54 protein-coding genes, 1 tRNA gene and 1 pseudogene (1 of these 56 running past the window's edge) are annotated in these 57,084 nt (G+C 57.8%); 24 read left to right on the top strand and 32 right to left on the bottom strand.

Annotated elements, in window-relative coordinates; all coding sequences use genetic code 11:
* The 4 genes from rpmI to uvrA form a co-directional block, all read right to left on the bottom strand.
* A protein-coding gene (gene rpmI / locus HMPREF0308_RS05055) for a 50S ribosomal protein L35 (RefSeq protein ID WP_005529328.1) crosses the window boundary here: on the bottom strand, positions 1-14 show its 5' portion. It extends 181 nt beyond the left edge of the window; 14 of the gene's 195 nt are visible here — the first part of the coding sequence; the start codon lies at positions 12-14; its stop codon lies beyond the left edge, outside the window.
* Positions 15-50: 36 nt separating this feature from the next.
* On the bottom strand, positions 51-572 hold the full coding sequence (gene infC / locus HMPREF0308_RS05050) for a translation initiation factor IF-3 (protein ID WP_080548604.1): 522 nt from the start codon (positions 570-572) through the stop codon (positions 51-53).
* Positions 573-870: 298 nt separating this feature from the next.
* The gene (locus HMPREF0308_RS05045) at positions 871-1,629 is read right to left on the bottom strand and encodes a serine hydrolase (protein WP_114976299.1); all 759 of its coding nucleotides are present in this window, start codon (positions 1,627-1,629) and stop codon (positions 871-873) included.
* A gap of 187 nt (positions 1,630-1,816) precedes the next feature.
* Entirely contained in the window at positions 1,817-4,654 is a 2,838-nt protein-coding gene (gene uvrA / locus HMPREF0308_RS05040; protein ID WP_034656886.1) for an excinuclease ABC subunit UvrA, read from the bottom strand.
* 91 nt (positions 4,655-4,745) lie between these two features.
* Between uvrA and HMPREF0308_RS05035 the strand changes: the two genes are divergently transcribed.
* From HMPREF0308_RS05035 to HMPREF0308_RS05020, 4 genes are all read left to right on the top strand, one after another.
* A complete protein-coding gene (locus tag HMPREF0308_RS05035) occupies positions 4,746-5,348 on the top strand; it encodes an MBL fold metallo-hydrolase (RefSeq protein WP_005529324.1) in 603 nt (200 codons plus the stop codon).
* A 117-nt stretch (positions 5,349-5,465) separates the two neighbouring features.
* Positions 5,466-6,383 carry a DoxX family protein gene (locus tag HMPREF0308_RS05030; protein ID WP_034656884.1) on the top strand — a complete coding sequence of 306 codons (918 nt, stop codon included), beginning with the start codon at positions 5,466-5,468 and terminating at the stop codon, positions 6,381-6,383.
* A 74-nt stretch (positions 6,384-6,457) separates the two neighbouring features.
* Entirely contained in the window at positions 6,458-8,725 is a 2,268-nt protein-coding gene (locus tag HMPREF0308_RS05025) for a HelD family protein (protein ID WP_080548603.1), read from the top strand.
* A 10-nt stretch (positions 8,726-8,735) separates the two neighbouring features.
* Positions 8,736-9,779, top strand: a complete 1,044-nt coding sequence (locus HMPREF0308_RS05020; RefSeq protein ID WP_050765405.1) for an App1 family protein phosphatidate phosphatase — start codon at positions 8,736-8,738, stop codon at positions 9,777-9,779.
* A gap of 129 nt (positions 9,780-9,908) precedes the next feature.
* Here HMPREF0308_RS05020 and HMPREF0308_RS05015 read toward each other — a convergent pair whose 3' ends face one another.
* The 5 genes from HMPREF0308_RS05015 to rpsA all read right to left on the bottom strand — a co-directional run bounded on the left by HMPREF0308_RS05015 (position 9,909) and on the right by rpsA (position 15,344).
* On the bottom strand, positions 9,909-10,349 hold the full coding sequence (locus tag HMPREF0308_RS05015; RefSeq protein WP_005529320.1) for a universal stress protein: 441 nt from the start codon (positions 10,347-10,349) through the stop codon (positions 9,909-9,911).
* A gap of 200 nt (positions 10,350-10,549) precedes the next feature.
* Positions 10,550-12,643: an excinuclease ABC subunit UvrB gene (gene uvrB, locus HMPREF0308_RS05010; RefSeq protein WP_005529319.1), complete on the bottom strand. Its 2,094-nt coding sequence runs from the start codon at positions 12,641-12,643 to the stop codon at positions 10,550-10,552.
* A gap of 69 nt (positions 12,644-12,712) precedes the next feature.
* Positions 12,713-13,075, bottom strand: coding sequence for a DUF4259 domain-containing protein (locus HMPREF0308_RS05005; RefSeq protein WP_005529317.1), 363 nt, complete (start codon positions 13,073-13,075; stop codon positions 12,713-12,715).
* 105 nt (positions 13,076-13,180) lie between these two features.
* Entirely contained in the window at positions 13,181-13,780 is a 600-nt protein-coding gene (gene coaE, locus HMPREF0308_RS05000) for a dephospho-CoA kinase (protein ID WP_005529313.1), read from the bottom strand.
* A 103-nt stretch (positions 13,781-13,883) separates the two neighbouring features.
* Positions 13,884-15,344 (bottom strand): 30S ribosomal protein S1, encoded by a 1,461-nt coding sequence (gene rpsA / locus HMPREF0308_RS04995; RefSeq protein ID WP_005529311.1) that lies wholly within the window; start codon positions 15,342-15,344, stop codon positions 13,884-13,886.
* 246 nt (positions 15,345-15,590) lie between these two features.
* Here rpsA and HMPREF0308_RS04990 point away from each other — a divergent pair, with 246 nt between their 5' ends.
* Both HMPREF0308_RS04990 and HMPREF0308_RS04985 read left to right on the top strand, forming a co-directional pair.
* Entirely contained in the window at positions 15,591-16,349 is a 759-nt protein-coding gene (locus tag HMPREF0308_RS04990; protein WP_034656877.1) for a class I SAM-dependent methyltransferase, read from the top strand.
* Positions 16,350-16,416: 67 nt separating this feature from the next.
* On the top strand, positions 16,417-16,872 hold the full coding sequence (locus HMPREF0308_RS04985) for an RDD family protein (RefSeq protein WP_005529308.1): 456 nt from the start codon (positions 16,417-16,419) through the stop codon (positions 16,870-16,872).
* A gap of 65 nt (positions 16,873-16,937) precedes the next feature.
* Here the strand turns inward: HMPREF0308_RS04985 and polA are convergent, their stop codons facing one another.
* Positions 16,938-19,604, bottom strand: a complete 2,667-nt coding sequence (polA, locus tag HMPREF0308_RS04980) for a DNA polymerase I (protein WP_034656876.1) — start codon at positions 19,602-19,604, stop codon at positions 16,938-16,940.
* An 81-nt stretch (positions 19,605-19,685) separates the two neighbouring features.
* Here polA and HMPREF0308_RS04975 point away from each other — a divergent pair.
* The 5 genes from HMPREF0308_RS04975 (at position 19,686) to HMPREF0308_RS04955 (ending at position 23,605) form a co-directional block, all read left to right on the top strand.
* Positions 19,686-19,762: transfer RNA gene (locus tag HMPREF0308_RS04975), tRNA-Leu, on the top strand.
* A 401-nt stretch (positions 19,763-20,163) separates the two neighbouring features.
* Positions 20,164-21,000 (top strand): DUF368 domain-containing protein, encoded by an 837-nt coding sequence (locus tag HMPREF0308_RS04970; protein WP_005529304.1) that lies wholly within the window; start codon positions 20,164-20,166, stop codon positions 20,998-21,000.
* A gap of 4 nt (positions 21,001-21,004) precedes the next feature.
* Positions 21,005-21,883, top strand: coding sequence for an ABC transporter substrate-binding protein (locus HMPREF0308_RS04965; protein ID WP_034657014.1), 879 nt, complete (start codon positions 21,005-21,007; stop codon positions 21,881-21,883).
* Positions 21,876-22,841, top strand: a complete 966-nt coding sequence (locus HMPREF0308_RS04960; protein ID WP_034656874.1) for an amino acid ABC transporter permease — start codon at positions 21,876-21,878, stop codon at positions 22,839-22,841. Before HMPREF0308_RS04965 ends, HMPREF0308_RS04960 begins: the two co-directional genes overlap by 8 nt.
* The gene (locus HMPREF0308_RS04955; RefSeq protein ID WP_005529299.1) at positions 22,841-23,605 is read left to right on the top strand and encodes an amino acid ABC transporter ATP-binding protein; all 765 of its coding nucleotides are present in this window, start codon (positions 22,841-22,843) and stop codon (positions 23,603-23,605) included. The genes HMPREF0308_RS04960 and HMPREF0308_RS04955 overlap by 1 nt, the downstream gene beginning before the upstream one ends.
* A gap of 90 nt (positions 23,606-23,695) precedes the next feature.
* Here HMPREF0308_RS04955 and nusB read toward each other — a convergent pair whose 3' ends face one another.
* From nusB to aspS, 15 genes are all read right to left on the bottom strand, one after another.
* Positions 23,696-24,223, bottom strand: a complete 528-nt coding sequence (nusB, locus tag HMPREF0308_RS04950) for a transcription antitermination factor NusB (RefSeq protein WP_005529297.1) — start codon at positions 24,221-24,223, stop codon at positions 23,696-23,698.
* A gap of 18 nt (positions 24,224-24,241) precedes the next feature.
* Positions 24,242-24,805: an elongation factor P gene (gene efp, locus HMPREF0308_RS04945; protein ID WP_005529296.1), complete on the bottom strand. Its 564-nt coding sequence runs from the start codon at positions 24,803-24,805 to the stop codon at positions 24,242-24,244.
* A gap of 124 nt (positions 24,806-24,929) precedes the next feature.
* Entirely contained in the window at positions 24,930-26,021 is a 1,092-nt protein-coding gene (locus HMPREF0308_RS04940) for a M24 family metallopeptidase (RefSeq protein WP_034656872.1), read from the bottom strand.
* A gap of 151 nt (positions 26,022-26,172) precedes the next feature.
* Complete coding sequence (gene aroQ / locus HMPREF0308_RS04935) at positions 26,173-26,610, bottom strand: type II 3-dehydroquinate dehydratase (RefSeq protein WP_005529291.1); 438 nt, start codon at positions 26,608-26,610, stop codon at positions 26,173-26,175.
* Complete coding sequence (aroB, locus tag HMPREF0308_RS04930; RefSeq protein ID WP_005529289.1) at positions 26,610-27,695, bottom strand: 3-dehydroquinate synthase; 1,086 nt, start codon at positions 27,693-27,695, stop codon at positions 26,610-26,612. Before aroB ends, aroQ begins: the two co-directional genes overlap by 1 nt.
* A 12-nt stretch (positions 27,696-27,707) precedes the next feature.
* Entirely contained in the window at positions 27,708-28,244 is a 537-nt protein-coding gene (locus tag HMPREF0308_RS04925; RefSeq protein ID WP_034656871.1) for a shikimate kinase, read from the bottom strand.
* Positions 28,245-28,247: 3 nt separating this feature from the next.
* Positions 28,248-29,459 carry a chorismate synthase gene (gene aroC, locus HMPREF0308_RS04920; protein WP_005529285.1) on the bottom strand — a complete coding sequence of 404 codons (1,212 nt, stop codon included), beginning with the start codon at positions 29,457-29,459 and terminating at the stop codon, positions 28,248-28,250.
* Positions 29,460-29,509: 50 nt separating this feature from the next.
* Positions 29,510-29,893 carry a prepilin peptidase gene (locus tag HMPREF0308_RS04915; RefSeq protein WP_005529284.1) on the bottom strand — a complete coding sequence of 128 codons (384 nt, stop codon included), beginning with the start codon at positions 29,891-29,893 and terminating at the stop codon, positions 29,510-29,512.
* A 48-nt stretch (positions 29,894-29,941) separates the two neighbouring features.
* Complete coding sequence (locus HMPREF0308_RS04910; protein ID WP_005529282.1) at positions 29,942-30,757, bottom strand: shikimate dehydrogenase; 816 nt, start codon at positions 30,755-30,757, stop codon at positions 29,942-29,944.
* A 48-nt stretch (positions 30,758-30,805) separates the two neighbouring features.
* A complete protein-coding gene (gene mltG / locus HMPREF0308_RS04905) occupies positions 30,806-32,020 on the bottom strand; it encodes an endolytic transglycosylase MltG (protein WP_005529280.1) in 1,215 nt (404 codons plus the stop codon).
* Positions 32,021-32,057: 37 nt separating this feature from the next.
* Positions 32,058-32,600 carry a Holliday junction resolvase RuvX gene (ruvX, locus tag HMPREF0308_RS04900; RefSeq protein WP_005529278.1) on the bottom strand — a complete coding sequence of 181 codons (543 nt, stop codon included), beginning with the start codon at positions 32,598-32,600 and terminating at the stop codon, positions 32,058-32,060.
* 237 nt (positions 32,601-32,837) lie between these two features.
* Positions 32,838-35,525 carry an alanine--tRNA ligase gene (alaS, locus tag HMPREF0308_RS04895; RefSeq protein WP_005529276.1) on the bottom strand — a complete coding sequence of 896 codons (2,688 nt, stop codon included), beginning with the start codon at positions 35,523-35,525 and terminating at the stop codon, positions 32,838-32,840.
* A 146-nt stretch (positions 35,526-35,671) separates the two neighbouring features.
* Positions 35,672-37,033 (bottom strand): replication-associated recombination protein A, encoded by a 1,362-nt coding sequence (locus HMPREF0308_RS04890; protein WP_034656870.1) that lies wholly within the window; start codon positions 37,031-37,033, stop codon positions 35,672-35,674.
* 3 nt (positions 37,034-37,036) lie between these two features.
* Positions 37,037-38,251: an aminoglycoside phosphotransferase/choline kinase family protein gene (locus tag HMPREF0308_RS04885; RefSeq protein ID WP_034656868.1), complete on the bottom strand. Its 1,215-nt coding sequence runs from the start codon at positions 38,249-38,251 to the stop codon at positions 37,037-37,039.
* Positions 38,252-38,370: 119 nt separating this feature from the next.
* On the bottom strand, positions 38,371-40,176 hold the full coding sequence (gene aspS, locus HMPREF0308_RS04880) for an aspartate--tRNA ligase (RefSeq protein WP_034656867.1): 1,806 nt from the start codon (positions 40,174-40,176) through the stop codon (positions 38,371-38,373).
* Positions 40,177-40,372: 196 nt separating this feature from the next.
* On the opposite strand from aspS, the gene ypfJ reads away from it, so the two are divergent.
* Both ypfJ and HMPREF0308_RS04870 read left to right on the top strand, forming a co-directional pair.
* Positions 40,373-41,266 carry a KPN_02809 family neutral zinc metallopeptidase gene (gene ypfJ, locus HMPREF0308_RS04875; protein WP_005529270.1) on the top strand — a complete coding sequence of 298 codons (894 nt, stop codon included), beginning with the start codon at positions 40,373-40,375 and terminating at the stop codon, positions 41,264-41,266.
* Between the two features lie 174 nt (positions 41,267-41,440).
* Positions 41,441-41,743 (top strand): hypothetical protein, encoded by a 303-nt coding sequence (locus HMPREF0308_RS04870; RefSeq protein WP_005529268.1) that lies wholly within the window; start codon positions 41,441-41,443, stop codon positions 41,741-41,743.
* Positions 41,744-41,794: 51 nt separating this feature from the next.
* Here the strand turns inward: HMPREF0308_RS04870 and HMPREF0308_RS04865 are convergent, their stop codons facing one another.
* Positions 41,795-42,424, bottom strand: coding sequence for a DUF6891 domain-containing protein (locus tag HMPREF0308_RS04865; protein ID WP_005529266.1), 630 nt, complete (start codon positions 42,422-42,424; stop codon positions 41,795-41,797).
* A 14-nt stretch (positions 42,425-42,438) separates the two neighbouring features.
* On the opposite strand from HMPREF0308_RS04865, the gene HMPREF0308_RS04860 reads away from it, so the two are divergent.
* Positions 42,439-42,663 carry a trypsin-like serine protease gene (locus HMPREF0308_RS04860; RefSeq protein WP_034656866.1) on the top strand — a complete coding sequence of 75 codons (225 nt, stop codon included), beginning with the start codon at positions 42,439-42,441 and terminating at the stop codon, positions 42,661-42,663.
* A 154-nt stretch (positions 42,664-42,817) separates the two neighbouring features.
* Positions 42,818-42,946 carry a hypothetical protein gene (locus tag HMPREF0308_RS14340; protein WP_255313639.1) on the top strand — a complete coding sequence of 43 codons (129 nt, stop codon included), beginning with the start codon at positions 42,818-42,820 and terminating at the stop codon, positions 42,944-42,946.
* A 440-nt stretch (positions 42,947-43,386) separates the two neighbouring features.
* Here HMPREF0308_RS14340 and HMPREF0308_RS14165 read toward each other — a convergent pair whose 3' ends face one another.
* The gene (locus HMPREF0308_RS14165; protein ID WP_005529263.1) at positions 43,387-43,665 is read right to left on the bottom strand and encodes an NYN domain-containing protein; all 279 of its coding nucleotides are present in this window, start codon (positions 43,663-43,665) and stop codon (positions 43,387-43,389) included.
* Positions 43,666-44,471: 806 nt separating this feature from the next.
* Between HMPREF0308_RS14165 and relB the strand changes: the two genes are divergently transcribed.
* The 6 genes and pseudogenes from relB (at position 44,472) to HMPREF0308_RS04825 (ending at position 48,277) form a co-directional block, all read left to right on the top strand.
* Positions 44,472-44,684 carry a type II toxin-antitoxin system RelB family antitoxin gene (gene relB / locus HMPREF0308_RS04850; RefSeq protein WP_034656865.1) on the top strand — a complete coding sequence of 71 codons (213 nt, stop codon included), beginning with the start codon at positions 44,472-44,474 and terminating at the stop codon, positions 44,682-44,684.
* Positions 44,684-44,965, top strand: coding sequence for a type II toxin-antitoxin system RelE family toxin (locus tag HMPREF0308_RS04845; RefSeq protein WP_005529257.1), 282 nt, complete (start codon positions 44,684-44,686; stop codon positions 44,963-44,965). Before relB ends, HMPREF0308_RS04845 begins: the two co-directional genes overlap by 1 nt.
* Positions 44,966-45,384: 419 nt before the next feature.
* Positions 45,385-45,636, top strand: a pseudogene (locus HMPREF0308_RS13220) (inorganic phosphate transporter); the annotation flags it as partial.
* Positions 45,637-45,799: 163 nt separating this feature from the next.
* Entirely contained in the window at positions 45,800-46,369 is a 570-nt protein-coding gene (locus tag HMPREF0308_RS04835) for a CBS domain-containing protein (RefSeq protein ID WP_248630694.1), read from the top strand.
* 65 nt (positions 46,370-46,434) lie between these two features.
* Positions 46,435-47,550, top strand: a complete 1,116-nt coding sequence (locus HMPREF0308_RS04830) for an LLM class flavin-dependent oxidoreductase (RefSeq protein WP_005529247.1) — start codon at positions 46,435-46,437, stop codon at positions 47,548-47,550.
* A 52-nt stretch (positions 47,551-47,602) separates the two neighbouring features.
* Positions 47,603-48,277, top strand: coding sequence for an FMN reductase (locus HMPREF0308_RS04825; RefSeq protein WP_005529246.1), 675 nt, complete (start codon positions 47,603-47,605; stop codon positions 48,275-48,277).
* Positions 48,278-48,339: 62 nt separating this feature from the next.
* Here the strand turns inward: HMPREF0308_RS04825 and HMPREF0308_RS04820 are convergent, their stop codons facing one another.
* The gene (locus tag HMPREF0308_RS04820) at positions 48,340-48,522 is read right to left on the bottom strand and encodes a YbdD/YjiX family protein (RefSeq protein WP_005529243.1); all 183 of its coding nucleotides are present in this window, start codon (positions 48,520-48,522) and stop codon (positions 48,340-48,342) included.
* Positions 48,522-50,789: a carbon starvation CstA family protein gene (locus HMPREF0308_RS04815; RefSeq protein WP_034656862.1), complete on the bottom strand. Its 2,268-nt coding sequence runs from the start codon at positions 50,787-50,789 to the stop codon at positions 48,522-48,524. The genes HMPREF0308_RS04820 and HMPREF0308_RS04815 overlap by 1 nt, the downstream gene beginning before the upstream one ends.
* A gap of 420 nt (positions 50,790-51,209) precedes the next feature.
* On the opposite strand from HMPREF0308_RS04815, the gene HMPREF0308_RS04810 reads away from it, so the two are divergent.
* On the top strand, positions 51,210-52,619 hold the full coding sequence (locus HMPREF0308_RS04810; protein WP_005529239.1) for an L-serine ammonia-lyase: 1,410 nt from the start codon (positions 51,210-51,212) through the stop codon (positions 52,617-52,619).
* Between the two features lie 77 nt (positions 52,620-52,696).
* Positions 52,697-53,275, top strand: coding sequence for a TetR/AcrR family transcriptional regulator (locus HMPREF0308_RS04805; RefSeq protein ID WP_034656860.1), 579 nt, complete (start codon positions 52,697-52,699; stop codon positions 53,273-53,275).
* 92 nt (positions 53,276-53,367) lie between these two features.
* On the opposite strand, the gene hisS is transcribed toward HMPREF0308_RS04805, so the two are convergent.
* From hisS to tpx, 3 genes are all read right to left on the bottom strand, one after another.
* Complete coding sequence (hisS, locus tag HMPREF0308_RS04800; protein ID WP_005529235.1) at positions 53,368-54,648, bottom strand: histidine--tRNA ligase; 1,281 nt, start codon at positions 54,646-54,648, stop codon at positions 53,368-53,370.
* A gap of 5 nt (positions 54,649-54,653) precedes the next feature.
* Positions 54,654-55,307, bottom strand: coding sequence for an MBL fold metallo-hydrolase (locus tag HMPREF0308_RS04795; RefSeq protein WP_005529234.1), 654 nt, complete (start codon positions 55,305-55,307; stop codon positions 54,654-54,656).
* A gap of 98 nt (positions 55,308-55,405) precedes the next feature.
* Positions 55,406-55,903, bottom strand: coding sequence for a thiol peroxidase (tpx, locus tag HMPREF0308_RS04790; RefSeq protein WP_005529233.1), 498 nt, complete (start codon positions 55,901-55,903; stop codon positions 55,406-55,408).
* Between the two features lie 175 nt (positions 55,904-56,078).
* Here tpx and HMPREF0308_RS04785 point away from each other — a divergent pair, with 175 nt between their 5' ends.
* Positions 56,079-56,945 (top strand): peptidylprolyl isomerase, encoded by an 867-nt coding sequence (locus tag HMPREF0308_RS04785; protein WP_005529231.1) that lies wholly within the window; start codon positions 56,079-56,081, stop codon positions 56,943-56,945.
* Positions 56,946-57,084 lie beyond the last annotated feature (139 nt).

The raw sequence follows: 57,084 nt of genomic DNA, 5'->3' as shown, positions 1-57,084 counted from the left end.
GTCTTCTGCTTCATGAGAATTAAGTCCTTAAATCCTAAGTGGAGCTTGGTCTACTTCTTGCCCTTGCGGACGGGTCCCAAAACCATGGTCATGTTGCGACCATCCTGCTTGGGGCGAGACTCGACGATGCCGTACTCGGCGACATCCTCGGCGAGGCGCTCCAGCAGGCGGAAACCAAGTTCCGGACGCGACTGCTCGCGGCCACGGAACATGATGGTTACCTTGACCTTGGAACCCTTCTCCAGGAAGCGCACCACATTGCCCTTCTTGGTTTCATAATCGTGATCATCGATCTTCGGACGGAACTTCTGTTCCTTAACCACAGTCTGCTGTTGGTTCTTACGGGCTTCGCGAGCCTTCTGAGCCTGCTCATACTTAAATTTGCCGTGGTCCATGATCTTGGCTACTGGCGGCTTTGCATTAGGTGCCACCTCGACCAAGTCAAGATCTGCTTCGTATGCAAGCTTGCGAGCATCATCAGTACGGACAATGCCCACCTGTTCACCACCGGGGCCAACAAGACGGACCTCGGGTACTCGGATGCGCTCATTAATGCGAGCTTCAGCGCTGATTGTGGTTCTCCTCGATTAGGGGGTTAGTGATGTGCCTACCGAGACCACAAACGAAATCCCGGTCTGCCAGAAGCAGCCGGGAGCTCTCATAAAAACGTTAAGGTATTAACCTCAACCCTTTTACCTTTATCCTACGAAGTCAAAGAACTTCGCGGCTTCAGGTGGGAGAAACTCCGCTTGTGACCCGAGACCTCCTGGAGAAGGTCCTACGGGCGGTAGTGCTGATTACCTTAACACCAGCTCATACAAAATCCAAATCGCAACGCGCCCACACTTTTTGACTGCATCCACAACTTGCTTAGATCCGCCTGCACTCTACATAGGGTTTTATGGCCCCATCTGCGATGGCTTGCTCCACAAGCTTGTCGACGCCCTTCGCTAGCGCATTGAGAGCCGGCTCAGCATCGCTGAAATCATCCCCCGGCATCACGACTTCGATTGCTAGCCCAACGCTCTGCGGCTCGGCGCCTTTGGTGGTGCGCACGCCGAACTGCCGGTGGGCATACATTCCATCAATCTCAGACAGACCCCATCCGCCCTTTGCACGCGTATCGGGCAGTGCGGAGAGCCCGTTGTCGTGGTAGACGATGAGATTGGCCATCGCATCATATACATGGCGGGCATGAGCGACGCACGGAAGTGAAGCCCCAAATGCAGCCTGATTTTTCAGCGTCCATGTGGAGTAGCCAAAGGAGTCCTCTACTTTAGCTGGTGCGTCGTATTCGTCGAGCAGGTCTGAAACCGCGCCATTCGCGTCACCGGTTTCCCATTGCACCTGGGTCCACAACGCATATGCGGCGTCATTGTCAGATTGTTCGATTGCCAGATCTATCATCTGCTCATCCGCGCCGACCTCCGCCGCTGCAATCGCAATCGGCACTTTGATTGTGGACCAGGTCGGCTCCTCGCCCTTCAGACCACGCTGGACGGATCCAGACTGAGCATCAATAGCAACACCTGCTTCGACACCGTAGCGCTTTTCCACACGGCGAATCACGCGATCCAGTTCTCCAGCTAGACGCAGCGAATCTTCCTCAGCGCTCCGATCTTTAAGCACACCAGCTAAAGCCTCCGTAGATTGCGCGGCTTGACTCTGAGCGTCACCTTCAGGAGCCGATTGGACATTGTCACAACCGCCCACTGCTCCTGATAATCGAAGATAACCAGCGCTGATGTAATCAGCTGGAAGGATCTCACGTGCTTCAATCGAAAGATTCTAGCCTTGTCTAGGGCGCAGCCGCCTCTTACAACAGCTCCTTGAGGTACTGGCCGGTATAAGAGCCTTTCACCTTTGCAACATCCTCGGGAGTACCTTGCGCAACAACGGTTCCTCCACCATCGCCTCCTTCCGGGCCCATGTCGACAATCCAGTCAGCTGCCTTGATTACATCGAGGTTGTGTTCAATGATGAGCACCGAGTTGCCCTTATCAACGAGCCCCTGGATGACGAGCATCAGCTTTCGAATGTCCTCGAAGTGCAGTCCAGTCGTCGGCTCATCGAGGATGTACACGGTACGACCATTGGTTCGCTTCTGCAGCTCAGATGCCAGCTTCACGCGCTGAGCCTCACCACCAGAAAGCGTGGTTGCCGCTTGGCCCAAGCGAACATAGCCCAGTCCGACGTCGACAAGCGTGGCGAGGTAACGATGGATCGAGGTAATCGGCTCAAAGAACTCCGCTGCCTCGGAGATCGGCATGTCAAGAACCTCAGCGATGTTCTTGCCCTTGTAGAGAACCTCAAGCGTCTCACGGTTGTAGCGAGCGCCCTGGCAAACCTCACACGGGACATAAACGTCCGGCAGGAAGTTCATCTCGATCTTCAAGGTGCCGTCACCTTGGCACGCCTCACAGCGACCGCCCTTGACGTTGAAAGAGAAACGGCCAGGTTTATAGCCACGAACCTTCGCCTCTTGTGTCTCGGCGAAGAGGTTGCGGATCTTGTCGAAGACACCAGTGTAGGTCGCGGGATTAGAACGTGGGGTACGGCCAATTGGGCTTTGGTCCACCTGCACGAGCTTGTCCAAGTGCTCGACGCCCTCTACTCGCTTGGCGCGTCCCGGAACCTGGCGAGCGCGGTTGAGCTTATTGGCCAGAGTCTTCGCCAGAATCTGGTTGACCACCGTCGACTTACCGGAGCCTGAAACACCGGTGATACACACCAGGACGCCCAGTGGAATCTCGACGTCGATGCCCTTGAGGTTGTTCTCACGCGCGCCGACAACCTTGAGGGTTCGGTCCTTATCGATCTCGCGGCGCGAATCCGGCACGGCCAAGACGCGATTACCGGCCAAGTATTGACCCGTCAGCGACTCCTCAACTTCGAGGATTCCCTCTGGCTCACCTTGATAGACCACCTCGCCGCCATACTCGCCGGCGCGAGGCCCGACGTCGACAAGCCAGTCCGCTTCGCGGATCGTATCTTCGTCGTGCTCGACAACGATGAGGGTGTTGCCGATATCGCGCAGACGCTTCAACGTAGTGATGAGGCGCTGGTTATCGCGCTGGTGCAGGCCGATCGACGGCTCGTCGAGGACGTACAGGACGCCCGCCAAGCCCGAACCAATCTGAGTAGCCAAGCGAATACGCTGCGCCTCGCCACCCGACAACGTCGAAGCGCCGCGGTCCAAGGTCAGGTAGTTCAAGCCCACGTCGAGCAAAAAACGCAGGCGGGCTTGGATCTCCTTGAGCACAGCGCCGGCAATAATTTCCTCGCGGTGACCCAAGACTAGTGAATCCAGGAATTCTGCAGCGCTTTCAATGGACAACGCGGACAAACCCGCGATGGACTTTTCGCCGTGAGCAGTGGACTCAAGGCGCACGGCGAGGATCTCCGGACGCAGACGAGTGCCTTTACACGCGTTGCACGCCACGCGGCGCGTGTACTGAAGCAGGCGATCCTTCTGCGAGTCGGAGTCTGCTTGCTCCAGCTTGCGCTCCAAGAAGCCAATGGCGCCCTCGAAAGGCGCATTCCAATTGCGCTGGCGGCCGTAACGATTCTTGTAGCGAACATTGACCTCAATGTCCGTGCCGTAGATGAGGGCGTCACGCTGCTCCTTGGTCAGCTCGGAAACCGGGGTCTTCGGGTCGAAGCCCATGGTCTTAGCCAGGCCCTCGACGAGCTTGACGAAGTAGCGCGAGTTCGGACTCGAGTGCCACGGCTGAATGGCGTCGACTGCGGGAGCATCTGGATCTGGTATGAGCAGGTCCACATCAACTTCGAGACGGGTACCGAGACCATCACAGACCGGGCAGGAACCAAAGGGTGCGTTGAAGGAGAACGCGCGCGGCTCGTATTCCTCGATGGTCAGCGCGTGGCCATTCGGACAAGCGGCTTTTTCGGAGTAGGTGTGAGTGAGCTCCGGGTTATCGATGAAGTCGAGTGTCACCAAACCGCCAGCCAGGCGCAAAGCGGTCTCCACAGAGTCAGTCAAACGTTGCTTTTGGGAAGCCTTGACCTGGAGGCGGTCAACAACGACGTCGATGTCGTGCTTGATCTGTTTTTTCAGCGTTGGCGGCTCGGTAAGCTGGTAAACCTCGCCGTCGACGCGCACGCGGGAGTAACCCTGCGATGCGAGATCCGCGAAGAGATCAACAAACTCACCCTTGCGTTTGCGCACCACCGGCGCGAGAACCTGGAACTTCAGCTTTTCTTCCAGCTCAAGAACAGCATCCACAATCTGCTGCGGCGTCTGCCGCTCGATCACTGCATCGCATTCCGGGCAATGCGGGGTGCCAGCACGCGAAAACAGCAAACGCAGATAATCGTAGATCTCTGTGATGGTGCCCACAGTCGAACGAGGGTTGTGGTTCGTCGATTTCTGGTCGATGGAGACCGCCGGCGAAAGTCCATCGATAAAGTCCACGTCCGGCTTGTCCATCTGGCCCAAGAACATGCGAGCATAAGAGCTCAACGACTCCACGTAGCGCCGCTGGCCCTCCGCGAAAATGGTGTCAAAGGCCAGCGATGACTTGCCAGAACCCGACAAGCCAGTGAAAACCACCATTTTGTCACGTGGCAGGTCGATATCGACGCCTTTGAGGTTGTGCTCGCGAGCTCCACGTACGACCAAACGATCAGCCACTATGTGTGCCTCCTCTTATCGGCCCGCGCTGTGGGGTCAGCGAGGCCAGTAGAAAATGTCTCTCTAAGAATCTACCCGTAGGGTTGGACACATGAATAACACGCTTTCCCTTCACAGTATTTCCGTCTCCGACATGGACAACAACTGCTACCTGATTTGTTGCGGCGATGAAGCACTGCTTGTCGATGCCGCGGATGATGCGCCGGCAATCCTCCAACTAGCTGCAGACAAGGGCGTGAAGATCACCGCTTTGCTGACGACCCACCGCCACTGGGACCACGTGCGGGCAACAAAAGACATCATCGAGGCCACCGGGGCCACCCACTATGCTTCCTTCCTGGACTCCCCTGCATTGCCCGCACCGGTCGACGTCGATCTGCGCCAGGGGGACACGGTTCCATTCGCCGGCCGCGAGTTTCCTGCAATCATCCTGCGTGGCCACACCCCAGGCGGGGCCGCGATTGCCGTGGATATCGATGGCACGACGAACTTGTTTGTCGGCGATTCACTCTTCCCAGGTGGCGTAGGAAAGACCACCTCAGAGGGAGACTTCGTCAGGCTGTACAAGGACGTCAGCGAGCGCATCTTCGACGTCTATCCGGATTCAGCGATTGTCCGACCAGGCCACGGCAAATCTACAACTCTTGGTGAGGAACGGCCGAAACTCGACGAGTGGTGGGAACGCCGCTGGTAGACACCAAATTCTTCCCCTCTCGGGGGCGAGTAGGGGCGCTCGACTCGCTCCGCGGGCCGGCATTTTTCCGTACACTGGTTTAACGCACATTAATTTACTCAATGAATGGAGCACGTAATGATTCGTAAGTTTGCCCGCCCGATGCTGGCTTCGGTTTTCGTATGGGACGGTGTCGATACTCTCCGTAACGCTTCCGACCACGTAGCGGAAACGGAGTCCGTGCTCAACCGTCTGCATAAGGTCGTTCCAGCCCAGTACGCCGGTTACATTCCCAATGACCCTGAGCTCGCAGCGCGCGCAATCGGCGGCCTCAAGGTCGGCGCCGGTTCCACGCTTGCGCTGGGCAAGGCACCGCGCACCTCCGCCGCAGTTCTCGCATTGTCTACGCTGCCTAATCTGCTTGGCCGTAACGCTTTCTGGGAGGCTGAGACCACCGAGGAGAAAAATGACCGCCGCAACGGTTTCCTCACCAACACCGCTCTGCTAGGCGCGCTCTTTATCGCGACCCAGGACACCGAGGGTAAGCCTTCCCTGCGCTGGCGCGCATCCAAGACTGCGGAGCGCACCAACAAGAAGATTCAGCAGGCTCTGCCCACCAAGTCCGAGCAGCAAAAGTTCGCTGACAGCATCTCTGACCGCGCGGATGACTTCTCCTCCAAGGCCACCGACTGGTTCGAGGGCGCCAAGGAATACGTCGATGACAACAAGGATGATTGGCAAGCGACCGGCAAGGGTCTCGTAGACACTGCTCGCTCTTTCATCGAGGACAGCGCCGAGCAGGCTCGTAACTTCATCGATGACAACAAGGATGACTGGCTGTCTGCAGCTCAGGACAACGCCGAGCTGGCACGCAAGAGCGCTGTCAAGGCTGCTACGAAGGCACAGTCCCGGGCTGACGATGCTCTGGCCAAGGTGGACACCAAGTCCAACAAGCGCGCAGTTAAGAAGGCAACCAAGCGCGCTGAGAAGCTTCAGGCTGAAGCTTCCAAGAAGATCGACAAGGCCATCAAGAAGTTCGGCGACCGCCTGAACTAAGCCTTTAACCCTCAGCGGCCCAGCAAGGTATGCTGGGCCGTTGTTGTTTTTCTAACCGTGTCCGCACGGTCCACATGCATCGAGATTTTGGGAGCAGAGTGTCTTCACCAGAGTTGTCTAACGCCAAGTCGCCGCAGGGACCAGTGACGAATGAGACCGCACGCGAAATTAACGCGGAACAAGAATACGTCGATAATCTCTTCTCCCGGCTCGACCGAGAAGTTGCCTTGGCCAATGAGAAGCTAAACGAGGTGCAGAAAGACGTCGACCCGCATACTCCAGACGCAGACGCACTCATCCGCCGTGAAACGGAGTACCACGGCCTGCAAGCGAAGTTGGACCGCCTTAATCTGGCTCAGCTCGGCTTAGTCTTTGGGCGCATAGACATCGACGCCCCCGGCGACAATCCCACCGAAGAAGGCCTCGACCGCAGGTATATCGGCAGGATGGGCCTGGATGCTCGTGAGGACGACTACCGGACGCTCCTCCTCGACTGGCGTGCACCAATGGCCCGCCCCTTCTACCTTGCGACCACAGCGCAGCCAGAAGGCGTCACCGTCCGCCGACACATTCGTACCAAAGGCCGCCTCGTTACGGACATCAACGATGAGGTCCTCTCAGGTACAGGCGCGGCGTCGGAAAGCGCAGGCGTTGCCAGTGAATCCGCGCTCTACCAAGCACTCCAGCGAGCACGTACGGGCCACATGGAATCCATCGTGGAGACCATCCAGCGCGAACAAGATGAGATCATCCGCGACAATACCCGCGGCGTCCTCGTAGTTGAGGGCGGACCCGGCACAGGAAAGACCGCAGTGGCGCTCCATAGAGTGGCGTATCTGCTCTACACCCATCGCGAACAACTGGCTGCCACTGGCGTGCTCATCGTCGGCCCGAACTCCACCTTCTTGGACTACATCTCCCGCGTTCTTCCGGAACTCGGCGAGACCGGCGTGGTGCTTTCCACCGTGGGCGACCTGTTCCCAGGCATCACGCCGACCCATCAAGAGCCACTGCTCGGGCGTGAGATCAAGGGTTCTGAAGCAATGGTGGATATCCTGTCCGCCGCGGTGAAGAACTACCAGACCCTCCCCACTGACACCCAGTGCATTACCGCAGAGCACTTGGAATTGGATATCGATGCTGCAATGGTCAAGGCGGCACGCACTCGTGCCCGCCGCTCCCGCAAACCGCACAACGATGCGCGAGCAGCATTTTCTGAGCATCTCATCGAGTCCCTCGCACAACAGATGGCACAGAAAATTGGTGCGGACCCGTTGGGCGGTCAGAATCTCCTGTCCCGCGCCGACGTCGATCAGCTGCATGACGATCTGGTGGATGAGCCGCAGGTGCAGCAACTCATCGACCAGTTTTGGCCCACCCTTGACCCGCGCACAGTTCTGGCTGATCTCTTGTCCTCCCAGGAGCAAATTGACGCTGCCGCCAGCGACTATGATTCTGAGACCCGTGAAGCCCTGTACCGCGCGCAAGGTGATGCGTGGACTGCATCGGATGCGGCATTGTTGGACGAACTAGCGGTCCTCATCGGTATGCCAAACCCAGAGGAGGAGAAGGCAGCCGCGGACAAAGCCTGGCGTGAACAGGTTGCCGATGCGGAGGATGCGCTCGATATTCTGACTTCCTCTGACTCGACCGACAACGATGACGACATGTTCGATGCGGAGATCTTGTCCGCACACGACGTCATCGACGCAGAGACCCTCGCGCGCCGCCAGGAAGTAAGCGACAACCGCACCACGGCCGAACGTGCGCAGGAGGATTACACCTGGGCTTACGGACACATCATCGTTGACGAAGCGCAAGAACTCAGCCCCATGGAGTGGCGGATGCTATTCCGTCGCAGCCCTTCCCGATGGATGACGCTTGTGGGTGACACCGCGCAGACTGGCGCTCCTGCTGGAGTTGATGACTGGGCTGAAGCCTTAGAACCTTTTGTAGCGAAGCGTTTCCGGCATCATCAATTGACCGTCAACTACCGCACTCCCCAGCCAATTGCAGATTTGGCCAATTCGTTATTGGAGCTTATTAACCCCCAATCCACGCCCGCTGTGGCGGTTCGAGATGGTGTGCCCGTCGAATTTGCGACAGAGACACGAGACTACGTACCCGGCACTTTCACAGACAAAGATGGCCGGCTGAATGCTGTTATCACGCGGGAAAACGTCGAGGACATTAAAGGACTTGAGTTCGACCATGTGGTCGTAGTGGATCCTGACGACATCGTTGCGGCCTCTCCACAGGGCTTGCAAAATCTGTACGTTGCGGTAACTCGCGCAACGCAATCCTTGACCTTGGCCGGACGGTGGCAGGAAATCTTCCACTAGTCTGGTGGGCATGGCTTTATCTGACATCGCACGTAAAATTGAACGCGCTTCCAACTCGGCAGCTTTGCGACGTTCCACCCGCAAAGGATGGGTACCCAAGCTTTCGGGTTATGCCGGATATGGCAACACCGAGTTTGTTCACGTCTTGGGCCGTGTTCTCATGCATGACCCTGAGTCCACAGAAAATGAGACTTGGGCACAGCGAGGCTACCGGCAGTTCTTTACTATCCAGGTGGCCAACCTCGATGTTTCAGTGACCGTAAACGGAAAGACTGTAACCGGGCACACTAACTACAACGGCTACGTGGACATTTTGGTTCATGAGCATGGCCTTGAGGCCGGCTGGCACGAAGTCACTATTGATGCTGCAGGCGCAGAGCCAATCACCGCTGAGGTACTCATTGTCTCGGAAGACTCGCCTCTGGGCGTGGTCAGCGACATCGATGACACTGTTATGGTGACGTGGCTTCCACGCGCTATGACGGCAGCTTGGAATTCCTGGGTCAAGCGAACCAACACCCGTCAGCCTGTAGAGGGCATGGCTGGGTTCTACCAAGAGCTGCGCGCCAAGCACCCCGACATGCCGTTCATTTACTTGTCCACGGGTGCATGGAATACCTACGATACCTTGGTCACCTTCATGGAAAATAACGGCTTCCCTAAGGGGCCATTGCTATTGACGGACTGGGGACCAACTCCTACCGGTCTCTTCCGCAACGGTCAGGAGCACAAACGCGTGCAGCTGCGTAACCTCTTCATCGCTTTCCCGTGGATGAAGTGGCTGCTTATTGGTGACGACGGGCAGCATGACCCGCTCACCTATGGCGACGCCGCCAACGAGCACCCGGACCGGGTAGCGGCGGTAGCAATACGCAACCTCTCCCCGCAAGAGCAACTGCTCTCCCACGGTTCTTTAGCACCACTCGCGGACGCGAATGAGGAAGGCTCTTTTTCGATTCCACTAATTCAGGGCGAAAATGGCCAAACCTTGGCTGCCAAGATGCGCGGCATCGAGCCCGAAATCAACAGTGAGGTGTACGGCTCCGACAGCTAAGACACCAACAATGCGTCCGGTCCCGGTGCATAGGCCGGCGAGCACAGCGGATTTAAAAAAATAAAGGCCTAGGGTTCCTCAGTGAGGAGCCCTAGGCCTTATCTGCTGCCGCTTGGGCGGCACAGGTTCTTAGTTCACGGTGTGGACGATCATGACGTCGCAATCGGACTGGCGAGCAACATCGGCCGGAACGGAACCCAGCAGACGGCCGGTCAGGGAGTTGATGCCGCGGTTACCGACGATGAGTAGGTCAGCGTTGTTGTCGTTGACGATGGACATCAGTGCCTGGACTGGGGTGCCAGGGCGAACGGCGGTCTCGACCTTAGCAACACCGAACTTCTCGGCGTGCTCCTTGCCCGCCTGCAGGTTAGCCTCTGCCTTCTCGTCACCCAGAATGGTCACGGAATCCTGGCGCAAGGTCTTGGAAGCCTGCTCCTGGTTCTCGTAGTAAGCACAACCGATGATTAGAGTTGCATCGAATGCTGCGGCGATCTTGGCGGCGCGCTCCACTGCGAGGAGGGAGGACTTGGATCCGTCGGTGCCAACCACGATCTTGTTGTAATCGCTCATGATGACCTTTCTTTAGGGGCCTTAGCCCCAAGTGATGATGCAGAATATGCAAATTGCTTATGCTTTAAAGGCGCAATCGCTAGTCTAACAATTTTGTGACTGACTCGTTACTCGACGTGTCAATTTTGACGCATTAATCAACGTGCTGTTTTTCTCACAATTTTGCGACCGTGTCGCCCACGCTTCACTTTTAAGCTCTTTTAGATTCCCGCTTCCTTGAGACCGCGCAGCTCTTTCTTGAGATCCGCAATCTCATCACGTAGCCGGCCCGCCAGCTCAAATTTGAGTTCACGAGCCGCAGCGCCCATCTGGGCGGTGAGGTCGTCGATCAGCTTTTGTACCTCATCGACTGCCATCGTGGAGACATCAGGCTTATCCATCAGCGCGGCTGGGTCACTTGCGGCGGCCTCTTCCCCATCGGATTCGTAGACCTGGTCCAGAATGTCCGCGATCTTCTTACGCAACGGCTGCGGGTCAATTCCGTGTTCCTCGTTATAGGCAATTTGCTTCGCGCGGCGTCGCTCGGTTTCCTCAATGGCTTCCTGCATCGAGTCAGTTATCTTGTCCGCGTACATAATGACCTCGCCTGAGACATTTCGCGCTGCACGGCCAATGGTCTGGATAAGTGACGTCGTCGAGCGCAGAAAGCCCTCCTTATCGGCATCAAGGATGGCCACCAAGGAAACCTCAGGAAGGTCAAGTCCCTCACGCAGCAGGTTGATGCCCACGAGGACGTCGTACTCGCCCAAGCGCAGCTGGCGCAACAACTCCACGCGCTGCAAGGTATCGATGTCTGAGTGGAGGTAGCGCACCTTAACGCCGTGCTCCAACAGGTAATCCGTGAGGTCCTCGGCCATGCGTTTGGTAAGCGTAGTGACAAGCACACGCTCTTGCTTTGCCGTGCGTTGACGAATCTCATCGATGAGATCGTCGATTTGGCCCTTGGTCGGCTTGACTGTGACTTTCGGATCAATAAGTCCGGTTGGGCGGATAACCTGCTCCACGTACTCGCCTTGGGAGGCCGTGAGCTCGAAGTTGCCTGGGGTTGCGGACATGTAGACGGTCTGGCCAACGCGTTCTTCGAATTCGTCGAAGGTTAGCGGACGGTTGTCCGTAGCTGACGGCAGGCGGAACCCGAATTCCACAAGGTTGCGCTTGCGGGACATGTCGCCTTCGAACATGCCGCCAATCTGCGGAACGGTTACGTGAGACTCGTCAATGATGGTCAGGAAGTCCTCTGGGAAGTAGTCCAGCAGCGTAGCTGGTGCGGAACCTGCCGGGCGCCCGTCAATGTGGCGGGAGTAGTTCTCAATGCCGGAACAGAAGCCAACCTGCTCAATCATCTCTAGGTCGTACTCGGTACGCATGCGCAGACGCTGCGCCTCTAGTAACTTGCCGCGGTTTTCTAGGTCGGCGAGCCGCTCGGCAAGTTCCGCCTTGATATCTTCCACTGCCTTTGCCATGCGTTCTGGACCAGCCACATAGTGCGTAGCTGGAAAGATTCGCACCTCGTCGACGCGCTCGAGGACGTCGCCCGTCAGCGGATGGATGTAATAGAGCTCGTCAACATCATCACCAAAGAACTCAATCCGTACCGCACGTTCCTCGTAGGCCGGGATGATGTCGACCGTATCGCCCTTCACGCGGAAAGTACCACGAGTAAAGCCCACATCGTTGCGCTCATATTGAATATCCACAAGCAGGCGCAGGAAGCGGTCGCGGTCGATTTCCTCGCCTTCCTCGATTATCACCGAACGGTCTAAATAGGATTGCGGCGTGCCCAGACCGTAGATACAAGACACGGAGGAAACAACAACAACGTCGCGGCGAGAAAGCAATGCGGAAGTCGCGGAGTGGCGCAGGCGTTCGACGTCCTCGTTAATGGAGGAATCCTTCTCAATGTAGGTATCCGTCTGCGCGATATAGGCCTCTGGTTGGTAGTAGTCGTAGTAGGAGACGAAGTACTCCACCGCATTGTGTGGGAGCAGCTGGCGCAGCTCGTTAGCCAATTGCGCTGCCAAGGTCTTGTTTGGGGCCATGACGAGCGTGGGACGCTGTTGCTTTTCAATGAGCCACGCTGCTGTAGCTGATTTGCCTGTACCGGTTGCACCCATGAGCACAACATCGCGCTCGCCTCTACTGAGACGCTCGTCGAGCTCAGCGATGGCAGCCGGCTGGTCGCCCGAGGGCTGAAACTCTGACTCCACCTTGAATTCTGCGGATCGCCGCTCCACCTCTCCAACGGGACGGTGTTCAGAGACGGGCAAAATGGGATGTTCTGCTGCAAAAGCCATGACGGCCAGTCTAGCGCTATTTCTTGGCAACCATTGCGCGGCTAAACGCGCTTTATCGTGTTCGGCCACCTAGGGCAAAGACGCACGAACCGACTGCACCCAGATCTCCAACTCCCCTGTTGTTTCCCACAGCGCATAAACAGGCGAGCTTTCAGGCTCCAAGGTCGAATTAATCTTCTTTCGCAACCACGCTCGCGACTGCGGAGTACAAATCGACTTCAATTCCTTAGCTGACACGCCGTTGGGCAGCCGGTCCTGCGGAGTATTCACTAGCGCTCCCAGCGCAATAACCTTTTCAGCTTCATCTACGTCAAGGGGACTATCAGCGCAGGATCTCTTGAAATGCTCGAAATCGAAGGTGCCATCACGAAGCTCCGCAAGCAACTCACAAGCGGCATGATTATCAAATGGCCCTACGTCCCACGTCCCCATAGGAGCAGACACTAAGAAACCAAAATGAACACAAAAAGAGAACTGCGTAAATTTTATCTACATCAGTAATGAAAATTAGTTGTCTTAAGAAAAGCCTGCAGCACTCTATTTCTTAGCGGCGATTTCAGGAACCACGCGTTCAACTTGCCCAGGAAGTTCCTCAAGGGCACCGTTGTTATCAATGACAAAGTCAGCGACTGCCAGCCGTGCGTCATCCGAAATCTGCGCTGCGATCCGGCGCCGCGCATCGGTCTCATCAAGACCGCGAAACTCCACGAGGCGCTGCACACGCGTGGCCACATCCACGTCGACCACGATGGTGTAATCCATCCCAGTGTGGAGACCTTTGTCCACGAGCAATGGCATGTCATACACCACAAATTCCTCGCCAGCGCTGCGGGCAGCGTCGAACCGCCGCTGAGTCTCAGCCTCGATTCGTGGGTGCGTAATGTCGTTGAGGCGCTGCGTCGACGCGGCGTCGCCAAACGCGCGCGTGGCCAGAAGACCACGGTTCAAGCTTCCGTCCTCGCGGATAATGTCAGCGCCAAAAGCCTCAGCAAGCTCTGTCAGTGCCGGCTCGCCTGGCTCAACGATGTCCCGCGCGATCTGGTCCGCGTCGACCACAGTCCAGCCCTGTTCCTTGAGCAAACGGGCAACGGTGGACTTTCCGCTTCCGATGCCGCCAGTGAGTCCGATGAGTTTCATAAAGGTTCAGACTACGCGAAAAGGCCGCATCCTGCGTTCAAATAAGAACGAAGGATGCGGCCTACATTCAGCTAGGCGCTGTTTAAGCCTTGAAAGTTAAGACTTAGTTACCAGCGAGCTTGTCGCGCAGAGCAGCGAGCTGCTCGTCGGAAGCCAAGGAGCCGCCAACCTCAGCCGGTGCCTCGGATGCCGGAGCTGCATCGTTGGACTCGGAGGAGTAGTTGGAGGACTCGTTAGCCTCTGCAGCCTCAGCGGCTGCGGCACGGTTGCGCTCGATCTGAGCGGTGTGCAGGTTGAAGCGACGCTCGGACTCGGCGTAGCGTGCCTCCCAAGCCTGACGCTGCTCGTCGTAGCCCTCGAGCCACTCGTTGGTCTCTGGGTCGAAGCCCTCTGGGAAGACGTAGTTGCCCTGCTCGTCGTAGGAGTCAGCCATGCCGTACTTGGACGGATCGAACTCTTCGGTGTAGTCCTCGTCTGCCTGCTTAACGGACAGGGAGATACGACGACGCTCGAGATCGATGTCGATGACCTTGACCATGACTTCCTGGCCAACGGTGACAACCTGGTCCGGAACCTCGACGTGGCGCTGAGCCAGCTCGGAGATGTGAACCAGGCCCTCGATGCCCTCTTCGACGCGAACGAATGCGCCGAACGGAACGAGCTTGGTGACCTTGCCCGGGACGATCTGGCCCACAGCGTGGGTGCGGGCGAATACGCGCCACGGATCTTCCTGGGTAGCCTTCAGGGAGAGGGAAACGCGCTCGCGGTCGAGATCAACGTCGAGAACCTCAACGGTGACTTCGTCGCCAACGGTGACAACCTCGGACGGGTGGTCGATGTGCTTCCAAGACAGCTCGGAAACGTGAACCAGGCCGTCGACACCGCCGAGATCAACGAATGCGCCGAAGTTGACGATGGAGGAAACAACGCCCTTGCGGACCTGGCCCTTCTGCAGCTGGTGCAGGAACTCGGAGCGAACCTCAGACTGGGTCTGCTCGAGGAATGCACGGCGGGACAGGACGACGTTGTTACGCTGCTTGTCGAGCTCGATGATCTTTGCTTCCAGCTCCTGGCCGATGTATGGCTCCAGGTCGCGGACGCGACGCATCTCGACGAGGGAAGCAGGCAGGAAGCCACGCAGGCCGATGTCCAGAATCAGGCCGCCCTTGACGACCTCGATAACGGTACCGGTAACTGGCTCTTCCTTGGCGTGCAGCTCCTCGACTGCGCCCCAAGCGCGCTCGTACTGTGCGCGCTTCTTGGACAGGATCAGACGGCCTTCCTTGTCCTCCTTGGTGAGAACAAGTGCGTCGATCTGATCGCCGACCTCGACGACCTCATCCGGGTCGACGTCGTGCTTGATGGACAGCTCGCGGGACGGGATGACGCCTTCGGTCTTGTATCCGATGTCGAGCAGGACCTCGTCGTGGTCAACCTTGACCACGGTGCCCTCGACGATGTCACCATCGTTGAAGTACTTGATGGTTGCGTCAACAGCAGCGAGGAAGTCCTCAGCGGTTCCGATGTCGTTAATCGCAACCTGAGGGGTGTTAGAAGTTGGCATATGTAGAAATGCTCCGAAGTGATGTAGGAGATCGTAATTGGACAGTTACGGGTCTCTCGAAAAGCATCTCTAAACAGGCCAAATGGCGATGGTTTAGGATGGATTCCGATCCCGCCGTGACGATGTATAAAGCCCTCCTACGGAAGCCTTAGACAACCCACGGCATAGACACGCCCGTACAACACTACATCCGCGCAGCTAAAACGGCAAATATACACGCGGCACGCGCATTCAAGGAGCCCTTCAGTGTCTGCTGATTCACAGTCCCCCGCGCCACGCTTCTCCCCGTCGCACGCGAATCGTCAATTCTGGGACAGCGACGCCCGCGATTATCATGCGGCACACGAGGAATATTTGTCCTCGTTTTACTGGTGTCCCGAGATGCTACACGAGGAGCAGGCGCAGTTGCTTGGCGACGTCTCTACTTCCACAGTTTTGGAACTCGGGTGCGGCTCTGCGCCGTGTACTGCGTGGTTGCAAGGACGCGCGCGGTTTGCCACGGGCTTCGATATTTCGCGCGGGATGCTGACACACGCGCCTGGGGGCTTGCCGCTTGTGCAGGCTGATGTGTTGGCGCTTCCCTACTCCAACGATTCATTCGACGTGGTGTTCTCAGCCTTTGGCGCCCTTCCTTTCATTGCCAACATCGACCAAGCCTTGGCGGAGGTGCATCGCGTACTTAAGCCCGGTGGGAGATTCGTGTTCTCCACCAACCACCCGATGCGATGGATTTTCCCCGACGATCCCGCGAACCTCACCGCGGAGTTGCCGTATTTCGACCGCGCCTATATCGAGAGCGACGCGGAGGGAAACCTCACCTACGCTGAGTTCCACCGCACCGTAGGCGACTGGCTGCGCGCGCTACAAACCCGCGGCGGATTCCTGATTGAAGACATCCTCGAGCCCGAGTGGCCGGAGGACCTTGACCTGACTTGGGGCCAGTGGTCAAGGGAGCGTGGCGAGATTTTCCCGGGAACAATCGTTTTTGTCTGTGTCAGACAATGATCACAGTATGGGTCAGACAATGATCGCCATTGTCTAGCGCAGACACCCGTTGAGTAGGCTCTACTGCATGCAGATTTTGGTTAAGGAACGCCTCGGTATCACGCTGCGCCGTGTTGTGGCTTGGTGGATTGATGCCTTCCTCGCCGCGGCCATCATCATCGTGGTGCGGTGGAGCGTGAATGCGCTTTTCGACGCCCCGATAACTGGGCGAGTAGGCGCGATCTACGACATCGCGGCCCTCGCTGTGGTCTTTTACCTTTATCGAGTGATCTGCGAGGCACGCACCCGGACCTCGCTTGGAAAGTGGTCCTTGCAGCTCGAAGTCATCACAGACAAACCCGGTTGGTGGAGCGCGGCCCTGCGCAACGCCTGGATTCTGCTGACCCTGATTTCCTTAACCGGGGTCCCTCACGTCGAGACTATCGTGCTCGGAATCCTTGGTCTCTCCGTGTTGACCACTGGTCAAACGCCTTTCGACATGGTGGCTAACTGTCTCGTCGAACGCCGCCAGCGCGCGGCGTAGCGCGGCCCCGCGCGTGGAGTTGCGGGGCCGGTCCTGTCGAGTGACTGACCAGTGATTGCCGCGCCTTAGTGCGCTGCGGCGTCCCAATCCTTGCCCGCGCCGGCGGAAACCTCCAGCGGCACGGTGAGTTCAATTGCGGAGTCCATCTCGCGCTCAAGAATCTTCTTAACCTCATCCGCCTCCCCCGGCGCAACTTCGACGACAAGTTCGTCGTGCACCTGGAGTAGCACTCGGGACTTAAGATCGCGCAGCGCATTATCGACGCGAATCATGGCTACCTTGATGATGTCGGCTGCGGTGCCCTGGATAGGGGCGTTGAGCGCTGCGCGCTCGGCGTTCTCACGCGCGAGGCGATTATCCGAGTTGAGTTCAGGGAGGTAACGGCGTCGCCCGAACACGGTTGCTGTGTATCCGTCCTTGCGTGCCTTCTCCACCACGTTATCTAGGTAGCGCTTCACGCCACCGAAGCGCTCGAAGTAGTTTTCCATGATTTCTTTAGCTTCACGCGCAGGAATGCCCAGCTGCTGGGAAAGACCAAAGGCAGACAGACCGTAGACCAGACCATAGGACATGGCCTTCACGCGGCGACGCAGCTCTGGGGTGACCTCGTCGACGGGCACGTCGAAGACCTTAGACCCCACGTAGTTGTGCAGATCCTCCCCTGCCCGGTAAGCCTCGATGAGACCGGGGTCCTCAGATAGGTGAGCCATGACGCGCATTTCGATCTGTGAGTAGTCGGCAGTCATCAAGGTTTCAAAGCCCTCGCCCACGATGAATGCAGAACGGATCTGACGGCCCGCCTCCGTGCGCACAGGAATGTTCTGCAGGTTGGGTTCCGTCGAAGACAAACGGCCTGTCGATGCCACCGTTTGATTGAAGGTAGTGTGAATTCGGCCGTCTGGCTGCACAGTCTTGATGAGACCTTCGAGGGTGGTCTTCATCTTCTGGTACTCACGGTGTGCTAACAGGTGATCAAGGAACGGGTGCGGGTGGTTCACGGCAAGCTGCTCAATCTCTTTGGCAGCCGTGGAATAGCCCGTCTTGGTCTTCTTGGTCTTTGGCATCTCGAAAGTTTCGAAGAGCACGGCCTGCAACTGCTTAGGTGAGTTCAGGTTCAGCGAGTCGTCGCCAGCCAGCTCACGAGCAGCACGTTCCTGCTCGGCTACCTGCTCAATGAAGGCGTCGAGCTGAGTTTCCAGAATCTCCACGTCCACGGCAATACCGGTGGCCTCCATGCGGGCCAAGATTCCCACGAGCGGAAGCTCGAGGTCGGTGTAGAGCTCAAAGGAATCGATGGCTTGCAGCTGCTTTGTCAGTTCTGCGGCCAGCTCCATGATGGCTGCGGCCTGGTCCACCAGGGACGTATCGTCTAGCAGTGACAGCTGATCGCTGGCTTGACCGAGCGTCTTCTTAAGGTGTCGTTGATAAACATCTGACAGCTCATAGGTGCGCTGCCCAGGGCGCAGCAGGTACGCAGCAATTGCAGTGTCGTGCGCAATGCCGCGCAGCTCGATGCCACGGCCAGCAAGCATATGGAACGCTGCTTTGGCCTCGTGGAAATACTTGGGCGCATCCGAATTAAGCCACTGGGCGAGTGCTGCATCGTCTTCGGCGCTGAGTTCGCCGAGCTCGAGCTGCATGCCGTGGAAATCGGCGTCGACAAGCGCAATTGCGCTCGCGTCCCCGCGGTCCGGACGCCCGTCACCCTGTACGAACACAGCGACGTCCTTTTTGCCCTTGAGCCACTGCTTCAGCGGCGCATCGACGATCTCCGTCTCCTGCGTAGGCACTTCTGTTTGTGCAGGTGCCTCACCACCGTCATTTGGAATCGCATCAAGGACACGCTCGCGGAGCCCGCCGCCGAACTCGAGCGCGTCAAAACGCTCCGCAACCTCAGACACTGCTGCACCCTTGAACTGCAGATCCGCCGGGGTCACCTCCAGATCCATGTCTGTGATCATCTGGGTGAGCTTGCGGTTCATGCGCACCTGCTCAATGCGATCGCGGAAGTTCTGTCCCGCCACACCCTTAATATCTTCGGCATGCTCGATGAGGCCCTCGAGGGAGCCGTACTCGAGAATCCACTTGGTTGCGGTCTTCTCACCTACCTTCGGAACCGACGGCAAGTTATCGGAGGGGTCGCCACGCAGCGCAGCGAAGTCCGGATATTGCCGAGGGGTCAAGCCATACTTCTCCACCACTGCATCCGGGGTGAAGCGGTGCAGGGTCGATACGCCGCGCATCGGGTACAGGACTGTGGTGTCCTCGTTAACCAGTTGCAGGTAGTCGCGGTCACCGGTGACGATGAGGGTTTCAAAATCCGTGGCCTGGGTTGCCAGGGTGGCTACGATATCGTCGGCCTCAAAGTTCTCACGTGACAGTGTCGTAATGCCCAGAGTGCCCAGCACCTCGCGAATGAGATCGACCTGGCCGCGGAATTCCTCTGGGGCGGCTTCCCGCTGCGCCTTGTATTCGGGAAACATCTCGGTACGGAAGGTCTTGCGGCCCACATCGAAGGCAACGCCCACATACTCGGGCTTTTCCTCGGCGATAATGTTCGCAAGCATCGAAAGGAATCCGTACACCGCGTTGGTGTGCTGGCCGCCCGACGTTGCGAAGTTTTCAGCAGGCAGCGCATAGAAGGCGCGGAAGGCCATGGAGTGGCCGTCAATGAGCAGAAGTCGCGGTTTGTTGCTGGAGTTTTTGGTCGTCGAAGAAGTCACTCGCCCCATCTTAGAGCCTTTACCCCCACCTGATTAGTATTTGGTTCGAAGACTGCGCTAAACTTCATTTCAGTCAACACAACGTTGCACGCCCCTGTAGCCCAATTGGCAGAGGCAATGGATTCAAAACCCATTCAGTGTGAGTTCGAGTCTCACCAGGGGCACCAACAAACCCTCGCATCCGTGCGCTTTATTGCCTAGGTGCGAGGGTTTTTCACATCGCAGAAACTATTCGCGTTCAACGGTGCCAGTTATCACGGGCTGCGCGCGCCAAAATACGGCAGCCCTTGGGAGGGAGTAGCCAGCTGCGCTTTCACCACCTATCCCCTAATTCCCCCAGAGTAAAATGCGTGTTTCCCGCATCTGTGCTCAGCTCAATCAATACTTTTTAGCAGTAAACAGGCTTTTGCTTAGAGCAGGGTCTATGAATAATATAAGACTGAAGGTATTTATCGTGTAATGTCGGCACCGCGGATTAAATGAATTAATCAGCATTTTGAGTAAATTCTTTAACCATTACGGCACGTCAGAACGAGAATGAGAGCACCAAGAGGTTAATTTCGAAAACATGCAATTTGTACTCAACGCCATTCGCGGCGCACTCATTGGCTCGGCTGAATTAGTTCCTGGCATCTCGGGCGGCACGGTTGCGCTCATCGTGGGCATCTACGAACGCGCGCTGCACAATGCTAACTTCCTCATCTCAGGCCGGCTCAAGAAGGTTGAATGGGCTTTCCTCGCGTCGGTTGCGGTCGGCATGTTCGCGGCCGTTTTTGGATTCTCCACGATTCTCCATAACTTCGTCGAAAATCAGGTCTCCGTTTCTAACGCATTATTCCTCGGAATGGTGGCCGTCTCCATTTTCGTGCCTTTGACAATGATCGACAGGGACGAGCGATTCAAGTTTTCATCAATAGTGGCCTTTATCATCTCGGCAGCAGCAATTTTCTTCGTAACCGGTTTTACTTCCGATCCTGTTGAGAACCCATCGCTCATCGTCGTCTTCTTCGCCGCGATGGTCGCCGTGTGTGCTTTAGTCCTCCCCGGTGTTTCTGGCTCCCTGATTTTGCTCACCATGGGTCTTTATCAGCCAATTATCGGTGCTGTTTCAGACCGCGAGATGGGCACCATCGCTGTCTTTGCGTTAGGCGCACTTTGCGGACTTGCTGCATTTGTGAAGGTGCTCAACTACCTTCTGGACAACCATCGTGGGCCAACCCTGGCAGCTATGGCCGGCTTCATGCTCGGCTCGCTGCGTGCGCTGTGGCCATGGGGTGCGGACCAAGATGCTTCGAGTGGCCTCATTGTGGTGATGCTTATCTTGGGAGCGATCATCGTTTCGATCTTCATTTTTATTGACGCCCGCAAGGCTAAGAACTACCATGTGCCAGAAAAGCAAGGCTAAGACCATGTACAAAAAGATTGCTGCCAGCGGCGGGTTACTCGCGTGCGCGATGCTCGCTGCTGGCTGCGTAACAAACGTCGAGTCCTCGACTCCTGACGGCTGGGAAGAACCGCACCTGGACAAAGTTCCAGAAATCGCCGCGCTTTACGACGACGCCGATGGAGTCCTGACGGCAGGCACTAACCCTCCCTTTGCACCATTCGAGTTCAAAGACTCCGATGGCGCAATCGTCGGCGTGGAGATGGACATGATGAAGGCTATCGCCGACATCTTGGGCCTTGAATTCCAGCCTGTTGAGCAGGACTTCTCGATGATCCTGCCGGCCGTGCAGTCGGGTCAGATCGATATCGGCGCATCTGGCTTTACCGACAACGAGGAACGCCGAAAGAACTTCGACTTCATCGACCACCTCTACGCAGGAATCCAGTGGGCGGAACGCACAGACGGTATCAAACGCGTCGACCCTTCGAACCCGTGCGGGCTGACCGTGGCGGTTCAGCGCACCACCGTCTCAGAGACAGACGACGTCATTCCCAAGAAGGACGCATGCGGCGGCGACCTCCGCATCCTTTCCTACGATACGAGCGACAACGCTGCGCTCGCCGTCATCATGGGCCGCGCCGACGCAATGTCCGCGGACTCCCCTGTTTCCTCGTGGGCTGTCAACCGTTCCGACGGAAAAATGCGAATGGTCGGTGACATGTTTGACGCCGCACCTTATGGCTTCGCTGTACCTAAAGACTCGAAGCTTGGCCCCGCAGTTGCCGCGGCGCTCAACCACCTCATCGAAACCGGTGAATACCAGAAGATCTTGGAACGCTGGGGCATCAGCGATGGCCTCGTGGAAGAGGCAATGATTAATGAAAGGCCAGTCAATGACTAATCCATCACAGGCCCCTAAAGCCGCCAAGTCGGCGCGGTCTAAAAAGGCTGCTGAGCCCAAAGAGATTCAAGCCCGCCCGCTGCGCCACCCCTGGCGCTGGGTTTTTGCCACGATTCTGGTGTTGCTCGGCGTCTGGTTTGTTATCAGTTCCGCCCGCAACGAAGCCTTCGGCTGGGATACCTATTTCCAGTATCTCTTCGATAGCCGCATTGCAATTGCTTCCCTGCACACCTTGGCCATTACAGCACTGGCGATGATCATCGGTGTCGTAGGAGGTGCCATCCTCGCTGTGATGCGGATGTCACCGAACCCGGTTCTCCAAGGCGTCGCCTGGCTCTTCCTCTGGATCTTCCGAGGCACGCCAGTCTATGTGCAGCTGGTGTTCTGGGGCCTGCTTTCTGCTTTGTACCAGTCCATCAACCTTGGTTTCACCGAGATTTCGCTCGCCAGCGTTTTGACCAACGCCTTCCTGCTTTCGGTCTTGGGCTTGGGCCTTAACGAAGCTGCGTATATGGCCGAGATTGTACGTTCTGGTATCTCAGCCGTTCCCGAAGGCCAGAAGGAAGCCTCTAAAGCACTTGGTATGGGCTGGTGGATGACCATGCGCCGCACCGTCCTTCCACAGGCAATGCGCATCATCATTCCGCCGACAGGCAACGAGTTCATCTCTTTGCTGAAGACCTCTTCGTTGGTCGTGGCAGTTCCGTATACCTACGAGATCTTCGGCCGCGCTACGGACATTTCTGCAGCGCTTTTCGAGCCAATTCCACTGCTCCTCGTGGCAGCAACCTGGTACCTCGTCATCACCTCCCTGCTGATGATCGCGCAGTACTTCTTGGAGCGTCGTTTCGACCGTGGTGCTACTCGTGAGCTCACTGCTCGCCAGCTCGCCGCGCTTGCCGACGCCGAGGGCACCATCCCCCACAACGTTTCCGTCATCCCAGAGGTTAAAAAGTAATGGCAACGCCAATGATTTCCGCACAGAACGTACACAAGTCCTTCGGAAGCCTCAACGTGCTCAAAGGCATTACCTTGGAAGTTCAGCCCGGCGAGGTCGCGTGCCTTCTCGGCCCTTCGGGCTCCGGTAAGTCGACGTTCCTGCGTTGCTGCAACCACCTTGAAAAGGTTACGGCAGGCAGGCTCTACGTAGATGGTGACCTCATCGGTTATCGTGAGCGTGACGGAGCGCTGTACGAGATTTCCGAGAAGGAAGCAGCAGCCCAACGCGCAGACATCGGCATGGTTTTCCAGCAGTTCAACCTCTTCGCGCACCGCACGGTCCTCGAGAACATCATCGAGGCTCCCGTTCATGTTAAAAAGCAGCCTGTGGAACAAGCAAAAAAGCGCGCCATGGAGCTACTCGAGCAGGTGGGCCTTGCACATAAGGCTGACGCCTACCCAGTACAGCTCTCCGGTGGCCAGCAACAGCGTGTTGCTATCGCTCGCTCCGTGGCGATGGACCCGAAGCTGATGCTTTTCGATGAGCCGACTTCAGCTCTCGACCCTGAGCTGGTGGGCGAAGTCCTGCGCGTCATGAAGGAACTCGCTGCGGGCGGCATGACCATGCTGGTGGTCACCCACGAAATGGGATTTGCCCGAGAAGTCGCCGACAAGATTTTCTTCATGGACGGCGGCCAAGTCATCGAATCTGGCACTCCGCAGCAGGTCATCGACAACCCGCAGCACCCGCGCACCCAGGAGTTCCTCTCCTCGCTCCTCTAAGCTCCTGTGGGCCCCTCGAGTGGCCCACATACAACAAAAGCGCTGTTACCTTTCAGTAGGTAACAGCGCTTTTGCTTTGCCCAATGCGGCTTAGTCTTGAGAATCGAACTCGTTTTCAAAATCTTGTGCCGGCGCCTCTTCGGCTGCCACAGACATCGGGTTATCGGCCGACTGGGCCTGGATAACGTCATCCAACACAGCGTGGATATAAGGCGGAGCCTGGTCATTTGAATACTCGGAGGCTAGCTCAACGCCCTCGACTAGCGCCGTGGCGTTGGGAACATCCTCATTGAAGAGGATCTCCCACACGGCCACGCGCATGATGGCGCGGTCCACTGCTGGAATACGGTGCAGCTCCCAGTCCGCGGAGAGGTAGCGCTCGATGGTCTCGTCAATGACGTCGAGTTCTTCAGCGGCACCCTTGACGATGATCTGCGTGTACTCAGCGACTGGGGCTACGCCATTGTCATGATCGCGTGCCAGCGAGACTCGATCCTCGATGATGGCCACGGGATCAACATCACGGTTTTCAGCCTCGTACATGATGTCAGCGGCACGACGGCGCGCGCGGTAGCGGGCCGTGTGGCGCTTGTAATTGACGTCTTTTTGCTCAGACACGAAGAAACCCTAGCGTTCTTAGTTGTTGACGCGGGAGAGGTACTCGCCGGTACGGGTATCGATCTTGAGAACGTTGCCGATCTCGATGAAGAGTGGAACCTGGATCTCAGCACCGGTCTCGAGGGTAGCTGGCTTGGTGCCACCGGAGGAACGATCGCCCTGCAAACCTGGCTCGGTGTGCTCAACCTTGAGGTCGACGGAGATTGGCAGCTCGCCGAAGAGAGCCTCACCCTCGTGGAAGGAAACCTGCACGCGCATGTTCTCGAGCAGGAACTTGCCTGCGTCACCGAACTTGTCGAAAGGCAGCTCGAACTGCTCGTAGGTCTTGTCGTCCATGACGACGTAGTTCTGACCATCGTTGTACAGGTAGGTCATATCGCGGCGATCCACCGTTGCGGTCTCAACCTTGACGCCTGCGTTGAAGGTCTTGTCGGTGACCTTGCCGGAAACAACGTCCTTGAGCTTGGTACGCACGAATGCTGGGCCCTTGCCCGGCTTCACATGCTGGAACTCAATAATCTGCTGCAGCTTGTTGTCAATCTTGAGAACGAGTCCGTTCTTGAAATCGGTGGTATCAGCCATGGATCAAACTCCCAGTTAAAATAGTGGTGAAAACAGTGTTCCAGCATACCTTATGCGGCCACGCTGGCATAACAGGGGCCGCGCAAAAGTACGCACGGCCTGTAGGCAAATTTTCCCAAGTACCCTAGAGGATCTGCAGTTCCTTCGGGAATGCGGTGATAATTTTCGGCGCGCCGCCCGTAATGATGAGGGTATCCTCAATGCGCACACCACCCTTCCCGGGAACGTAAATACCCGGCTCAATGGTCAGGGTCATCCCCTCAGCCAGTTCACCGGTTCCCGTCTTAGCTGCAGACGGTCCTTCGTGAACGTCTAGTCCAATACCGTGGCCGGTGGAGTGAACGAAGTACTCGCCGTAGCCGACTTCCTCGATGATGTCGCGGCACGCTGCGTCGACGTCGACGAGCTTTGCGCCAGGCACTGCAGCCTTAACGCCCGCCAATTGCGCGCGCAGGACAACATCGTAAATTTCACGCGAAAACTCGTTTGGTTCGCCGACAGCGAAGGTACGAGTGCAATCGGAGTTGAAACCACGCAGGTGCGCACCGAAATCGATGGTGACGAGATCACCACTTTCAAGAACGCGATCATCAGCGCCGTGATGTGGTTTGGCGGAGTTAGGGCCAGAGGCGACGATGGTATCGAAGCTAACTCGCTCCGAGCCCAGCTGGCGCATGCGATACTCAAGGTCCGCAGCAATCTGGCGCTCGGTGCGCCCCACCGCGATCTCCCCGGCAGCAACGAGGCCTTCGAGGGCTTCGTTTGCCAATGCTGCGATCTGCTCAAGGCGCTCTAGTTCAACTGGATCCTTTACCAGACGGATCTTTTCGATAACGCCAGAAATAGGAACGAGTACAACGTCCTCTGGCGCTGCCTTCTTTAGCGCTTCAAGCTGCGAAACTGAAACATAGTCTGCTTCAAAAGCAACACGCAATGGTCCTTCAACGCGCTTGAGAAGCTCCGGGCCCACAGCGCGGCCGAGGATGGCCTCCAGGTCAGGTACTTCCTCGGCAATCTGCGTGGTGTAACGGCCGTCGGTTGCCATGATGGCGGATAGGTCCTTGCGCAGGAAGAGTCCACCGTTAGAGCCAGAAAAGCCCGAGAGGTAACGCACGTGGGTCAGATGGGTGATCAAAACAGCGTCGATGCGCTGACCGGCAAGCTCCGCTGCGAGTTTGCGGCGGCGATTGCTAAAGCGAGTATCTGCGAGTGCCATGTGGTGTCCCTTCGTCAATGTTTGATACCTCATGGTATCGCGCGGGTCACAGAGATACATCAAGGACCACCGATATCTCGCAGTCTTTGCTTTTTCTGCCCGTAGCGCTCACCTCTTCGGGGCTATTCTTGCCGCATTTAGGCGCCTCGAACTAGTCCTGTAGAAAGTAACCGAGGGCAGCCTCGTAACCGTAAGCACCAAGGCCGGCGATAACACCACGCGCAATCGGGCTGAGATAGGAATGATGGCGGAAGGCTTCGCGCGCATGCACGTTTGAGATGTGTACCTCAACAAAACCGGGGCCATCAGCTACTTCAGCGAGCGCGTCACGCAGCGCCACCGAGGTATGGGTAAAGCCGCCAGGGTTGATTATGACCGGCCAACCGGCATCGGCAGCTTCGTGCACTTTGTCGATGAGTTCGCCCTCGTGATTGGACTGGAAGAACTCGAGCTCGAGGTCTGGGGAGAGGCTTCCTGCGACTTCACGCACGTGCTTTTCGACGTCCGCAAGCGTGGTCTTTCCATAAACCTCCGGCTGGCGCTTGCCCAAGCGGTTAAGGTTAGGCCCATTGAGAACCAAAATCTTCATCACTTATACCGGCTTTCTCTTGAAATGGCAGCGTAGGCTGCCTGCATTTCCTCAATGGTGGCGTCCTCGATGCGGGTGGTCTGACCGATTCCGGTCAGTGCTACGAAACGAATGTGCCCACCACGATTCTTCTTGTCATGGGTCATGCCAGCATAAAGCTCATCGAAGTGACCGGCCTCGTAGGTGGTTGGCAAACCGACCGATGCCAAGATGTCGCTGTGAGTCTGAAGCAGCGCGGCGTCGATAAGCCCGCGTGTATGAGATAGCTGCGCGATAAACATCATGCCCACCGCCACCGCACGCCCGTGGCGCCAGGTATAGTTCTCCCGCAGCTCCACCGCATGGCCAAAGGTATGGCCGTAATTGAGGGTCTCACGCAGACCTGCTTCCTTGAGGTCCTCGCCCACCACGCGGGCCTTGACCGCGATGGAACGCTCAATAAGCCCAGGAAGGGTCTGCAAAGGATTCAGGCAGGCGGCGGGGTCCGCGAGGTAACGCTCGATGATAACGGGATCATGGATGAAACCAGTCTTGATGATCTCCGCGGAGCCGGCGACGATTTCCTCTTCCGGCAAAGTGACGAGCCGGTCAAGGTCCACGAACACGGAGTCTGGCTCGTGGAAGGCGCCCACGAGGTTCTTTCCGGCGTCCGTGTTGATGCCGGTCTTACCACCTACTGCCGCATCGACCATTGCCAAAAGCGTGGTCGGAACCTGGATCACCTTGATGCCGCGCATCCACGTTGCGGCGAGAAAACCAGCCAAGTCAGTAGTGGCGCCGCCACCCAAGCCCACAATGACGTCACGGCGGCTAAAATTCGCTGCCCCCAACTCGTCCCACAATCCACCGAGCACCTCTAGGCGCTTGGAAGCCTCAGCATCCGGAATTGGTAGCAAAGTGACAACGACGTTGCGCGCCTCAGCCTCCGCAGCGAGCTGACGTGCGGCGGCAGCTAGCGGCGGTTGAAACACGATTCCTACATGGCCTGCGCCGGTGCTTTTTACTCGGTCCGCAATGTCGGCGGTCAAACCTGTGCCGACGGTAACTTCGTATGGATTGGGGCCATTAACTGGAATCGTGGTCATGAGTTCGCTTTCTTAGAGAGTATCGAGGAAGCCGAGGATATCGCCCACTACCTGCTGCGGAGTGCGCGCACCGGTACGGACTTTAAAGTCAGAGACCTCCTCGTAGTACGGGCGGCGGGCGTCGAGAAGCGATGCATAGTGCGCCAGCGGGTCCGCTGCTTCAAGCACGGGGCGGTTGGGATCGCCCAATGTACGCGCAACCCCTTCCTCGGCAGTGACGTCTAGAAATACCACCGTGTGGCGGTCCAACAGCTCGCGGGTGGAGTCAGTAAGCACCGCCCCACCGCCTAGGCTCACAACACCACGAGACTGCAACGCTTCCTTGACCACTTCGGCCTCCAGTTCGCGGAAAGCCAGTTCGCCTAGCGAGGAAAATACTTCGCCACAGGCAACAGATTCGCGCTCCTCAATCAAGACATCGGAATCAATGAGTTCACAATTGAGAGCATTAGCTAAGCGGCGTCCGATCGAGGACTTACCCGAACCCGGTGGGCCCACAAGCACGACTCGCGGGTGCGGGCTACCAGTTACTGAAACCGGTGTGGTCATCACTTACTCCTGTTCAAAAGCAAGACGCTGGGAAACATACTCATTGTAGGCATCGATATTGCGTTTAGTCTCAGCAACGCTATCCCCGCCGAACTTGTCCAAGACGGCACGCGCGAGAACCAAGGCAACCATCGCCTCGGCCACGACGCCAGCAGCCGGAACCGCGCACACATCGGAGCGCTGGTGGATACCGGTGGCGGGCGCGCCGGTGGCCATATCCACGGTCTTCAGTGCACGGGGGACGGTAGAGATCGGCTTCATCGCAGCGCGCACACGCAGTGCCTCACCATTGGTCATACCACCTTCTAAGCCGCCAGCGCGGTTGCTTAAACGCGAAACGGAGTCACCGTCGCGCACCATCTCGTCATGGGCTTCAGAGCCGCGGCGGCGGGCTTCCTCAAAGCCGTCTCCGACTTCCACGCCCTTAATTGCTTGGATGCCCATGAGCGCTGCTGCGAGCTGTGCATCAAGGCGGTCATCACCGGAGATATGCGAGCCCAAGCCGATGGGCAGGCCTTCTACGACAACCTCCACGATTCCGCCGAGCGTATCGCCCTGCTTCTTAGCAGCCTCGATTTCCTCAATCATCGATTCTTCAGCCGCTTTATCGAAGGCGCGGACCGGCGATGCGTCAATGGCCTCGATATCCGCAAAGGTGGGGGTTGGCCCCACGTACGGCTCGGAAGCACCGATGGAGATAACATGCGAAACCACTTCCACACCGAGGGTCTCGCGCAGGAAGTTGCGCGCAACCGTGGCCGCCGCAACGCGGGCAGCGGTCTCACGGGCGGAAGAACGCTCAAGGATTGGGCGGGCCTCAGTGTGACCGTACTTAATCATTCCAGCAAAGTCAGCGTGCCCTGGGCGGGGACGCGTCAGAGCCGCGCCGCGGCCGGAGGACATTGCCTTTACGGTTTCCTCATCGGTCATATCGAGTTCGTCCGGGGACATGATGGTGGTCCACTTCGGCCACTCGGTATTTCCAATCATGATGGCAATGGGGCTGCCCAAGGTCTTGCCGTGACGGATACCGGTGAGCAGCGTTAGCTCATCGGCCTCAAACTTCATTCGCGCACCGCGGCCATAGCCAAGGCGGCGGCGAGAGAGCTGAAGTGCAATGTCATCCTGAGAAACGGAAACCCCGGCGGGCATGTGCTCAAGCATGGCAATGAGCGCCTGGCCGTGGGATTCACCTGCGGTAGTCCAACGAAGCATGCCGATAATTATCGCACGACAGGCAATCCGTGGTGCCAGCAGGGTAAAACTTAGAGCGCAATCACACAAAGTGCTGCGGCAATCAGCATCCCAGGTCCGTGCGGTGGCGCTGAGTCTTTGCGCAACGTGCCCCACACAGCCGTGCTTAGCGACGCCCCCATCATCGCCAGGAGCTGCCCCATCACGCCGCACTCGTGAGTAACCCACATGCCCAGCGGGAAGGCCAACTTGATATCGCCGCCGCCAACACCGCCTCGCCAACAAGCCAAGGCTAGGTAGATCCCAGGCCAGATGAGTCCGGCCGGCTCAAAGAACAGCAACGAAGCCACCGCCGCTGGCAGAGTGAGCCAATCTGGAAGCCGCTTGAAACGGACATCAAAATAAATAAGCGCTGCACCCCACAGCGCACCAATGACAGCACTGATTTCCCCCATAGCCCCACACCCTAGCGAATTCCAGGCAGTGGCATCAGGGACGGGCTTTTATTGGTTAAGCCCCAGCGCTTCGTTGAGCGCCATCTGCATCTGCTCACGCGGAGCCGTATGTCCGGTAAATTGCTCAAACTGGCTAAAGGATTGATGCGCCAACATGACATGGCCGCCCACAGTGGCGTAGCCGTCTGCTGCAGCGTGAATAGTCAAAGGAGTAGGCCACGGATCATAAATAACGTCAAAGACTGGCGCATGGGCGAGATCAAATAGACGTCCTTCGAGTGCAGCAGAGGGAACAGTAGAAACGATCACGTCCATCGCCCGAGTCAATGCGACAAGGTCATCATCAAACGTGGCCTTGTGCAAGGTGATACCCAGAGCTCCGGCTAGAGGACGCAGCTCCTCCATGCGGTCGGAGCGGTTGAGCACCGTTACGTCACAAACGCCCCGCTGGGCAAGCCCCCACAGCGCGGGACGCGCCGTGCCACCAGAACCAATAAGCAACGCAGCATGGGGAGTTTTGTCCCCCAATAACGCGTTCAAAGCACCTAAAACGCCCTCGGTGTCGGTGTTGTCTGCTCGCCAGCCGTCGTCGATTCGCACGAGCGTATTCGCCGACCCGATGAGCTCCGCGCGCTCGGTGCACTGGGATGCGTATTCGAGTGCCGCAAACTTGCCAGGCATCGTGACGGAGAAGCCACGGAAATCCTCCGGTGCCTCATCGAGAAAGCGCGGGAGTTCTTCAGCGGTGACCTCGAATCGGGTGTATTCCCAATCGCTGAGCGACAAAGCCGCGTACCCAGCGTTATGCAGAACAGGGGAAAGAGAGTGCGCTATAGGCTTTCCAAGGACTGCAGCACGTGGCATTCTCTATCCCCTCGTTCCTCGTTAAAGTTCTGTCTTCACGGCCCCGCGCTACTGCGCCGGCTGTTCTGCAGGCTGCCCAGCCGGTTGTCCTTCGCCTTGCGTACCGCCCTGCTGGGCACCTTCGCGTTGAGTATCCAGGATGCCCGAGTTGATGGCCTTATCTACGTTGTCCAGATGCTCGTCATAGTTGTCGGTGAACACGGTAGTGCCTTGAGCATCAATCGTGGCGAAGAACAGCCAATTGCCCTCAGCTGGGTGCTCCATAGCGTCGATGGCTTCGACGGACGGGGAAGCAATCGGGGTGTCCGGAAGACCTTCCTTGGCGTAGGTGTTCCACGGGGTAACCTCAGCGCGTGCCTCATCGGTGGTTGCAAGCTCAACGTCCGGCAGGCCGTAGTTAACGGTGGAGTCAAGCTCCAAGCGCATTGGCTCGTCGAGACGGTTGAGGATGACGCGGGCAACCTTGCCGAACTCACCGGCTGGGGCCTCGCGCTCGACCAGGGATGCTGCAACCAGCAATTCATATGGAGTCTTGCCAATTGCTTGTGCTCGGTCCACGATGCCGGTCTCGTTGTAGCGCTTGGTCGAACGCTCAATGAGGTCCTTCAGGATGTCCTTTGCATCCATGTTCGGGTCCACCACGTACTGGCCAGGAGCGATGAGGCCCTCCAAGCGCTTCGGGTCTTCACCACGAGAGCGCACCTTCTCCAGTGCCCACTCAGGTGCGCCGAGCTCGGTGGGATCCACCGTCGCAGCGACCTTCTCCAGATCTTCCTTGGTGACAGAGCCACCCTCTTGCTCGGAAACCTTGGCAATCTGCGAGAAGATGCCGTAGCGGACATCCCCGCCGACCACCTTGACGTCGGAAAGCGTTGCGCCACCCTGAACGTCCAGAGGATCAATCTTGTTCTCGTCCTTGAGCAGGGCATCCACTGCGGCCTTCGCACTCATCTCCTCTTGGAGACGGTAGAAGCCCGGCTGAATGCGGCTTGCGCGGGGATTGCTGTTGGCCGCCGAGGAGAATGCCTCTGCGGTCTTGACCACGTTCTTCTCTACAAGAGCAGGCCCAAGCTCGCTCATCGACGAGCCCTCAGGAACCTGTACCAACTGTACAGTTCCGTTGCCGGTGCCTTCGTAGTCCAAGCTACTTCCTCCTCCAAACAGGCGGAACCCTATGTAGCCCAAGGCGCCAATGATTAGAACGACAGAGGCCAGGACGACGGCAAGGCCGCGTTGACGACGCTTGACGTACTTGGGCTCCATAGAGCGTCCGATTCGTTCTTGGTTTCGGCTCACGTAACTAGTCTCCTGCTATTGAAGGCTCGTGGGTGGTTGCATCTGATTGCAGCGCATTGTGGCGCGCATCCAACCAAGATTGCAAAATCTCTACTGCGGCTGCTTGGTCAATAACCTTGCGGCCCTTCTTTTCGGAAACCCCTGACGCCCGCAAAGCTGTAGTCGCGGCGACCGTAGTCAAACGCTCATCAGCCATCCGAACAGGTGGTTGCCCTATCGTTTCATCTTTTCCCAGCCTACGGCGGATGCGAAACGCAATTTCCTTCGCATGTTTCACGCTTTTAGAACCATTGCCCTGCAAATCGCGCGGTAGGCCAACCACAACTTCCACAACGTGGTACTCACGGATGAGCTCCAAGATACGGTCGATGTCACCTTTGTCCTGATCTTTGAAGCCGGTTTCGCGGGACACAGTTTCAACGGGCAACGCCAAGCTGGCGTTTGAGTCAGAGACTGCGACTCCAATGCGCACGGTTCCAACATCAAGTGCTAGGCGACGCCCATTTCCCGGGTCATTAAGCCCCGGGGTATCGGGTTGTACGACCATACTCTTGAAGTTCCTTCGCGTTCGGGTACGACTTTAAGCATGAAGCCAATGTCGCAAAATGATAACGATGACATTTAGATTCTAGTCATATTGCATCAACCAATGGCGCGCAGGGGTTGAAAACATGGCATAAAAAGACAGATTTCCCGAATGCTCACCCCTTTAGACGCGCAGAAACCCCCGCTCCCAGCACGGGAAACGGGGGTTAAGTGCTAACACCTCATGGGCTTTAGCGAATTAGGCCTTTTCAAGTTCGTCACGCAAAGCGTTGAAGGCAGCCTGCAGACCTTCAGCATTGGCGCCGGACCCCTGAGCCATGTCAGGCTTTCCGCCACCCTTGCCGTCAACGTAGCCGGAAATTGTCTTGACCAAATCGCCAGCCTTTATGCCACGAGCAACAGCTGCCTTGGTGGCACCAACAATGAACGGGGTCTTGCCACCCTCATTCTCAGATGCGAGCACAACGACGCCAGCTTCGTCACCTAGACGGTTTTTAATGTCGGTTGCCAGGGTGCGCAGGTCGCCGCCGCTGACGTTGTTCGGCAGGCGAACGCTGACAACGGCAAAACCGTTCACGGTGATTGCGCCACCGATCATGTCAGCGGTCTGTGCCATCAGCTGTGCCTTGTGCAGCTCATCGATCTGCTTCTCTGCAGCCTTGAGCTTCTCAGTCAGCTGAGCAATACGCTCCGGCAGGTCCTCAGACTGGATCTTGAGCTCGCGGGAGATGCCCTCAACGAGCGCGGTCTCCTTGGAGTAGTAGCGGAAGGCATCCATGCCGGAGTAAGCCTCGATGCGGCGTGCGCCGGAACCAACGGAGGACTCACCCAGGACGGACACCGGGCCGATCTCGGAGGTATTGGCCACGTGGGTACCGCCACAGAGCTCGATGGAGAAAGGACCGCCCATTTCGACGACGCGCACCTGGGAGCCGTAGTTCTCGCCAAAGAGAGCCATAGCGCCCATCTGCTTAGCCTGTTCCAGTGAGGTCTCGATGGTATTGACAGCGAAGTGAGCATCCACAGCCTGGTTAGTGATCAATGCGATCTCTTCCAACTGAGCCGGCGAAAGCTGCTCGGTGTAGTTGAAGTCAAAGCGCAGGTAGCCCGGACGGTTCAAGGAACCGGCCTGGACTGCGGTTGGGCCGAGCACCTGGCGCAGTGCAGCGTGGATGAGGTGCGTTGCGGAGTGAGCCTGCACCGCGCCGTGGCGCCACTTCTGGTCTACCTCGGCGGTGACGGTGGAGCCCAAGTCAAGGCCGCCCGCAGTAACGGTTGCCTTGTGCACCCAGAGCTTCTTTCCAATCTTCTGTACGTCACCGACCTCGAGCAGGCTTTCTCCTGCGTAGATGCGGCCACGGTCAGCGGTCTGTCCACCGGACTCTGCGTACAGCGGCGACTGGTCGAGGATGACCTCTACCTGCTCGCCCTCGTGGACCTCGTTGACCTTCTGGCCATCGCGAACCAGACCGATGATCTTGGCGTCGGAAGTAAGCGTCTCGTAACCGGTGAAGACGGTCGGGTTGTTATCGACCCACTCACGGTAGAGAGAAAGGTCGGCGTGGCCGTGCTTCTTGGCCTGGTTATCGGCCTTGGCGCGGCGGCGCTGCTCTCCCATGGCTTCATTGAAGCCGTCCATGTCAACTTCCAGACCTGCTTCCTGAGCCATCTCGAGGGTCAGATCGATTGGGAAACCGTAGGTATCGTGCAGCTCGAAAGCCTTCTCGCCCGAAAGAATCTTCGGCGTAGCAGCGCGCGAGGTGGACTTGAGCGCTTCAACAGCCTCGTCAAAGAGCTTGGTGCCGGATTCGAGGGTCTTGAGGAAGGCCTTCTCCTCCGCGATGGCAACGCGCAGGATGCGCTCGCGGTTGTCAGCGATCTCCGGGTAGGACGGGGTCATGGTGTCCATGATCGTGTTCATGAAGCGCTCCATGCTCGGTGCGGTAGCGCCAAGCAGGCGGGCAGAGCGGATGATGCGGCGCAGTAGGCGGCGCAGGATGTAGCCGCGGCCCTCGTTGCCTGGCGTAACGCCATCCAGGATGAGCATCATTCCGGTGCGGGAGTGATCAGCGATAACGCGGAAGCGAATGTTGTCCTGATCGGACGCACCCTCGCCGTACTTTGCGCCGGTGAGTTCCTCAGCTGCGTCGATAACCGGGCGCAACAAGTCGGTTTCGTAGACATTGTCTACGCCCTGCAGGATGCAGGCCACGCGTTCGATGCCCAGGCCGGTATCGATGTTCTTCTTCGGCAGCGGGCCGAGAATTTCGAAGTTGCCCTTGCCGATGCCTTCACCACGCTCGTTCTGCATGAAGACCAAGTTCCAGATCTCCATATAGCGGTTGTCATCAGCTACTGGGCCGCCTTCTGCGCCGTACTCAGGGCCACGGTCGTAGTAGATCTCGGAACACGGACCACACGGACCAGGGATACCCATGGACCAGTAGTTGTCTTCCATACCCAAGCGCTGGATACGCTCGCGCGGCACGCCAACCTGCTCGTGCCAGATGTCAGCAGCCTCATCGTCATCGAGGTAGACAGTGACCCAGAGGCGCTCTGGATCCAAGCCGAAGCCGCCGTCTTCTACGGAGCCGGTCAATAGGCTCCACGCGTTCTTGATGGCGCCTTCCTTGAAGTACTGGCCAAAGGAGAAGTTGCCAGCCATCTGGAAGAAGGTGTTGTGGCGGGTGGTGATGCCCACCTCTTCGATGTCCAGGGTGCGCACGCACTTCTGGATGGAAGTTGCCAGACCATTAGGGAATGGCGGATTCTGCTGTCCCAGGAAGTACGGCTTGAACGGAACCATGCCGGCGTTGACGAAGAGCAGGTTCGGGTCGTCCAGGATCAGCGACGCGCTTGGCACGGCTTCATGTCCAGTCTTGACGAAGTGCTGGGTAAAGCGTTCCCGGATCTCATGAGTCTTCACGAGCTAAAGTCCTTCACTGTTTAAGCGGTACGTAACAGCGCTCAACTCTACCCGTGCGGCAAAGATTTGCCGATATCGGGGCACACTTTTCGCGCGCTCGCCAGTACGAACTTGGCAGTTGGCCGCCCTGCGGCCGATGCGCGCCTTTAGCGCTTACCGCGGATGATGTTGCGCAGTCGCCCCAGATAGTCGAAGATTCGCTTCTCCGCACCGTGATCCGTTGGTTCGTAATAGATGGAGTCCTCGAGCTCGTCGGGCAGATATTGCTGCTTGACGACGCCGCGCGGATCATCATGCGGGTACTTGTACCCCACGGCATGCCCCAGTTTCTTGGCCCCCTCATAGTGGCCATCACGCAGGTGCGAGGGCACGTGGCCAATGCGGCCCGACTGGACATCAGCCTGCGCTGCAGAGATCGCAGCGATGACCGAGTTGGACTTTGGCGCGGTGGCCAAGTGGATGGTCGCTTGGGCCAAGGGAATGCGCGCTTCGGGCATGCCGATGAGCTGCGCAGCTTCAGCCGCCGCCACTGCTACTTGCAGCGCAGTGGGATCGGCCATGCCGATATCTTCAGAGGCATGAACGATGAGGCGGCGGGCGATAAAGCGCGGATCCTCCCCTGCTTCCACCATGCGTGCTAGATAGTGCAAGGCCGCATCGACGTCTGAGCCACGAATGGACTTAATGAAAGCCGAGACCACGTCATAGTGCTGATCCCCGTCGCGGTCATAGCGCACCACGGCGCGATTGACGTTGTCACGAATGATTTGCGGCGTAAGCTCGCCGCCGTCGGGGACCGCTTCCGCAGCGGCTTCCAAGTAGGTCAGAGTGCGGCGGGCGTCGCCACCAGCCAAAAGGACCAAATGTTCAAGCGCTTCCTCGCTCGCGCTAATCCTTCCTGCAAGTCCCCTCTCGCTCGTCAGTGCCTTCTGTGCAAGGGCGCGCAGGGAGGCGTCGTCAAGCGGCTCCAATTGCAGCAACAGGGAGCGGGACAGCAAGGGCGCAACGACGGAGAAAGAAGGATTTTCCGTGGTAGCAGCCACCAAAAGGACGGTGCGATTTTCTACCGCCGCCAGCAACGCGTCCTGCTGGGTCTTGGAAAAACGATGCACCTCGTCGATGAAGAGCACTGTGCGACGCCCATGGATAAGCTCTTGGCGCGCGTGCGTGATGACTTCACGCACCTGCTTTACGCCGGAATCGAGGGCGGATAAGCCCACAAAGTTCTGGCCAATCGCCTTGGCAATCAGCGAGGCAATCGTGGTCTTTCCCGTACCGGGCGGACCATAGAGAATGACCGAGGCTTCGCCGGAGCCCTCAATAAGGCGACGCAACGGCTTCCCCTTTTCAAGCAGGTGGCCTTGTCCCAAGACCTCGTCGAGGCTTTGCGGGCGCATCCGTGCAGCGAGCGGCGAGCCAGCATGGGTGGCGAAGATTTCCTGACCAGGAAGGGGCCCAGCAGGTTCGCTCCCCCTAGGTGCGGGTCCAAAAAGTGAGTCTTGCGACATCGCCTACGCTCCGCGAAGCCGCGTGGCCACGGTACGGCCAAACTCCGCAACGGGCTGGCAGGTGTCGCTGCCGCACTGTGCCGCATAACGTGACAAGGCCTCGAAGGTCTCATACAGGTCGCGCCTAATGAGGACTTCCTCCTCACTAAATGGCCCTTGGTCTGCGGGGCGCAGCACGGAGTTGCGCGCATCGTGGAAGACCTCTGCGGAGCCTTCGGCCAAGGCTACGACTCCTTCAATGCCACCGGCATACATGGTGGTCACGCTGGATAGCGCCCACCCGATGAGGGAAGCGACGATGAGCTCGTGCAGCTCTGCGTCATCAGCAAAGCGCGGCCACACGCCGGTGACGTGGCGCTGCCATGCGGAGATGAAGATCTCCGCTTCCTCGTCAGAGATTGGGCGCGCGAAAAGGAACTGCGGGAAACCTGCGATAACGCAGGCGACGTCGAATCCAACGTTGCGGTAGCCGGCCCACTCATAGTCCAAGAAGGACAAACGCTGCGAGACAATGACGTTGTCGGGCGACAAGTCGAAGGGTGTAAAGGCACGCTCTTGGCCATAGCTCAAGGCACTCGCGGCCTTTTCCGCCAGTTCGACAAAGTGCGCTGGCGCGGGAAGGCCAGCCTTGGAGAGAATGTCTGCACCGATGAGGATGGACGCACGCAGGGATTCATCGCGCAGCGCCTGGTGCTCTTCGTATTCAGGATGCTGGCGCAGCATGCGGTTGAGCAAAGTCTCGTAGTCAAGCTCTCGTCCCGCGGTCCCCGCATGCATCTGGCCAAGCGAGCGTCCTAGCTTGCGGAGGACTTCTTTGCGGTCCTCCCCTTTTGCACGCGTCAGAACATCAGCCAACGTGTCACCTTCGCCGGCGTCGGAAAGCACCAAAATGCGACGCTCCAAGTCCGCGGCAAAAAGAACCGGACCAGGACGCACGTCCTCATTGAGGGCCGTGGTGAACTGATAGGCCACGACTTCAAGCAGCAACGCCGCATCGTCGATGGAATGGCCCGTCATGGGGTTGTATTTGATGACCACGGAACGGTGCGGGAGAAACGCGGTCGGTGTCATGCGTGCGCGCAGCACTAAGGCATTACCGGAACCGCCCAGGTCGGTCACCTGAGTAAATTCGGGCACACCTCCATAGCGGCGCGACAGCAGCTCTGCTGCAAATGTCACGACCTCATCTTGGGTGTAAACCTTCTCCGTGGTCACTATCTCTCCCTTAAAAATTCCTCATACTGCCCAACGCTAACCGCAATAAAGCGGGGCGCTTCGCTTCCAACGCCCTTTATCGAACGCTGTACCACGTTGCTGCCCCGCTTGATGCCCGCGCTTTAGTTGGCTTCGGCCTTCTTTTCAGCCTTCTTTTCCGGCTTGAAGTCAACGCCGGTCTCCTTGCGCTGTGCAGCAGGGATCGGACCAGGAGCATCAGTCAGCGGGTCAACTCCGCCACCGGACTTCGGGAAGGCGATGACGTCGCGGATGGAGTCAAAGCCGCCGAGCAGGGATACGATGCGGTCCCAGCCGAAAGCGATGCCGCCGTGTGGCGGTGCGCCGTACTGGAATGCATCAAGCAGGAAGCCGAACTTCTCCTGTGCTTCTTCCTCGCCAATACCCATGACGTCGAAGACGCGCTTCTGCACATCCTGCTGGTGAATACGGATGGAACCGCCACCAATTTCGTTACCGTTGCAGACGATGTCGTATGCGTAGGCAAGAGCCTCGCCCGGCTCCTTGTCGAAGGAGTCGAGGTACTCCGGCTTCGGGGAGGTGAAAGCGTGGTGGACTGCGGTCCACTTGGAGTGGCCAAGTGCCACGTCGCCGGAAGCGGTGGCGTCAGCGGCTGGCTCGAAGAGCGGTGCGTCAACAACCCAGGTAAATGCCCAGTCGCCATCCTTGATGAGGTCGAGCTTGCGAGCGATCTCGCCACGGGCTGCGCCCAGCAGCGCGCGGGAGGACTTGGTGTCGCCGGCGGCGAAGAAGATGGCGTCGCCTGGCTGTGCGCCGACGTGGGCGGCGATGCCCTCGCGCTCTGCGTCGGTGATGTTCTTGGCGACCGGGCCACCGAGGCTGCCATCCTCAGCGATGGTGATGTAAGCCAAGCCCTTAGCACCGCGCTGTTTTGCCCACTCCTGCCAAGCATCGAACTGACGGCGTGGCTGGGAAGCACCGCCCTCCATGACGACTGCGCCGACGTACTCGTTCTGGAACACGCGGAAGGTGGTGTCCTTGAAGAAGTCGGTGCACTCGACGATCTTGATGCCGAAGCGCAGGTCGGGCTTATCGGAGCCGTAGTATTTCATGGCATCCGCGTAGGTCATACGTGGGATTGGGGTGGTGATTTCGTAGCCGATGAGCTTCCACAGGGCGGAAACGATCTCCTCAGCGAGAGCAATGACATCATCCTGATCGACGAAGGACATCTCAACGTCGAGCTGGGTGAACTCCGGCTGGCGGTCAGCGCGGAAGTCCTCGTCGCGGTAGCAGCGAGCAATCTGGTAGTAGCGCTCCATACCAGCCACCATCAGCAGCTGCTTGAACAGCTGCGGGGACTGCGGCAATGCGTACCAGGAGCCTGGCTTCAGACGAGCCGGCACGAGGAAGTCGCGTGCGCCCTCGGGGGTGGAGCGAGTCAGGGTTGGGGTCTCGATCTCAGTGAAATCGTGGCGGGCCAGGACCTCGCGGGCAGCACGGTTCGCCTCGGAGCGCAGGCGGAGGGCATCACCCTGGGTCTTGCGGCGCAAGTCGAGGTAGCGGTATTTCAGACGGGTCTCCTCGCCGACCTCGCCGGAGGTTGAAGGATCGTCGATCTGGAACGGCAGTGCTGCGGACTTGTTAAGGACCTCAAGCTCAGAAACGTTAACCTCGATCTCGCCGGAAGGCAGGTTGGGGTTCTCGGAGCCCTCTGGGCGCGGCTCAACCACACCGGTAACCTTGACGCAGTACTCGGAGCGCAGGTCGTGGGCGCGCTCTGCAACGTCGGATTCACGGAAGACGACCTGAGCGATGCCGGAACGGTCACGCAGGTCGATGAAGATAACGCCACCGTGGTCACGGCGACGGGAAACCCAGCCGGTCAGGGTTACGGTTTCGCCTGCGATGTCCTTGCGGAGCTCGCCAGCCAAATGAGTGCGCAGCACTGTTGTTCAATCCCTTCTCTATATTTCTTCTTGTAGGCGCCCACGCCACGCGTAAACAGCACGCGCCGAGCGGTACAAGTCATGAACGGCCCAAGTCTACCCTCCGAGGTGTGAACAAGTCGCGATGAGCCTAGTTGTGACGCCCCTCACCCCCACTCATGGTCGTGTGCGCAGCCTTTATGGCAAGATCTAATCCATGACTTTTAAATCTGGTGCAAGTTTCGACGGCAAGCGAGCCACCACGGGAGGCCGCGGACGCGGTGGCGGTACCATCGCTGCCGGCGGCGGTATCGGCACCATCGTCCTCATTGGCCTGTTCCTGCTCATGGGTGGTAATCCTGGCGATCTAGGCCAGTTGCTCGGCACCGAAAGCAGCCAGCAGCAGGGCGAAGAAACCAGCTCCGGGCATCTCGACCATTGCAAGACGGCTGAGGACGGCAACAAGTACGACGACTGCCGCGTCGACTACACAGCTCAGTCGGTGGACGCCGTGTGGAAAGAACAGCTTCCCGCCCAAGCAGGCATCGAGTACACCGAGCCTGGCCGAGTAGTCTTCGAGAACTCCACCATGTCCGGCTGCGGCCAGGCTTCCGCGGCAACTGGCCCCTTCTACTGTCCCGCTGATCAGTCGGCGTACTTCGACACCTCTTTCTTCGAGCAGCTCAAAAACTTCGGTGCGGAAAACGCTCCACTTGCGCAGATGTACATCGTGGCCCACGAGTTTGGCCACCACATCCAGCACCTTGAGGGCACGTTGGGTCTTTCCAACTACAACCAGCCGGGTGAGGATTCCAATGCTGTGAAGATCGAGCTGCAAGCTGACTGTTACGCAGGCATCTGGGCTTTCCACGCTGACGAAGGCGACAATGCCAAGCTAGAGCAGATCACTGATGAGCAGGCACAAGCCGCCATCGATACCGCCCGCGCAGTGGGTGACGATAACATCCAACGTCGCTCCGGCGGCCAAGTCCGCCCTGACCAGTGGACTCACGGCTCCTCCGCGGACCGTGCCCAAGCGTTCATCAATGGCTATAAGTCCGGCAAGATGTCGCAGTGCGACTACTTGGGCCGCAACGTTTATAACTCCTGATGAACGCAATGCCTTACTAGCTGCATAGCCAACTTGCGCCACAGCCCTTAGCCCGTTGCCTCATCAACCAGGATGTTGCAACGGGCTTTGCCTTTCTTTTCCCTCCCAATGTGCTGTTCGCCCTTTGTGTCAGCCTAGTTGTGAACCTGCTTGATTCTGAGTGGATACAGATTCATGACTGTTGTAGTACCTCCGCAGGGTCTGCGCCGCCAGGAGGACATCAGCCCGGCTGAGCGCGAGGGGTTGGTGATGGCCTACACCAAAGCTCCGTATGGGACGAAGAAGGCTGCTGCCGTCGCGGCCCGTGTGACCCCGGAGTGGATTCGCAACTGGCGCGCCGCGCTTTCCGACGCCGAGCTCTACTGCGAGCGCCACTACCTCGCCGCCTTGCTCGACCTCTTCGAGGTCCGCCTCCCCAGCTATCGCCTCCCCCTGAGCGACCTCATCGCCGACTTCGGCGCGCTGTCATCCAAGTAATCTCACGTCGCCGCGGCAGGCTTACTGCTCTTCCTCGGGCAGCGGCTTGCGTCACATGAGATTGAGCAACTGAATCCGCCCGCGCGGGTCGCCGTCCCACTCCACTTCGAGGTCGTGACGCTTAAGGATGTCCAGGAGGAACCGCCCCAGCGCGGCGTCCATGCGCGCCCACTCCTCCTTCCTCTCGGGTTGGCCTTTGCGCAGCTTCTCGGCGTCGACCTCACCAGCAATCGGCGGGCCCGGCGTCCACGCACCGAAGACGAGATTAAGCTCCGTCGGCTCGTACGCCAGTCCCTCGGCATCCTGCATGTGGAAGCCACACGATGCCCATTCGCGGTAGGGATACTCCCCCTCCGGCACGTCGATCTGGGTGCGTTCCTCCCCGAGCAGCTCGTTACAGTCGCTGACATCGAATCCAAGGCTCATTCCCGTCACGAGCCCCTGTTCTTCCATCTCATCGAACGCAGCCTGCACCAGGTCGTAATCAGTGGGATGCTCCCGCTCCGACTCCTGGGCCTTGCGTTCTTTCCATACTTGCTCGGCGGCCGCGTGCGGATCATCATTGGGGTACCCGTCTTCAAGTTCGTTGTCGTCCACGGCTTCGTAGACCTCGTCCAAGGTCATGAAACCGGGAAGAATCCAATGGTTGAGTTGTTGGCGCAGCGAATCTGAAATCTCCATGCCTCCACAGGATAATGAAAATCTCCCCGCTCGCCGCGGCACCTGACGTGGCGATTTATCGAAGCGCCACCCTCGTCCAGGCACGCACCTACGACACCCCGGACGGCACCCCGCAGGAGTGCACCGGCGCGGCCATCGCGCCGGAATGGATCCTCACCGCCGCCCACTGCGCTGAGGGCCCCTACTCCGACCCGGACGTCTCCCCCGAACGTCCTCAAGGTCCACTTCTCCAACAATAAGTCGAACCCGGGCCCGTCCATCGATGTCGACCGCTTCGGAAAGGCGCCCAAGGCCGACATCGGGCTCCTTCACCTCGAAGCCCCGAAGAAGCTCAAGAAATACCCGACGATCGCCGATGACCACCAGAACCGCGACGGCGAGGACTGGCTCCACGTGGCCCGCATGGAGATCGTTGTCCAGCGCGACAACATAAACGCCGTCAAGACCATCGCCATGCACGGCATCACGGGCGGCTCCAACCACGGCTACTCCGGCGGCCCGGTCTTCACGCAGAAACGCTAGCTCAACGCCGTCGACGTCATGGGCTCCCACTCCGTGTGGTTTGACCCCTACGCCGACTCCGACGCTGTATACCTCAAGTACTACCGCTACTGGATTCGCGATACGGTGGGCGTCTAACGCCTCCAGACCCACAGCGCGAGCTCCCTCAGGGGTCAGTTCCCGGCAGCTGTCGATTTTGATGTTTGCGCCCCTCTTACTCGAGATGCGATTCGGGAGTTCGGGGAACAGATCGCAATTAAGGTCCGGTTTACAACTTCGGCTGGCAGGTTAGAACGACGGGGTTCATACGCTTCCTGACATGGACTCCGATGAGGATATCTTGCGAGACGCAAGACTTCCAGATACACCTTAACGGCGGTGGGCCAGCTTTCGAGAATGACTGCTGCCGCGCTGCGCGAGCCGCGAAGAACCAGCCCCAAAGGTGAATCGAGGCTATTGAGCTATAGTTCTTCGTCAGCCTCAGCGGTTTGTTCCGGAGTAGTTCCGTATAAAGGATCGTCTTGATTCTTGGGTGGTTTGACAACGCACTCACGGACACCATCAACATGTTCATTTAAGCTCTCAGAGACTGGGGCCCAGAGCGGGTCTAATATGAAATCGATTCCTGACCTACGCGCGTGCTTAGCTGCGGGGACGAAATCGCTATCACCTGAAATCATGATGATTTGATTCACAAGTCCGCGTTCTGCCAGGGAAGCTATATCCAAGCCTATCCGCATATCCACTCCCTTCTGAGTGATATCCAGTGAGAAGTCTCGCTCAGTCAGAATCTGAAACTTCAATTTCCCCGCGACAGAGCTTCTTTAGCAGGTTAGGTTTAAGGGTGTACCCATTTTGGGTTTCAAGTTCTTCGCCTCGGCGTAAAGCGACTTTTCGTTTCTTTACGATTTCGTCTAGAAAGTCTGTCATCCAGCGGTATTCCTCAGTTTTTCCGAGGTTCTTCTGTGTCTGTGTGAGCGGATGAAACAGGACCTTTGTTGAAGGATTGCAGTCGTAGTAGAAGATTCTATAGAGACTGCTTCCGGACTCCCGTATATGCCTACGGCAATACTCTAAAAGTTCGTTTGCTCGATCTCGCGGGTCTTTCTTGCCGAAGAGAACTCGCGCACGATGTCTGTAAAACCCACCGTCTACCAATATGGCTGTGACAATTGGCCGCCGAGGGAAATTACTAGCCGATTTCCCTGAAGAGTGCTTTCCCATTTTAACCTTCTGGAGAACTAGTTGGGGCCCAGTCATCGGCGATCTCCTTATCGGTGGAGGGTCAACGGCTAGGCCCAGTAAAACGATACTACCACCGGTCCCCTCGTCAATGTCAATACACATTCCGTCCTGTGGTTTGATGAGTTTTTCAAAGAATGCGCTACGACATGTCAGCGAGGCTAGCGGGGAACGAGAATGGCAGCGATGGTACAAGCGACCTGTGCATCCTAATAGTGAGCACATCGAGGCGGAGAAAACCCTTGCCGCATTCTCGAGGGGTGAATACAATGTATTCAAAGCGTTAACGAGAAGGAAGAATCGAATGGCAACTATGACCGTACGCATGAGCGACGAAGACGCCGCGCTCGTCCGCAAGTATGTCGGATTCGAAGGCACAACAATCTCGGAATTCGCCCGAAGCGCAATGCTGGAGAAAATCGAAGACCATGCCGACCTTCAGCAACTTCGAGCCGCCATCGAAGCCGATGACGGACAGCGTTTTAGCATCAATGATGTTCTCGAAGAGCTTGATTAATGTCAGCCAACGGCCCTAGCTACAGCGTTGAACTCACCGCCTCGGCTCGGAAACAGCTCAAAAAGATGGACCGCTTCGATGTCAAGCTTCTGCTCACTTGGATGAAAACCCATCTCGAAGGCTGTGCCGAGCCGCGTGCTTTCGGCAAAGGCCTCACAGGTGATCGATCTGGCGAATGGCGCTACCGTGTCGGCACTTATCGAATCCTCGCGCTCATTCACGAATCAACCATCACGACCGAAGTTTTTGCTGCTGGAAGGCGCGACACGATCGATCGCTAACCGAAACAAAAGAAGCGAGCTCCAGACCTTCTCAGTCTGGGGCTCGCTTTCGGCTCCGGGGTGGAAACCCGAGGCTGGGGAATCACGCAACCACCATCTCGCATCCGACTTCTCGCTGCCCACTGGTTTGACCGCCGCCAACCACGTCGTAGGCGGCCCTAACGGGAAAGCGACATGTGAGATGTCCCCTGCCAATGAGCATTTGCTGGAAGATGTGGCTGCGATCCGCCGGCCAGACGGACGTCGGCGCTATTCCTCGGTGTGGACCATTCGCCGCAAGAACCACAGGGGCGAGTTTCCCCACGCGATGCGTGCCGGCGCGTACTACGTGACCGGAGCGGAGCTGTACGCTCTGGCGCGGCTGCTGCCGGCGCCGCGGTAGATTCTTCACCGAGTTGCACGACAACACGGTAGACTTGCTGCGCACTGTCGGCATGGTTATGGCCGCTTCCTTGTTGGGCCTGCCAGTTTCCTCGACGCACATCCTCATCGGTGCCGTCCTGGGCGTCGGCATTGTTAACCGCGCCGCCAACTGGGGGCATATGAAACCGATTGCTCTGGCGCGGGTCATTACGTTGCCTGCATCGGCAGGCATTGCCGCCATCACCGTTTCTGTCCTCCCCGCGTCCTGTTCTAACTCTCTCACTGCAGCGCGCCTCGTGGTTTCTTAGACTGGTCTTCTATGGACCAGAACACCCCCCGCGCTTTTTTGCTGCTTTCAACGACATTGAGCAATTCCTCCGCCAAGCTATCAATGCCAAGAACTCGGATTCCTTCTGGTGGATAGTCGACCGCGCGCACGAGAAACACATGCTTAATAAACGCCAAACAGAGATGCTGAAAGACTTCGGTAATCTCCGCAATGCCATAGCTCACGGACGCTACTACGACGACGAGCCACTGGCCTCTCCGCACCCCAGGGTGGTGGAGCAATTGGAAAAGCTGCGCGAATTGTTAACTTCGCCGCCCAACGCGCTCGCCGTACTCGGTTCCTCCGAAGTTGTAACGCTGGAAGCCGATGCCGATATTCGCCAAGCGCTGAAGCTGATCGCACACAACGGTTATTCCCAGATTCCGGTATATAGCGGTGAGAACTACGCGAATTTGTTGACAACTAACGTAGTAGCCCGCTGGATTGCCGCTGATTTAGCTGACGACAATCACGTGATCAGCGTGGCAGTTGGCAAGGTTTTGAAATACGCCGAAGCAGGTGACCGTGCTGCTTTCCTTCCCCGCACAGCCACTGCACAAGAAGCACTCGATGCCCTGACCGAATTGGCCAAGGACGGTACGCATCCTTGCGCGCTAATTTTTACAGAAGATGGCGCCAAGAATAAGCGCCCGTTGAGCATCGCCACTCCCACTGACCTCGCAGTTTTGGTCGATGCGCTGGAGTGGGAATAAAGCTCACCGCCCTCATGTTGACATGTCATATACACTCGTTGGCGAACACACCTTAAGGACTTCATATGCAATTCGGCATCTTCACCATCGGTGATGTCACCACCGACCCAACCAGCGGCATCACGCCTAGTGAAGCCGAACGTATCCGCAATATGACGGAAATTGCGCTCAAGGCCGAGGAGGTAGGCCTCGATGTTTTTGCCACGGGCGAGCACCATAATCCGCCATTCGTGCCTTCCTCCCCAACTACTCACTTGGCGTATATCGCAGCACAAACCAAGAACCTGCTGCTTTCGACTTCGACAACGCTAATTACCACCAACGATCCGGTGAAGATTGCTGAGGATTACGCCTTCTTACAGCACCTGCCTGGCGGGCGCGTAGACCTCATGATGGGCCGCGGCAACACCGGCCCGGTTTACCCATGGTTTGGCAAAGACCTTCGCGAAGGCATCCCGCTGGCGGTTGAGAATTACCACCTGTTGCGCCGCCTATGGCGTGAGCCAGTGGTCAACTGGTCGGGCAAGTACCGCACTGCCCTGCAGGGTTATACGTCCACGCCTGCCCCGCTTGACGACGTCCCGCCTTTCGTATGGCACGGTTCTATCCGCTCCGTGCAAATCGCCGAACAGGCTGCCTATTACGGCGATGGCTTCTTCCACAACAACATCTTCTGGAACAAGGAGCACACGGCAAAGATGGTCAGCACCTACCGCCGTCGCTTCGAGGCTTACGGCCACGGCCGCGCCGACCAGGCAATCGTGGGACTTGGCGGCCAGGTGTTCATCGGCGAAACCGAGCAGCAGGCTAAAGACTTCTTCCGCCCTTATTTCGACAATGCGCCCGTCTACGGCCACGGCCCCTCACTGGAGGATTTCACCGCGCAAACGCCGCTGACGGTCGGCACCGTAGAACAGGTCATCGATCGCACGATGCAATTCGCAGATTGGGTCGGTGACTATCAGCGTCAGCTCTTCCTCATTGACCACGCTGGTTTGCCACAGGAGGTGGTGCTCCAGCAGATAGAGTTCCTCGGTACCCAAGTTGTGCCTGAGCTACGCCGTCGCATGGAGGCCCGCCGCCCCGACCATGTCGCTTCAAACCCGCCGACGCACGCAACGCTCAAGGCCAATCCTGGCTCGCCGCACTTCCGCGTCAACCCTGGTGAAGACGCTTCATAAGTACAACTGCAGATAGACCGATTGACAATCTGTTCCTAGGAGGAATTCTTTCATGCGCTCACTCGTCGTCGTCACGGCTGGCCTTTCCACGCCGTCGTCTACGCGCGCGCTAGCCGACGCCCTGGCCCAAGCCGTAGTCTCCCAAGTCGGCGCTCGCGGTGAAGGGCTCGAAGTAACCGTCATCGAACTACGCAAGCTAGCCACTGAGCTGGCTGAGGCAATGACTAATTGGGGTGCTACAACGCCCCAGCTCGACGAAGCAAAGCGAGCACTCTCGCATGCGTCCGGGTTGATTGCGGTAACTCCCATTTTCCAAGGCAGCTACTCGGGCCTTTTCAAGATGTTCTTCGATACCTTGGATCCACACGCACTCGACCACCTTCCGACCTTGGTCGCAGCTACCGGTGGTTCTTCCCGCCACGCGCTGGTTCTGGACTACGCGCTTCGCCCGCTGTTTAACTACTTGCATGCCACCGTCGTACCAACCGGCATCTTCCAAGCCACAGAGGACTTCGGCACTGACGAGGGAGCAAAGACCACACGCCGCATCGAAAGAGCCGCCAAGGAACTTGCGGACCTCATTGTCATTCCTTCCGATCGCGTGGGCGGATTAGCCAGCCCCGACATCACGGCAAGTCAGCAAACTACGCCACGTAAAACCGGCTTGGATTTGGAAGAGGAATTCACCCCCTTTAGTTCTCTACTCTCCGGCCACGACGGAAACTAAGAAAAGTCCGCCACTTAGATTAAGGTGACGGACTTTTTGCTACTCAGCCAACGCGCACGGTGTTAGCAGCACCGCGCACCGGGGTTGGCATCCTGTTCGGCGTAGCGGGCGCGCCAATATTCACGCTCCGTTGGAATCTCAGCATCAGGATGATGCGCACGGAGGTGATCGCAGTACTTAGCGTAAGCATGGTCCCCCATGAGCTCGCCGAAGTACCAGGAGATCTTTTTGAGCGCCGTAATCACTAATGCCCTCCTATTTCCTCGAAGGTCATGTTGTACTCCGCTGCCACTTCCTTTTCGCGCTTTGTCGGCATGAGACCACGTGGAAGGAAGAGCTTGGATGGAATGAATTCCGTTTCGGAGTCCGCAGGTTCAATACCTGCAGAACGTTGCTGGAGAGCCTTGGCGCAGGCAACGATTGCCGCACCGATAACTACCAATACCAGCACCGCAAACAGAATAGATAGGCATCCTTGGATAAAGGTGTTGCGAACAACGGCATCAATCTCTTCGACGCTCTTGGCAGATCCGAACTCGGTGAGACCTTGAGCTGCTGCTTCCTTGTATTTTGCATGGTTGGCCCAGTAACCAATAGAGGCGTCGGAGCTGAAAATCTTTTGCCACGAGGCGGTCATTGTCACGATGAGATCCCAAGCCAATGGAATAGCTGGAATCCATGCCCACTTGTACATTCCCTTCTTGATAACAACCACAAGCACCAAAGCGAGTGCCATTGCGGCAAGTAGCTGGTTGGCGATGCCGAAGAGTGGGAACAAGACGTTGATGCCGCCCAGCGGGTCAGTAACACCCATGATGAGGATGGCGCCCCACAGTGCACACACGAGGAAGGTGGACAGGTAGGTGCCAAGCTTCCAGCTCTGATCACGGAATTTTCCCAGGCCCGGAATTGCGCCCAGCGAATCCGACATCATGAAACGGGCAACACGGGTACCAGCATCAACCGTGGTCAGGATGAACAAGGCCTCAAACATGATGGCGAAGTGGTACCAGAATGCCTGCATTGCCGGATTACCGAGCATCTCGGTCATGATTTGGGACATGCCATAAGCAAGGGTCGGAGCACCACCGGTGCGGGAGACAATGGTTTCCTCTCCCACTGCTTGAGCTGCTGCGGCAAGCTGATCAGCGGTAATACCTGCGCCGGGCAGGTGCAGGGTTGCTACGAAGTCCGCCGCGCCTTCTGGAGTACCCAGTGTCTTAGCTGCCGGTGAGTTCATTGCGAAGTACATGTGGCGGTCAATGACGACTGCAGAAATGAGTGCCATGACTGCGACGAAGGACTCCATGATCATGCCGCCATAGCCGATGGCGCGCATGTGAGACTCCTTCTCAATGAGCTTCGGCGTAGTACCGGAAGAAATCAACGCATGGAAACCAGAAAGCGCACCACAGGCAATAGTGATGAACAAGAACGGGAAGAGGTTACCGGAAAAGACCGGGCCGTTGCCATTAACAGCAAAGGAGGTAACCGCCGGCATGTGGACCTCAGGGCGTTCAATAACGATGGCGATGGCCAGCAAGGCGATGACGCCGATCTTCATGAAGGTCGACAGGTAGTCGCGTGGCGCAAGCAGAAGCCACACTGGAAGGATGGCAGCGACCACGCCATAACCGATGATCGCGAATGCCAGGGTTTCCTTGGACCAGGTGAACATGCTAGCGCCGAGTTCAGTGCCGGAGACGTAGCCGCCGCCGATGATGGCTGCCAGCAAGAGGATGACGCCGATGACCGAAACCTCCGTGACCTTGCCGGGGCGAATGTATCGCAGGTACAGGCCCATGAAAAGGGCGATCGGGATGGTCATCGTGATGGAGAAAACACCCCATGGGGAGTCAGCAAGGGCGTTCACGACGATCAGTGCCAACACGGCGATGATGATGATCATGATGGCGATAGTGGCCAGGATGCCCGCGGCGCCACCGACTTTGCCCATCTCATCGCTAATCATCTGGCCAAGCGAGCGACCCTTGCGGCGGGTAGATACCCAGAGCACCAGGTAATCCTGCACCGCGCCGGCGAAGATAACGCCTAGCACAATCCACAATGTTCCCGGCAAATAGCCCATCTGAGCAGCCATAACCGGGCCAACCAATGGGCCGGCACCAGCAATGGCCGCGAAGTGGTGACCAAAGAGAACACGACGGTCCGTAGGCAGGAAGTCCTTACCATCGTTTGCATACTCAGCAGGGGTGGCACGGTTGTTGCGTGGCTTAACCACCTTGTACTCAATCAAGCGTGCATAAAGCGTGTAACCAATGATGTAGGAGCCCACCGCCGCAAAGACCAACCACACGGAGTTGATGGTCTCACCGCGGTGGAGAGCGAGCACTCCCCAACCGGCAGCCGCAGCGATAGCGGCAATCAAAATGATGACCTTCTCAACGTTACCGATGAGCTTTTTCGGCTTTACGTCGATGGGCTGTGCTTGGCCGTCGACTTCAACAAATTCGATGTCGGACCGCGGTTCGGGTCCGGTCTTGATACTCACGATAATCTCCCGAGGAATCAGACAGAGCAAATGAAAGAACTTTTATCCAGCCACAACTGTTAGGCACGCTAAACTGCTTAACTAATGTGAACCGGGATACTAAACAGTATTCATTGTGGCCGAAAGTCACACATTAAAAATTCAATAATTTCTATCGGCTTATCCCTCAAAATCACCTGGCCTTGGTCACACCCGCTCCGCGGGGCTAACAATGCTGACTGCACGTAGTGAACTACTGACAAAGCGGTAACATGGAGAAACTGTATGCGCGGCCTACATGCAATACTCCTCATCCCAGAGAATTTTGACCGCAGCGAGACCGCAATTAACACGGGTTTAGCCACAGCCTGCCCCTAGAAATAATCCCCCCCACCAACCCCCGACTTAATTTCCAAACTCACAAAGGAGGCACCGCCCAGCATGGCAATCAGCGTCACCGACATTTTCTCCATCGGCATTGGCCCATCTTCCTCGCACACCGTCGGCCCAATGCGCGCGGCCCTTGCGTTCCTGAAAACGCTGCCGGAGCATCCAGCCAAGGTGCACACCGAGTTGCGCGGCTCGCTCTCGCTGACTGGCCGCGGCCACGGCACCGACCGCGCGGTGATTCTGGGCTTGGCCGGCTGGGATCCGCTTACCGTCCCGGTTGACGCTGAACCGCGTTCCGATCAGCCCATTCCGAGCAAGGGCATGACCGACGGCCCGCTGGGCGCGTTAGAATATTCCATCGAGTTCAACAACGAGCCGGTCCCCGAGCACCCGAATTGCCTCATCTTTGACGCATGGGACGCTGAAGGCAACCTATTGGCAGAGCACGCCGAGTACTTCTCCGTCGGCGGCGGATTCATTCTCTCCCGCGAGGAACTCGACGCAGAGGTGGCAGCCTCCGCCGAAGTACCTGCTGGCATGGCGGCGGCCGAATCCACCGACGATGTTCCTTACCCATTCACCACGGGCGAGCAATTGCTTGCGCTGTGCGAGAAGCACGATTTGAAGATCTGGGAGGTTGTCGCCGCCAACCAGGAAGCGCTCCATAAAGAAGACGGCGGCCTCGAATACGTCTACGCGCACCTGGATTTGGTGTGGGACATCATGCGCGAGTGCGTCACCGACGGCATCTCCACCTCCGGAATCTTGCCGGGCGGCCTGCAGGTCCCACGCCGCGCGCCGGGCATGTACAAGCAGCTGCTGGAGGGCCACGACGATAAGTCTTTCGGCTTTTCCGCTATGGAGTGGGTCAACCTGTATGCGCTCGCCGTCAACGAGCAAAATGCCGCTGGCGGCCGAGTGATTACGGCCCCAACAAACGGCGCCTGCGGCATCATCCCAGCGGTGTTGCACTATGCCCGCGACTTCAAGCCGAACTTCACCCGCGATTCCGCCCGCCGCTACCTACTTACTGCGGGTGCTATCGGCATGATCATCAAGCACAACGCCTCCATTTCGGGCGCCGAGGTGGGCTGCCAAGGCGAGGTAGGCTCGGCGTCGTCAATGGCGGCGGCTGGCATGGCTGAACTACTGGGCGCAACGCCGGCGCAGATCGAAAATGCCGCCGAGATTGCGCTAGAGCACAACCTCGGCCTTACCTGCGACCCAGTCGGCGGCCTCGTGCAGATTCCGTGCATCGAACGCAACGCTATCGGCGCGGTCAAGTCCATCAACGCCGCGCGCCTGGCTCGCATGGGCCAAGGCACGCACCACGTTTCTCTCGACGCCGCCGTGCAGACGATGGCCGATACCGGCCGCGACATGCTGGCGAAGTACAAGGAGACCTCCATTGGTGGCCTCGCGAAGACGCTAGGCTTCGCCGTCACGCAGGTGGAGTGCTAGTGCAAAAGGCTTGCATGGCAAAAGGTAGTCTTATCGCTAACGCACAGACTCTAACCTAGAAAGCGATACCTACCTCCATGCGAGCCGATGCATTACGCCGTCGAATAGCCAACATAGAGGCGGCATGTGCCATGTTTAAACGCCATGGCAACTCGGTCTCCCTTGAAAAGATTGCCCAGGAAGCAGGCGTGGGCGTTGCAACGCTTTACCGCAACTTCCCGGACCGTGAAGCGCTAATTCACGCGTGCGCGGAACACATGAGCGACGGTTTCCTGGTCTTCCAAAATCGCTTGATTGAAGACTTCGAATCCGATCCTTCGGACGCGGAAAACTTCGTCCTGGACTATGCCCTCAAGCTCACAACGATGGGTTTGACCAGCCTCATTCCCTCCTTCGCGCCGGAAGACTTAGATACCCTGCCGGAGCATTTGAAATTGAAGCGCGACGCGTTACAAGAAAATGGCGAAAGGTTCATTGAGCTCGGAAAGCAGCACGGAGTAATCGGCCCCGGCGTGGGGCACCTCGACTTCGTGGTGGGTATCTTGACGCTGGTGCGCCCCAGGAAGGTGCAGGTGGAGAACTACGTGCCCGATATCCAAAAGCGCATGCTGCGCATCTACTTAGCGGGCATCAAAAGCGGCATCACGAACGCATAGTAGCAAAACAAAAGGCCCCTCACTCCCTAATCGATATGTAGGAAGGAAGGCGCCTTTGGCATCTCAGCGAGATGCCCTTTGACGTCATTGGCTTAGTTCAGCTGGTTGCGTAGGTGCTCAACAAGGGCGTCGATAGCCACATCGTTCTGCTCGTGGGCTGCCAGGTCCTTAACGGCCACAACGCCGTTTTCAAGCTCTTGCTCACCGAGCACGAGAGCAAAGCGCGCGCCTGCGCGGTCAGCGCCCTTCATCGCGCCCTTGAGTCCGCGGTCGCCGAAGGACATGTCCGCAGAGATACCGGCATTACGCAGGTCATTGATGATGCCAGCCATACGACGCTTCGCATCAGCGCCCAGCGCAACGCCGAACACAGCAACGCGCTGATCGACGCCGTCGAGCTCGATGCCTTCGGCTTCGAGAGCCAGGATCGTGCGGTCGACGCCAAGTCCATAACCAATACCGGAAAGCTCCTGACCACCGAGCTGTGCCATAAGTCCGTCGTAGCGGCCACCGCCGCCGATACCGGATTGAGCGCCCAGCAGTGGGTGGACGAACTCGAAACAGGTCTTGGTGTAGTAGTCCAGCCCGCGCACCATGCGCGGGTTGATGGTGTATTCAATACCCATGTCATCGAGAAGGCCGGTGACGGTCTCGAAGTGGGTACGGCATTCCTCGTTGAGGTGGTCGAGCATCAACGGGGCGTCTACAAGCTGCTCTTGCACCTCCGGACGCTTATCATCCAAAACGCGCAGCGGGTTGATCTGCGCACGCTTGCGGGTCTCTTCGTCCAAATCGAGCTTAAAGAGGAAATCCTGCAGCTTCTCACGATAAGCAGGACGACAATTGTGATCGCCAAGGCTGGTTAGCTCTAGGCGGAACTTGCTGAGGCCAAGCGAACGGAAGGAACGATCAGCTAGCGCAATAATCTCCGCGTCCAATGCGGGATCGTCGACGCCGATTGCCTCAACGCCCACCTGCTGGAGCTGACGGTAGCGGCCGGCCTGGGGACGTTCGTAACGGAAGAAAGGTCCGAAGTAGTTGAGCTTGACCGGCAGCTGACCGCGATCGAGGTTGTGCTCAATGACCGAACGCATCACACCCGCAGTGCCTTCTGGGCGCAGGGTTACCGAGCGGTCGCCGCGGTCTGCGAAGGTGTACATCTCCTTGGAGACCACATCGGTGGATTCACCAACACCACGCGCGAAAAGCGTAGTGTCTTCGAAGATCGGAAGCTCGATGTGCTGGAAGCCGGACAGATGCGCCTGGTGAACCAGGTTCTCACGCACCTTGTAGAAGGTCGCCGATTGCGGCGGAATGTAGTCCGGCACTCCTTTGGGGGCGGACAGGGCCTTGAACTGCTTCTTATCACTCACGCATATCAGAGTACATCCCGCAGCGTGGCGAGGAACGGATTAGTGGCCCTTTCTGCGCGCATCGTGGTCGTCGGGCCATGCCCTGGCAACACAGCCAGCCTGTCATCAAGGTTCCACACCGGACCAGCAAGCGAACGCTGCATGGCCGCAGGATCTGAGTGCTCCAAGTCAGTACGCCCGATCGAGCCTTTAAACAAAACATCACCGGCGAGGACAAATTCTTCCGCAATAATGAGAACGCAGCCCGGGGAATGCCCTGGGGCGTGCTCGAGGCGGAATTCATGGCCAACCAGTTCGATAGTCTCGCCACCGCGCAGATCGCGCAGGTCCTCAATCTGCACCATGTTCTTCGCATCAAAGAGCACTTGGGACTCGGCGGAAACCCCGGAGCCGTCGACAAGCATGAATGCATCATCGGGGTGGATATAAACCGGCAGGTCGAGCTGGCGCGCCAAGTCCCCTGCTTCACGGGTATGGTCCAGGTGGCCGTGGGTGAGAACGATCGCTTCGAAGGTCAGCCCCTGCTCAGCGCCGATTTCCAGGACGCGCTGCATCGCATGCATGCCCGGATCAACCACGAAGGCACGTGCACCGTTTGCCACGATGTACGTGTTGGTCTTATAGGGGCCCGCTGCGAAACCTAAAACGCTCAAAGTCATAAAACGCAGTCTAGCGCCCCCACGGATGCGGAAGCGCTAGCTAGCTGGAAAGCCACTCGAAGCCGCCGCGCCCATAGAAAGCGACGTCGGCCAGGTGATTAGCTCAGTGCCTCAATGGCTGCATCGTAGTTAGGCTCGGTGGTCACCTCAGGAACCAGCTCGGTGTAGATCACCTTGTGGTTTTCATCGGTGACAACGACGGAGCGTGCGAGCAGGCCCTTCAGCGGGGAACCCTGCAGGGTAATGCCGAGCTTTTCACCGAAATCAGAGCGGAAGTCAGAAGCGCTGACGACGTTCTCGATGCCTTCAGCTGCGCAGAAACGCTCCTGTGCGAATGGCAGGTCACGGGACACGGACAGGACAACGGTGTTGTCCAATCCCGCTGCCTTCTCATTGAACGCGCGAAGCTGCGCCGCGCACACGCCGGTGTCAACGGATGGGAACAAGGAGATCACAAGGCGCTTGCCCGCGAAGTCCTTGTTGGTGACCTCAGAAAGGTCAGTGCCAACGAGGTTAAACTCTGGCAGCTGAGCACCAACCTCTGGCAGGTCGCCTGCGATCTGGGTTTCATTTCCTTGGAAGTTCACTGTAGTCATGGCGCCCCACTGTACTGGAGCTAAACAGCTAGCGCCACGAGGATCAGATGAGACTCACAGGAGACTGAATAAGGCCCAGTTTTGATCACAAGCTAGAATCAGTGCGGTAATGCTCGAGTTCAATCGACCGAGCCCAAGTGACTGACATAGACACCCATTGCCAAAGGACACTTACATGCCCAACAACGCACAGCGCCGTGAAGAGGCGCTCAACAGCCTTGAGCGCGAGCTCAAGGCCCGTGACCGCAAAGAAAAGACTCGCCCGCTGGGCGTCGTTGCTGCTTCGCTCGTAGTCATTCTCGCCCTTGTTGGCGGAATTTACTTCTTTGCAACACGCGACAACTCTGAGGAGAAGGTCGTAGCTGAGGAATCCAGCACTGCCGCAACCTCAAGCCAGGATAAAACTCCCGAAGCAACTGCACTGAGCGGTAAGCGTAAGGAAGCACTCCCGGCAAGCGTCCAGTGCAAGTACGAGGATGACGGCCGCGACGACAATGGCGCCAAGGCCCCTAGCGGCAAAGACGTCTCCACGAAGGGCACCGTTCAGGTCACGTTCAAGACCAATCAGGGTGACATCGTAATGGACCTGGATCGTTCTCTCGCCCCTTGCACAGTGCAGGCAATCACTTCCCTGGCAAAGAGTGGCTTCTACGATGACACCATTTGCCACCGTATGACCTCCGGCGGTTTGAACGTCCTCCAGTGTGGTGACCCAACTGGTACCGGCTCCGGCGGCCCTGGCTTTAGCTTCGCCAACGAATACCCAACCGATGAGGTGGACTCCTCCGCTGGAAAGAAGCCTGTGACCTACCCGAAGGGTTCCATCGCAATGGCCAACTCTGGCAAGGACACCAACGGTTCCCAGTTCTTCATCAATTACGCCGACTCCATGTTGGCTCCTGATTACACCTACTTCGGCAACCTCACTGACCAGGGTCAAAAGACCTTGGACAAGATTGCCAAGATTGGCGTCGAAGGCGGTGCCACCGACGGCAAGCCAGCTGAAGAAATAAAGATTTCCACGGCTACCGTTTCCTCCTAAACCTAGGACCACGGCGCTCCTCTCCCCCACAATGAGGAGCCGAGAATTGCCCTTTCCAGTCACAGCAGCTGGAAAGGGCTCTTTTATTTACTTCTCACACTCTGCCCTCGCAGTTGAACCTAAGAAAAATTCAGGTCAG

Source organism: Corynebacterium striatum ATCC 6940 (assembly GCF_000159135.1).
Classification (GTDB): domain Bacteria; phylum Actinomycetota; class Actinomycetes; order Mycobacteriales; family Mycobacteriaceae; genus Corynebacterium; species Corynebacterium striatum.
This window is presented reverse-complemented; position numbering and strand designations above follow the sequence as displayed.

What these genes read in the sequence shown, in the direction of transcription:
- HMPREF0308_RS05035 (WP_005529324.1), top strand. Translation starts at nt 4,746, where the DNA reads ATGAATAACACGCTTTCCCTTCACAGTATTTCCGTCTCCGACATGGAC.
- HMPREF0308_RS05030 (WP_034656884.1), top strand. Translation starts at nt 5,466, where the DNA reads ATGATTCGTAAGTTTGCCCGCCCGATGCTGGCTTCGGTTTTCGTATGG.
- HMPREF0308_RS05025 (WP_080548603.1), top strand. Translation starts at nt 6,458, where the DNA reads ATGCATCGAGATTTTGGGAGCAGAGTGTCTTCACCAGAGTTGTCTAAC.
- HMPREF0308_RS05020 (WP_050765405.1), top strand. Translation starts at nt 8,736, where the DNA reads ATGGCTTTATCTGACATCGCACGTAAAATTGAACGCGCTTCCAACTCG.
- HMPREF0308_RS05015 (WP_005529320.1), bottom strand. Translation starts at nt 10,349, where the DNA reads ATGAGCGATTACAACAAGATCGTGGTTGGCACCGACGGATCCAAGTCC.
- uvrB (WP_005529319.1), bottom strand. Translation starts at nt 12,643, where the DNA reads ATGGCTTTTGCAGCAGAACATCCCATTTTGCCCGTCTCTGAACACCGT.
- HMPREF0308_RS05005 (WP_005529317.1), bottom strand. Translation starts at nt 13,075, where the DNA reads ATGGGGACGTGGGACGTAGGGCCATTTGATAATCATGCCGCTTGTGAG.
- coaE (WP_005529313.1), bottom strand. Translation starts at nt 13,780, where the DNA reads ATGAAACTCATCGGACTCACTGGCGGCATCGGAAGCGGAAAGTCCACC.
- rpsA (WP_005529311.1), bottom strand. Translation starts at nt 15,344, where the DNA reads ATGCCAACTTCTAACACCCCTCAGGTTGCGATTAACGACATCGGAACC.
- HMPREF0308_RS04985 (WP_005529308.1), top strand. Translation starts at nt 16,417, where the DNA reads ATGCAGATTTTGGTTAAGGAACGCCTCGGTATCACGCTGCGCCGTGTT.
- polA (WP_034656876.1), bottom strand. Translation starts at nt 19,604, where the DNA reads ATGGGGCGAGTGACTTCTTCGACGACCAAAAACTCCAGCAACAAACCG.
- HMPREF0308_RS04970 (WP_005529304.1), top strand. Translation starts at nt 20,164, where the DNA reads ATGCAATTTGTACTCAACGCCATTCGCGGCGCACTCATTGGCTCGGCT.
- HMPREF0308_RS04965 (WP_034657014.1), top strand. Translation starts at nt 21,005, where the DNA reads ATGTACAAAAAGATTGCTGCCAGCGGCGGGTTACTCGCGTGCGCGATG.
- HMPREF0308_RS04960 (WP_034656874.1), top strand. Translation starts at nt 21,876, where the DNA reads ATGACTAATCCATCACAGGCCCCTAAAGCCGCCAAGTCGGCGCGGTCT.
- HMPREF0308_RS04955 (WP_005529299.1), top strand. Translation starts at nt 22,841, where the DNA reads ATGGCAACGCCAATGATTTCCGCACAGAACGTACACAAGTCCTTCGGA.
- efp (WP_005529296.1), bottom strand. Translation starts at nt 24,805, where the DNA reads ATGGCTGATACCACCGATTTCAAGAACGGACTCGTTCTCAAGATTGAC.
- HMPREF0308_RS04940 (WP_034656872.1), bottom strand. Translation starts at nt 26,021, where the DNA reads ATGGCACTCGCAGATACTCGCTTTAGCAATCGCCGCCGCAAACTCGCA.
- aroQ (WP_005529291.1), bottom strand. Translation starts at nt 26,610, where the DNA reads ATGAAGATTTTGGTTCTCAATGGGCCTAACCTTAACCGCTTGGGCAAG.
- aroB (WP_005529289.1), bottom strand. Translation starts at nt 27,695, where the DNA reads ATGACCACGATTCCAGTTAATGGCCCCAATCCATACGAAGTTACCGTC.
- HMPREF0308_RS04925 (WP_034656871.1), bottom strand. Translation starts at nt 28,244, where the DNA reads ATGACCACACCGGTTTCAGTAACTGGTAGCCCGCACCCGCGAGTCGTG.
- aroC (WP_005529285.1), bottom strand. Translation starts at nt 29,459, where the DNA reads ATGCTTCGTTGGACTACCGCAGGTGAATCCCACGGCCAGGCGCTCATT.
- HMPREF0308_RS04915 (WP_005529284.1), bottom strand. Translation starts at nt 29,893, where the DNA reads ATGGGGGAAATCAGTGCTGTCATTGGTGCGCTGTGGGGTGCAGCGCTT.
- HMPREF0308_RS04910 (WP_005529282.1), bottom strand. Translation starts at nt 30,757, where the DNA reads ATGCCACGTGCTGCAGTCCTTGGAAAGCCTATAGCGCACTCTCTTTCC.
- mltG (WP_005529280.1), bottom strand. Translation starts at nt 32,020, where the DNA reads ATGGAGCCCAAGTACGTCAAGCGTCGTCAACGCGGCCTTGCCGTCGTC.
- ruvX (WP_005529278.1), bottom strand. Translation starts at nt 32,600, where the DNA reads ATGGTCGTACAACCCGATACCCCGGGGCTTAATGACCCGGGAAATGGG.
- HMPREF0308_RS04890 (WP_034656870.1), bottom strand. Translation starts at nt 37,033, where the DNA reads ATGTCGCAAGACTCACTTTTTGGACCCGCACCTAGGGGGAGCGAACCT.
- ypfJ (WP_005529270.1), top strand. Translation starts at nt 40,373, where the DNA reads ATGACTTTTAAATCTGGTGCAAGTTTCGACGGCAAGCGAGCCACCACG.
- HMPREF0308_RS04870 (WP_005529268.1), top strand. Translation starts at nt 41,441, where the DNA reads ATGACTGTTGTAGTACCTCCGCAGGGTCTGCGCCGCCAGGAGGACATC.
- HMPREF0308_RS04865 (WP_005529266.1), bottom strand. Translation starts at nt 42,424, where the DNA reads ATGGAGATTTCAGATTCGCTGCGCCAACAACTCAACCATTGGATTCTT.
- HMPREF0308_RS04860 (WP_034656866.1), top strand. Translation starts at nt 42,439, where the DNA reads ATGAAAATCTCCCCGCTCGCCGCGGCACCTGACGTGGCGATTTATCGA.
- HMPREF0308_RS14165 (WP_005529263.1), bottom strand. Translation starts at nt 43,665, where the DNA reads ATGCGGATAGGCTTGGATATAGCTTCCCTGGCAGAACGCGGACTTGTG.
- relB (WP_034656865.1), top strand. Translation starts at nt 44,472, where the DNA reads ATGGCAACTATGACCGTACGCATGAGCGACGAAGACGCCGCGCTCGTC.
- HMPREF0308_RS04845 (WP_005529257.1), top strand. Translation starts at nt 44,684, where the DNA reads ATGTCAGCCAACGGCCCTAGCTACAGCGTTGAACTCACCGCCTCGGCT.
- HMPREF0308_RS04835 (WP_248630694.1), top strand. Translation starts at nt 45,800, where the DNA reads ATGCTGAAAGACTTCGGTAATCTCCGCAATGCCATAGCTCACGGACGC.
- HMPREF0308_RS04830 (WP_005529247.1), top strand. Translation starts at nt 46,435, where the DNA reads ATGCAATTCGGCATCTTCACCATCGGTGATGTCACCACCGACCCAACC.
- HMPREF0308_RS04825 (WP_005529246.1), top strand. Translation starts at nt 47,603, where the DNA reads ATGCGCTCACTCGTCGTCGTCACGGCTGGCCTTTCCACGCCGTCGTCT.
- HMPREF0308_RS04810 (WP_005529239.1), top strand. Translation starts at nt 51,210, where the DNA reads ATGGCAATCAGCGTCACCGACATTTTCTCCATCGGCATTGGCCCATCT.
- HMPREF0308_RS04805 (WP_034656860.1), top strand. Translation starts at nt 52,697, where the DNA reads ATGCGAGCCGATGCATTACGCCGTCGAATAGCCAACATAGAGGCGGCA.
- HMPREF0308_RS04795 (WP_005529234.1), bottom strand. Translation starts at nt 55,307, where the DNA reads ATGACTTTGAGCGTTTTAGGTTTCGCAGCGGGCCCCTATAAGACCAAC.
- tpx (WP_005529233.1), bottom strand. Translation starts at nt 55,903, where the DNA reads ATGACTACAGTGAACTTCCAAGGAAATGAAACCCAGATCGCAGGCGAC.
- HMPREF0308_RS04785 (WP_005529231.1), top strand. Translation starts at nt 56,079, where the DNA reads ATGCCCAACAACGCACAGCGCCGTGAAGAGGCGCTCAACAGCCTTGAG.